At 36.7% G+C, this 57,671-nt stretch carries 43 protein-coding genes (1 of these 43 running past the window's edge); 34 read left to right on the top strand and 9 right to left on the bottom strand.

The window, feature by feature from the left end:
* Both RT261_RS17845 and RT261_RS17840 read right to left on the bottom strand, forming a co-directional pair.
* A protein-coding gene (locus tag RT261_RS17845) for an FAD-dependent oxidoreductase (protein ID WP_313134454.1) crosses the window boundary here: on the bottom strand, positions 1-523 show its 5' portion. It extends 845 nt beyond the left edge of the window; 523 of the gene's 1,368 nt are visible here — the first part of the coding sequence; the start codon lies at positions 521-523; its stop codon lies off the left edge, out of view.
* A gap of 104 nt (positions 524-627) precedes the next feature.
* Entirely contained in the window at positions 628-1,656 is a 1,029-nt protein-coding gene (locus RT261_RS17840; RefSeq protein WP_313134453.1) for a LacI family DNA-binding transcriptional regulator, read from the bottom strand.
* Positions 1,657-1,985: 329 nt separating this feature from the next.
* On the opposite strand from RT261_RS17840, the gene RT261_RS17835 reads away from it, so the two are divergent.
* The 5 genes from RT261_RS17835 to RT261_RS17815 all read left to right on the top strand — a co-directional run bounded on the left by RT261_RS17835 (position 1,986) and on the right by RT261_RS17815 (position 7,417).
* Complete coding sequence (locus RT261_RS17835) at positions 1,986-2,933, top strand: carbohydrate ABC transporter permease (RefSeq protein ID WP_313134452.1); 948 nt, start codon at positions 1,986-1,988, stop codon at positions 2,931-2,933.
* Positions 2,930-3,781 carry a carbohydrate ABC transporter permease gene (locus tag RT261_RS17830; RefSeq protein WP_313134451.1) on the top strand — a complete coding sequence of 284 codons (852 nt, stop codon included), beginning with the start codon at positions 2,930-2,932 and terminating at the stop codon, positions 3,779-3,781. The genes RT261_RS17835 and RT261_RS17830 overlap by 4 nt, the downstream gene beginning before the upstream one ends.
* 60 nt (positions 3,782-3,841) lie before the next feature.
* Positions 3,842-5,299: an ABC transporter substrate-binding protein gene (locus RT261_RS17825; RefSeq protein ID WP_313134450.1), complete on the top strand. Its 1,458-nt coding sequence runs from the start codon at positions 3,842-3,844 to the stop codon at positions 5,297-5,299.
* 393 nt (positions 5,300-5,692) lie between these two features.
* Positions 5,693-6,571 carry a sugar phosphate isomerase/epimerase family protein gene (locus tag RT261_RS17820; protein WP_313134449.1) on the top strand — a complete coding sequence of 293 codons (879 nt, stop codon included), beginning with the start codon at positions 5,693-5,695 and terminating at the stop codon, positions 6,569-6,571.
* Between the two features lie 21 nt (positions 6,572-6,592).
* The gene (locus RT261_RS17815; RefSeq protein ID WP_313134448.1) at positions 6,593-7,417 is read left to right on the top strand and encodes a Cof-type HAD-IIB family hydrolase; all 825 of its coding nucleotides are present in this window, start codon (positions 6,593-6,595) and stop codon (positions 7,415-7,417) included.
* 203 nt (positions 7,418-7,620) lie between these two features.
* On the opposite strand, the gene RT261_RS17810 is transcribed toward RT261_RS17815, so the two are convergent.
* Positions 7,621-8,829 (bottom strand): MBL fold metallo-hydrolase, encoded by a 1,209-nt coding sequence (locus RT261_RS17810; RefSeq protein ID WP_313134447.1) that lies wholly within the window; start codon positions 8,827-8,829, stop codon positions 7,621-7,623.
* A gap of 1,000 nt (positions 8,830-9,829) precedes the next feature.
* Between RT261_RS17810 and RT261_RS17805 the strand changes: the two genes are divergently transcribed.
* Positions 9,830-18,046, top strand: a complete 8,217-nt coding sequence (locus RT261_RS17805; protein WP_313134446.1) for a CehA/McbA family metallohydrolase — start codon at positions 9,830-9,832, stop codon at positions 18,044-18,046.
* Positions 18,047-18,189: 143 nt separating this feature from the next.
* Here the strand turns inward: RT261_RS17805 and RT261_RS17800 are convergent, their stop codons facing one another.
* The 3 genes from RT261_RS17800 to RT261_RS17790 all read right to left on the bottom strand — a co-directional run bounded on the left by RT261_RS17800 (position 18,190) and on the right by RT261_RS17790 (position 19,759).
* A complete protein-coding gene (locus tag RT261_RS17800; protein ID WP_313134445.1) occupies positions 18,190-18,621 on the bottom strand; it encodes an Hsp20/alpha crystallin family protein in 432 nt (143 codons plus the stop codon).
* A 159-nt stretch (positions 18,622-18,780) separates the two neighbouring features.
* Positions 18,781-19,122, bottom strand: coding sequence for a cation-transporting P-type ATPase (locus RT261_RS17795; protein WP_313134444.1), 342 nt, complete (start codon positions 19,120-19,122; stop codon positions 18,781-18,783).
* A 316-nt stretch (positions 19,123-19,438) separates the two neighbouring features.
* Positions 19,439-19,759, bottom strand: a complete 321-nt coding sequence (locus tag RT261_RS17790; protein WP_313134443.1) for a hypothetical protein — start codon at positions 19,757-19,759, stop codon at positions 19,439-19,441.
* Positions 19,760-20,154: 395 nt separating this feature from the next.
* Here RT261_RS17790 and RT261_RS17785 point away from each other — a divergent pair, with 395 nt between their 5' ends.
* The 3 genes from RT261_RS17785 (at position 20,155) to RT261_RS17775 (ending at position 23,079) form a co-directional block, all read left to right on the top strand.
* A complete protein-coding gene (locus RT261_RS17785; protein WP_313134442.1) occupies positions 20,155-21,114 on the top strand; it encodes an ABC transporter substrate-binding protein in 960 nt (319 codons plus the stop codon).
* A 238-nt stretch (positions 21,115-21,352) separates the two neighbouring features.
* The gene (locus RT261_RS17780; RefSeq protein ID WP_313134441.1) at positions 21,353-22,285 is read left to right on the top strand and encodes an ABC transporter permease; all 933 of its coding nucleotides are present in this window, start codon (positions 21,353-21,355) and stop codon (positions 22,283-22,285) included.
* Complete coding sequence (locus RT261_RS17775) at positions 22,285-23,079, top strand: ABC transporter ATP-binding protein (RefSeq protein ID WP_313134440.1); 795 nt, start codon at positions 22,285-22,287, stop codon at positions 23,077-23,079. The genes RT261_RS17780 and RT261_RS17775 overlap by 1 nt, the downstream gene beginning before the upstream one ends.
* Before the next feature lie 95 nt (positions 23,080-23,174).
* On the opposite strand, the gene RT261_RS17770 is transcribed toward RT261_RS17775, so the two are convergent.
* Both RT261_RS17770 and RT261_RS17765 read right to left on the bottom strand, forming a co-directional pair.
* Positions 23,175-24,344, bottom strand: a complete 1,170-nt coding sequence (locus tag RT261_RS17770) for a cation:proton antiporter (RefSeq protein WP_313134439.1) — start codon at positions 24,342-24,344, stop codon at positions 23,175-23,177.
* Between the two features lie 2 nt (positions 24,345-24,346).
* Positions 24,347-24,685 (bottom strand): hypothetical protein, encoded by a 339-nt coding sequence (locus RT261_RS17765; protein ID WP_313134438.1) that lies wholly within the window; start codon positions 24,683-24,685, stop codon positions 24,347-24,349.
* A 258-nt stretch (positions 24,686-24,943) separates the two neighbouring features.
* On the opposite strand from RT261_RS17765, the gene RT261_RS17760 reads away from it, so the two are divergent.
* The 12 genes from RT261_RS17760 to RT261_RS17705 all read left to right on the top strand — a co-directional run bounded on the left by RT261_RS17760 (position 24,944) and on the right by RT261_RS17705 (position 39,888).
* The gene (locus RT261_RS17760) at positions 24,944-25,972 is read left to right on the top strand and encodes an HD-GYP domain-containing protein (protein ID WP_313134437.1); all 1,029 of its coding nucleotides are present in this window, start codon (positions 24,944-24,946) and stop codon (positions 25,970-25,972) included.
* 160 nt (positions 25,973-26,132) lie between these two features.
* Complete coding sequence (gene glnA / locus RT261_RS17755) at positions 26,133-27,464, top strand: type I glutamate--ammonia ligase (protein ID WP_313134436.1); 1,332 nt, start codon at positions 26,133-26,135, stop codon at positions 27,462-27,464.
* A 45-nt stretch (positions 27,465-27,509) separates the two neighbouring features.
* Positions 27,510-28,046 carry an ANTAR domain-containing response regulator gene (locus tag RT261_RS17750; RefSeq protein ID WP_313134435.1) on the top strand — a complete coding sequence of 179 codons (537 nt, stop codon included), beginning with the start codon at positions 27,510-27,512 and terminating at the stop codon, positions 28,044-28,046.
* 72 nt (positions 28,047-28,118) lie between these two features.
* Positions 28,119-28,952 (top strand): diaminopimelate epimerase, encoded by an 834-nt coding sequence (gene dapF / locus RT261_RS17745; protein WP_313134433.1) that lies wholly within the window; start codon positions 28,119-28,121, stop codon positions 28,950-28,952.
* Positions 28,945-30,159 (top strand): LL-diaminopimelate aminotransferase, encoded by a 1,215-nt coding sequence (locus RT261_RS17740; RefSeq protein WP_313134432.1) that lies wholly within the window; start codon positions 28,945-28,947, stop codon positions 30,157-30,159. The genes dapF and RT261_RS17740 overlap by 8 nt, the downstream gene beginning before the upstream one ends.
* A 418-nt stretch (positions 30,160-30,577) precedes the next feature.
* On the top strand, positions 30,578-31,573 hold the full coding sequence (locus RT261_RS17735; protein WP_313134431.1) for a S66 family peptidase: 996 nt from the start codon (positions 30,578-30,580) through the stop codon (positions 31,571-31,573).
* A gap of 56 nt (positions 31,574-31,629) precedes the next feature.
* Entirely contained in the window at positions 31,630-33,945 is a 2,316-nt protein-coding gene (locus tag RT261_RS17730; protein ID WP_313134430.1) for an LTA synthase family protein, read from the top strand.
* 713 nt (positions 33,946-34,658) lie between these two features.
* Complete coding sequence (gene aspS, locus RT261_RS17725) at positions 34,659-35,999, top strand: aspartate--tRNA(Asn) ligase (RefSeq protein ID WP_313134429.1); 1,341 nt, start codon at positions 34,659-34,661, stop codon at positions 35,997-35,999.
* A 32-nt stretch (positions 36,000-36,031) separates the two neighbouring features.
* Entirely contained in the window at positions 36,032-36,319 is a 288-nt protein-coding gene (gene gatC, locus RT261_RS17720) for an Asp-tRNA(Asn)/Glu-tRNA(Gln) amidotransferase subunit GatC (protein ID WP_313134428.1), read from the top strand.
* 70 nt (positions 36,320-36,389) lie between these two features.
* Positions 36,390-37,826 (top strand): Asp-tRNA(Asn)/Glu-tRNA(Gln) amidotransferase subunit GatA, encoded by a 1,437-nt coding sequence (gene gatA / locus RT261_RS17715; protein ID WP_313134427.1) that lies wholly within the window; start codon positions 36,390-36,392, stop codon positions 37,824-37,826.
* A 90-nt stretch (positions 37,827-37,916) separates the two neighbouring features.
* A complete protein-coding gene (gatB, locus tag RT261_RS17710; protein ID WP_313134426.1) occupies positions 37,917-39,344 on the top strand; it encodes an Asp-tRNA(Asn)/Glu-tRNA(Gln) amidotransferase subunit GatB in 1,428 nt (475 codons plus the stop codon).
* Positions 39,345-39,534: 190 nt separating this feature from the next.
* Positions 39,535-39,888 (top strand): PilZ domain-containing protein, encoded by a 354-nt coding sequence (locus RT261_RS17705; protein ID WP_313134425.1) that lies wholly within the window; start codon positions 39,535-39,537, stop codon positions 39,886-39,888.
* A gap of 240 nt (positions 39,889-40,128) precedes the next feature.
* Here the strand turns inward: RT261_RS17705 and fliK are convergent, their stop codons facing one another.
* The gene (fliK, locus tag RT261_RS17700) at positions 40,129-42,084 is read right to left on the bottom strand and encodes a flagellar hook-length control protein FliK (protein WP_313134424.1); all 1,956 of its coding nucleotides are present in this window, start codon (positions 42,082-42,084) and stop codon (positions 40,129-40,131) included.
* A 583-nt stretch (positions 42,085-42,667) separates the two neighbouring features.
* On the opposite strand from fliK, the gene RT261_RS17695 reads away from it, so the two are divergent.
* From RT261_RS17695 to RT261_RS17635, 13 genes are all read left to right on the top strand, one after another.
* A complete protein-coding gene (locus RT261_RS17695) occupies positions 42,668-42,961 on the top strand; it encodes a Dabb family protein (protein ID WP_313134423.1) in 294 nt (97 codons plus the stop codon).
* 86 nt (positions 42,962-43,047) lie between these two features.
* The gene (locus tag RT261_RS17690; RefSeq protein ID WP_313134422.1) at positions 43,048-43,974 is read left to right on the top strand and encodes an NTP transferase domain-containing protein; all 927 of its coding nucleotides are present in this window, start codon (positions 43,048-43,050) and stop codon (positions 43,972-43,974) included.
* A gap of 252 nt (positions 43,975-44,226) precedes the next feature.
* A complete protein-coding gene (locus RT261_RS17685; RefSeq protein ID WP_313134421.1) occupies positions 44,227-44,889 on the top strand; it encodes a hypothetical protein in 663 nt (220 codons plus the stop codon).
* A gap of 17 nt (positions 44,890-44,906) precedes the next feature.
* The gene (locus RT261_RS17680; RefSeq protein WP_313134420.1) at positions 44,907-46,103 is read left to right on the top strand and encodes a thiolase C-terminal domain-containing protein; all 1,197 of its coding nucleotides are present in this window, start codon (positions 44,907-44,909) and stop codon (positions 46,101-46,103) included.
* A 247-nt stretch (positions 46,104-46,350) separates the two neighbouring features.
* Positions 46,351-46,716, top strand: a complete 366-nt coding sequence (locus RT261_RS17675; RefSeq protein WP_313134418.1) for a Zn-ribbon domain-containing OB-fold protein — start codon at positions 46,351-46,353, stop codon at positions 46,714-46,716.
* Positions 46,717-46,739: 23 nt separating this feature from the next.
* Complete coding sequence (locus tag RT261_RS17670; protein WP_313134417.1) at positions 46,740-47,630, top strand: DUF2877 domain-containing protein; 891 nt, start codon at positions 46,740-46,742, stop codon at positions 47,628-47,630.
* A gap of 82 nt (positions 47,631-47,712) precedes the next feature.
* Positions 47,713-49,272: an acyl-CoA synthetase FdrA gene (fdrA, locus tag RT261_RS17665; protein ID WP_313134416.1), complete on the top strand. Its 1,560-nt coding sequence runs from the start codon at positions 47,713-47,715 to the stop codon at positions 49,270-49,272.
* Between the two features lie 12 nt (positions 49,273-49,284).
* Complete coding sequence (locus RT261_RS17660) at positions 49,285-50,709, top strand: DUF1116 domain-containing protein (RefSeq protein WP_313134415.1); 1,425 nt, start codon at positions 49,285-49,287, stop codon at positions 50,707-50,709.
* A gap of 280 nt (positions 50,710-50,989) precedes the next feature.
* Positions 50,990-51,790, top strand: coding sequence for a cyclase family protein (locus tag RT261_RS17655; RefSeq protein WP_313134414.1), 801 nt, complete (start codon positions 50,990-50,992; stop codon positions 51,788-51,790).
* A gap of 426 nt (positions 51,791-52,216) precedes the next feature.
* Positions 52,217-53,050 carry an FAD binding domain-containing protein gene (locus RT261_RS17650; protein WP_313134413.1) on the top strand — a complete coding sequence of 278 codons (834 nt, stop codon included), beginning with the start codon at positions 52,217-52,219 and terminating at the stop codon, positions 53,048-53,050.
* 14 nt (positions 53,051-53,064) lie between these two features.
* Positions 53,065-53,544, top strand: coding sequence for a (2Fe-2S)-binding protein (locus tag RT261_RS17645; protein WP_313134412.1), 480 nt, complete (start codon positions 53,065-53,067; stop codon positions 53,542-53,544).
* Positions 53,544-55,874, top strand: a complete 2,331-nt coding sequence (locus RT261_RS17640; RefSeq protein ID WP_313134411.1) for a xanthine dehydrogenase family protein molybdopterin-binding subunit — start codon at positions 53,544-53,546, stop codon at positions 55,872-55,874. The genes RT261_RS17645 and RT261_RS17640 overlap by 1 nt, the downstream gene beginning before the upstream one ends.
* A gap of 181 nt (positions 55,875-56,055) precedes the next feature.
* On the top strand, positions 56,056-57,426 hold the full coding sequence (locus RT261_RS17635) for a uracil-xanthine permease family protein (protein WP_313134410.1): 1,371 nt from the start codon (positions 56,056-56,058) through the stop codon (positions 57,424-57,426).
* Positions 57,427-57,671: the final 245 nt, after the last annotated feature.

The following is a 57,671-nucleotide window of genomic DNA, read 5'->3' as shown; positions in this document are numbered from 1 at the left end:
TGTCAGCCTGGCCTTTTTCATAGCTGCAGCCGGCAAGGTATGCCATATCACCATCCCCTGTTCCGTCAATGAAGACAGAGGCTTTAATATCAGCACGCATTCCTTTACCCATAGCGGACACTTGTGTAATACGACGGTTTTCTATATTCACATCAACTAACTCACAATGCAGTAAAACATGTATACCTGCTTCCTGGCATTTTTTCATCGCGATTACTTTAAAAATATCCGGGTGAAATACTGTAACGGAATTGTGGAGAGGACAGCGGTTATGTCCTGAACACATGTCTAATTCAGTTAATGCATCCATCATCTCCTGTGCAATACCGCCAATCACCTGCCGCCCTTGTTTGTCCAGAAATCCTAAAAACGGAAGCCCAGTAACAGCATTTCCACCAAGATAATCATTCCGTTCTAAAATAATAACTTTGGAACCATGTCTGGCAGCAGATAGTGCAGCAGATAAACCGGCAGGTCCACCTCCAATAACAGCAACATCATATTGATAAGTTTTCATTTTCATACAATTTTTCCTTTCTTGCTTCATTATGAATGTATTTTAATGTAATAATAACAAGATAAATATAGCCAAATGAACTTGGAACGTTCCAAATTATGCGAAAAAAATTACCGGACTCGAACAGAGTCTCGAACAACCAAAGAGGGTTCCATATTTAAACTTACAACTTTGGCACGAGGCTTATTAATTCGATTTATTAATACAGAACAAGCTTCTTTACCCATTTGCTCTTTATGGGCATCAATAACCGTAAGGGCTGGAGAAGCATATTCTGCGAGAAGCGAATCTTCATAGCCTAAAACCGAAATATCATCCGGAATTCTAACTCCTTTTTCATAAAGAAAACGCATTGCACCGGAAGTAATACCATCACTGGCACCAAAAACAGCATCAGGGCGAACTCCTTCTTCCCATAAAGAATGAAGTGCAGTATATCCGCCTTTGCCTGAATAATTCGTATGAATAATACGGACAGAAGAAGGATCCATGTTAAATTCACTTATTGCTCTTTGAATACCACTTAGCTTTTTCTGGGAGTTGGAACTGGTGATAGGACCATTAATAAAAGCAATTTCCTTGTGACCATTTTGGAAAAGGTATTTTGCTCCTAAATATCCAACTTTCTCAGCGTCAACGGAGATGGAATCAAATCCTTCATGCTGACGGCCGATGATTACAACCGGCAATTCTTGCTTTTGAAGTACTTCAATAAAGTGGTTATTAAATAAACCACCAATTAAGAAAACACCTTCTAAACGGCCGCTTTTTATTAATTCAGGTATTGCATCTGAACCTTCCATAACAGAGAATCTTTCTACTAATAGAGTATATTCCGTATTATTTAAGCCGGAATAAATACCATTACTTGTATCATATAGAAGTGTTTCACAAATAGAAGAAAATGCATAGGGACTCTGATACATATTAGATGTAAGAAATATCAACCCCAAAGTATGAGTACGGCTGGTAGTTAATTCCCGCGCTGCCAAATTAGGAGTATAACCTAATTTTTCAATTGCCTGACGCACTTTATATTGTGTTTCCAGTTTGACACGTTCGGAATTATTAATAACCAAAGATACAGTACTTTTTGATACTCCAGCTTCCCTGGCAACATCTAAAATTGTTACGGACATAATGAAACCTCCTAAAAATATGTATGATACAAATTGTAAAAAATAAAACGTTCCAATCTCTCTTAATTATATATTATGTACTTTTCACTGTCAATAGCTTTTTAAAACATTATATATACTACAGAATAAGGTGAAAATATACATATAAAATTGCATTAATATAGGAAAATTATAAAATATGACTAATAAAATTTTCAGAACCAGTTGACAACCAGTCGAAAAAGAGTATAATATGTTTTATGGAACGTTCCAATAGAAAAATATGCAAATAGCAACGTAGGCAGAATAGAATTCAAGTAGATAGTGATTAGTTGGAAGGAGTAAATTGAATGCGTAGTAGTTACAACAATTCTGGGGCAGTTTCGATTGCAAGCCATAATGTGCGGCATAAAAAGAAACTGGTTAAAATTCTTAAACCATATTTATTTTTAGCACCAATTACAATATTCACCATATTATTTTCCTATTTTCCATTTATAAAAACCTTTATTTTTAGTCTTAGCAAAGTCAATGTTGCAGGAGAGATTACGAAATTTGTAGGATTGGATAACTATATAGATATATGGAGGAGACCGGATTTTATTAATGCAATTAAAGTTAGTCTAAAATTTGCAGCAATGTTTGTGCCTCTGGCAGTGATCTGTCCTCTAGTGTTAGCTCTGATTGCAAACCGTGCAAAATTTATGACTAAATTTTATCAGACTTGTTTTGCTCTTCCTATGGCTGTATCTATGTCAGCTACCTGCTTGATCTTTAAGCAATTACTTCATCGCCGGGTGGGGCTGCTTAATTATTTGTTTGATAAATTGGGAGTATATGAAAATACCACAGCTATTGACTGGCTTAGTAATGCAAAATGGGCTTTACCTGCTTTGGTTTTTATAATGATTTGGACAGGTATTGGTTTTAATTTTATGCTGTTGCTTGCAGCGGTCCGTAATGTACCTACAGAATTATTGGAATCAGCCAGTCTTGAAGGGGCAAGTTATTGGCAGAAAGTTAGAAAAATTGTGATTCCGGTTATTTCACCTACATTGTTTTTTGTCTTATGTACACAAATGGTAAAAGGACTTACAATGTCAGGGCCGGTAATGATACTGACCGATGGTGGACCACTTGGAGCAACAACTACGATGATTTATTATGTTTACTCTACTGGCTTTAAAAGTACTAATTACGCACTTGGTTCAACTGCAAGTATATGTTCTTTCTTAATTGCATTTGTATTCCTGCTATTTAACTTTAAATATGAAAAGAGAGGAGTGAATTACGATTGAAAACCGCCAATGAAAAAGCACGTCAGTATAAAAAATTCCAATATTATTTTTCTTCAATTCTCAGTATAATTTTGGGATTAATTATAGTACTGCCTCTCTTTTATGCAATATGCAGTGGATTTAAAGATAATATAAATTTTGATAATTATCCGCCAAGGATTTTACCTGAAACTTTTACAAACCTGTCAAACTTTATTTATGTTGTGACGAAAACTCTGATTCCACGTTATATGCTTAACTCTTTCGTTATTGCTCTGTCAGCTACTTTAGTACGGTTGATGTTCTCAACTTTGGCAGCATATGCGTTTGCATTCTTTAATTTTAAGGGGAAGAATGCGTTGTTCTTTATAATTGTTGGTACAATGATGATTCCTTCTGAAGCATTACTGATTTCCAATTACTTAATGGTTAGTAAACTGGGATTACTTAATACCTATGCAGGAATAGTATGTGTATATTTTGTTTCTGCTTCCCAGGTTTTTATGTTCCGGCAAAGTTTTAAAACTATTTCCGGAGCACTGCGTGACGCGGCATATATAGATGGCTGCGGTGATCTTCTATTTTATATTAAAATATGTATTCCGGTTTCAAAACCGGTAATTACAGCACTTGGACTATCTTCTTTTATTAATGTCTGGAATACATATTTATGGCCTCTTCTTGTTACTAATAAAGAAAAAATGCGAACTGTACAGGTTGGTATAACCATGCTTTCCAACTCGGATTCCAATGCGAAAGGACATATTTTTGCAGGAATAGGGATTATCCTCATTCCTATGATTATCCTGTTTGCCATTAGTCAGAGAAATATGGTTCGCGGTATATCAAGTGGAGCGGTGAAAGGCTAAATTTGCTCGTAATTCCGTTTTATACGGATGAGAATAATTTTAAAAAGGAGAGAAGGATTTATGAAACTAAAGGGTAAAATTTTATCAGGTCTACTGGTAACGGTACTATTGGTGACTTCTTTAACGGGCTGTAAATCATCATCAAAGGATACCAAGAAGGAACCAGAGGATGTGAAGGCAACAACAGAAAATCTTGAGCAGCAGATAAAAGAAGGGGGTGAAACAAATCTTACACCATCAAAGCCAGCAAAGGTAACTTTCTGGCATTCCGTATCCGGCGATAAAGAAATTATTTTAAAGGAAATAGTTGATGATTACAATGCAGGTCCCGGTGCTGAAAAAGGTATTGAGGTCGATGCAATATACCAGGGTTCTTATGAAGATTTCTCAACGAAGTTAGCAGCTGCTCTCCAGGCCAAAGACATAGATAATATACCGGATATTGTGCAGCTTAGTTCAAAGGGTATATTTGATGTTAAAGATTCCGAGTTTATGTACCCGGTTCAAAGCTTAATTGATATGGATCCAAATGGCATTGACACCAGTACATTTAATGCAGCTTCCGCAGCATATTGTACTTATGATAATAAATTACTTGGGATCCCCTTTTCAACATCTTCTATTATGATGTATTACAACAAAGATCATTTTAAAGAAGCAGGGCTAGATGCGGAGAATCCACCTAAAACAATTGCAGAACTTGCAGACGCAGTTGATAAACTAACTGTTCGTAAAGGGGATAAGATTGAACGCTATGGTTTGGGAACTCAGTTAAGGTTCTTTGTTCTGGGTACATGGATTCCAAGCTTAGGCAGTGAATATGCTATGTTTAATAATGATAACGGACGTTCTGCCACACCGACAGAAATAACTATGACTAAGGATGGGTCATTAGAGAAAGTGCTAACTGAATGGAAGGCAGTGCTAGATACAAAAGGTGTAGAATATACAGATTCAAAACCGAATGAAGCTTTTCTATCCGGCTATTATTCCATAATGTTTGCTTCAACATCTTCCCTTACCAGTGTTATACAAAAGGCAGTAGATACCGGAACTATGGACCTGGGAGTTGCTGAAATTGTACGGGTAGATGATAAGGGTTCTGCAGCCACAGGAATTGGTGGTTCTGCACTGTATATGTTTAATAGAGGCAATCAGGACTCAATCCTTGGTACCTGGGATTTCTTTAAATATTTAGCTACACCTGAGGCTTCAGCTAAATGGTATGCCGGTACCGGATATTATCCTATGAATACAGCAGCATTTGATATGCCGGAAGTGGTAGAAAGAGTAAAGAATTATCCACAGTATGAAATTATTGATACAATTATAGAGCATTCTGCAGGCTTTACAGATTACACTGAGCCATGGATTCCAGCTTTTTCAGATACGGATACTCTTATACAGGATGAAATTATTAAGTTCAGTGACGGCTCACAAGATTTAGAAACGACTATAAAAAATTGCGATGCTGGTTCAACTCAGAAGCTTGAGGATTATTTAAGCGCAAATCAATAAGAAATCCAACTACCAAGCGATGATAACTATGAGTAAGACAGAAAATAAGCTAAGAAAATGGCTAAGAAAATAAGACCAAGAAATAAGAAAATAAGACTAGAAAATAAGACTAGAAAATAAGACTAGGAAAATAAGACTAAGAAAGTAAGACTAGAAAATAAGATTAGGAAAATAAGACTAAGAAAATAAGAACAAGAAAAAAGACCAAAAATTTAAGAGCAAAAACAACAATAAGAAACTATAAATAAGTCTAAGATGAGGCCATCGCAGCATGAAAGCGAAAGCCTCATCTTATCCTTAGCATCTACGGCTTATACAGCTATAGATATTGTATTCAAATTAAAATAAGAAAGGTAAAGATATAATAAACTTTATTATATATAAGGTAATAGTATGCGTATTGCAACAATGACCAGCTTATTCCGTGAACAGCGGGGAACAGATGAGTTTATGAGCTATATTGATTCCATGAGACGGTGCAAAGCAGCAGGATTTGATGTACAGGATTTTAATATGTGCGCCATGCTGCGCAGAAAAACAGAACTTAATAGTGATGACTGGATGAAAGAGGCAGATAAAATCCGTGAGGAGGCAGAAAAACTGGGTATTGAATTTGTTCAATCCCATCCACCCTATCGTCCCAATAAATATGGATATTTTAAAACAGAGGAGGAAGAAGAATTTTTTAAGGAAATTACCCGCCGATCAATTGTTATTAGTGGAATGTTAGGAGTTAAATGGGCTGTCCTGCATCCAGTAACAGAGTGTGTAAAAACAGAATACAATTTTGAGGCGGATCTTGCTTTAAATCATGAGATATTTGATGAGGTAGTTGAACTGGCAACGAAAGTAAAGGTGGGAATTGCATTTGAGAATATGGCGGACAGGGATAATAGCCGCCGGTTTGGAGCTACTGCGAATGAATTGATTGGATTAGTTGATTCCTATCATGATGAAAGGGTAGGCATCTGCTGGGATACCGGACATGCGAATCGTATCTATATAGACCCTGTAGCTCCTATGAAAGAAGTAGGAAAGCGCATAAAAGCATTGCATATTAATGACAATCATGGGGACAAAGATGAACATTTGTTACCTTTTGAAGGGACGATTTCCTGGGAGAGGGTAATGAAAGTATTGGAAGAGATAGGATATGAAGGTGACCTTGTGTACGAAATTAAGACAAACAATTATATGCCGGATGGATTGAAGGATCAGACTGCAAGATTTGCTGCAGAAGTAGGACGTTATTTGTTATCACTAGGTAAATAAAAGAAAAGGAATAGAATAAATATGGGAATTCGATTAATTGCAGTGGATTTAGATGGTACTTTATTAAATTCAGCAAAGGATCTGACAGATTATACAATAAACATTCTGAAAAAAGCAGCGAAAAAGGGAGTACATATTGTTCCGTCAACGGGACGTTCTGCATCAGGGATACCGGATAAAATAGCAAATCTCCCTTTTGTTCGTTATGCATTAACGTTAAATGGTGCTATGGTGGTAAATATGCGGACAAATAAGAAAATTCATCAATGTGTTTATAGCAGGGAAGAAGCAGTAAAGCTTTGGGACTTTATACAAAAGTTTGATGCTCTTCCGGATTGTGCTATTGATGGTGAACTTTATATGGAACGCAAAATATTTATAAAATTGCCTAACTATACCCAGACACCGGAACGTATAGCACTAATGAGACAAACTCGAAAAGAAACAGATAATATTCGAAATTTACTTTTACAAAACAATGCAGAATCAGCCAAGATGAACTTGTTATTTGCGGATTCCAAAAAACGTATGAAAGCAAAGCAGGAACTCCTTCAGATTCCATTTATTGAAGTAAGTAGTTCCCTACCGCAAAATTTGGAGTTAAATCGTAAGGGAGGTAATAAAGGCAATGGATTACTGGCACTTGCAAATTACCTTGGATTGAAGAGGGAAGAGTTGATGGCTTGTGGTGACAGTGATAATGATTATTCTATGATCGAGGTTGCAGGCTTAGGAGTGGCCATGAAAAATGCTTCAGAAGAATTGAAAAATATAGCAGATGCAGTAACCCTTAGCAATGACGAAGATGGAGTTGCATATGCTATAAAAAAGTGGGTTTTAAATTAATATGATAAGCATGGTTCGAACTTATCTAATATCAGTAACAGCTATTTATTACTTACCCCATATGGAAGACTATAATGACCTGCAAATATACATTCAATAGTATATTTGCAGGTCATTATTGTATTTAAGCATAGAGGAAAAATCTCTTTTTAGATCTGATTTAATAATTTTTATTACGGTGCTCCTTTGTTAAGAAGTTTGAACTATTGAGATACCTTAATATCAGATCCGAATTCAACAATAATGTTTCCATTCTTTATATATCCCTCTTTATCAGTTAATACATATCCGTTAGAAGGCTGTAATTCTTTGATTAATTCGTAAGCAGTAAATCCGGTACCATAATTTTCACCATCTGCAAACAGTACTTTAACCAAATCTTCGCTTGAAAATAATGCTTTCAGCGTATTTGTACCAATATCTAAGGCCTCGGTTTCGGAAATAGAAGGATACTTTTTCTGAAATTTAGCAATTCCTTTATAGGCGATTTCATTATAACTATTTGTAACGATTGCATATTTGAAATTAAGATTTCTAGCGGTTTCTTCATTCATAGAAAAGTAAAAACCGTGATGTGCAACCTGATATATATCAACTTGTCCAACAATTTGAGATATTCTCTCGCCAATTACCATACTGTATTGTTCTCTTCCATCCGTTGAGTTTTCACCACTGTTTTCACCCAAATCAGCACTAAGATAAATTCGCTGCACGGCACCTTTTGAATCCTTTCGTTCTAGTAAACAGGTAAGTGAGTTCACATTTTCATCCCAGTCTTCGTTAACTACATCATGGGTATTCCAATCAACTCCATTGTAGATTGTAATAGTAAACTCACCGAAAGAAATGTTATTGCTCATATTAGTATTCGCATAGTTTCCATCTGCTTTTGAATAATATTTAATTTGTGTCTGGAAAATAGAATCGGGAGAACTCATAACCTCATTATTATTCTTTACATTATCAGGTACAGAAAGGGGTTCAATAACACCTATATTCATCTCCTTAAGTTTGGCATAGTTAGTAAGATGCTCTGATTTTGGCGTGAGCTTTAAATATAAGGTGGTTTCATTATCAACAAAATCCGATTGAAGCAATTTATCTATACCTCCCACATGATCATCATGCATATGAGAAACAATTACAAAATGGATTTTACTTATTTTATTCTCTGTTAAATATGGTTCTATTTGTTTCGTGTAGTTGATGGGTTTACCACCATCAATGATTCCATAAATAGGATTTCCTTTATTGTCTACAGTCTTAACTAATGTGGAATTGCCCTTTGAACCTAACTCGAAGAAAACTATTTTAGATTTTGCATTCATTTTTTTACCTCCGTTTGAGTAAATAATTAAGCATATTATGAAAGGTATAAATAGTACTACTGCAATCAATTTAGATCTTTTCATTTAATCCCTCCATTTAAAATATATTGATTTGAGCCAAACAATGTATCTATAACATAATAAATAATATATCGTAATAAAACCAGAAAATAAGAACGTTCCAACAACTATAATTATATATTTTATATAAAATTATGTCAATAACAAAGGTAAAACTCGCTAATAATTAATGAATTCTGCAATATTTAAGTCATTTAGTTAAAAGAACAACATATAAAATTTTAATAATGTCTAAAATTTAAATTGGAACGTTACGATAAAAGATTGAATACAGTATAGGTACTTCGTTAAGTAAGAATGTTAATGACAATTATAAATGGGATTAGATTTGGTGTAGATACGAATAAATTCTCATTTTTAAATGATATATATTATTGGACAATTTTGTATTTTCTTATAAAAACCCAGTGATAATTGCATTTATCTTTGTGCTTCAGTAAATATAAAATTAGGATATAGACCCAAACATGAATAAAAACATAATATTGCTAGTTAATATACATAAGAAATGTGATAATACAATCAAATTTATTAAAAATGTTAATAAAGCAACAAATTGAATATTAAAATGTTTTGAGAATAACAAAATACTATTGATTTTCATGGACGAATATGGTAATATAAATAAAACAAATTAATTTTACATCCCCCTTTTATCATTAAGATTTTTATACAAAAGAGTGGTATGAATAAGAACGATAACTATAATTTTCTAATTATAGTTCTTTTTTACTTGATTCATTTTGTATAAGAAGTATTTGGTAGTATTAAAAGAATACTATCATGATAAAAGGGGTCATTCCCATAGAGGGTGTGGCTTATACAGTTACGCTCTCTTTTTTTCATCTATTTTTATGAATAGTTTATGATTTTAAAGTATCTTTCATCTTAAGTACTAACATTAGGAGGCAAAATGAAATAGCTGGATGTGTTGGGGGATGCGTCAAAGCATTTCGAACTGCTTCCCGATGTTTTACTATATAATGTAAGGAGGATAAAGGAAATGAAAAGCATGAACAAAGTGAAACGTAAGTGGATTTCGCAAATTCTTGCTGTGATGATGGTACTATCCACATTATTTACAGCTGCAACTCCACAACATGTTTTAGCAGAGGGTTCCCCGGTAACATTGGAAACGGAATCTTCTGCTGCTGTAACAGACAGCAGGATTATTGCTAATGTATCAGATGGAAGTGAAATAACAATTTCTACTCCCATAGAGCTTGATACTACGGCAACTGTTACAGGTGCTGCAATTAGTTTTAAAGTAAATGATGGACCTGAAAAGTTCTATGATAGACCATTTACTTTAGAAGAGAATGGTATTAGCAGCGAAGATGACAGTGCTACTGTTACGGCATACACTTATTCTACGGAAGATGAAAGTATTAGAAGTCTGGATACAGAATTTACATATATTATTAAAGAAGAATCAGCCAATAAGCTATTAATGGGAGGAGCAGAGGATTTATTCTTCTCAGAGTATATTGAGGGCAGCAGTAATAATAAGGCAATAGAGTTATACAATGGTACAGGTGCGGATGTTAATTTATCCGGATATTCTGTTCTTCTTTATGCGAATGGAGCAACGACCCCAACCAATACAGCCAATTTGACAGGGATACTGGAAAACGGTAAAACTTATGTAATATATAATTCCAGTTCAGTTCAGGCGATTAAGAATGTTGGAAATCTATCTTCTCAAGTTGCAAATTTTAACGGTGATGATGCACTGGAATTGCGTAAAAATAATATTCCAATAGACGTTATTGGTGAAGTTGGAGTCCGCATTAACGATTATGCAGATAAAACCTTGGTACGTAAGTCATCCATCATAAAAGGAAGCACTACATTTTCCTTTAGCGAATGGGATACATATCCAATAGATACATTTACTTACCTAGGTTCCCACACCATGGATGGCGGCACAGGCAACAATGATGTGGCCCCAGTAATAGGATTTCCACCTAGCGGCAGTATGATATCTGAAACTCAGGAAATAACACTTTCCTGTCCAACAGAAGGGGCTTCCATATTCTATAGATTCAATGAAGAGGATTCTTGGATAGCTTATTCTGATAAAATTACTTTAAATACTAAAGAACAACAGATTACGATTTATGTAATGGCAGAAGCAGAGGGTAAAAATGCCTATAATGGTACACTGACCTATACCATACAAAGTGAAAATAATATAGTTCCCATAACTACAGCCAGAGCAGGAAGCGAAGGAACCAATTATCTGGTTAAAGGTGTTGTTACTTATGTAGATAGAAAGAGCGTATATATACAAGACTCTACAGCAGGAATTGTAGCAAGATTTGCAGCAGATCAGACTTTCAAACAAGGCGATGAAATTGTTGTCTTTGGTTCAGTATCTACATACAATGGTCTTCTTCAATTAAATAATGCAGTGTTAAATGGAAGTCCAGCAGTATCTGTATTGCCGGAGCCACAAGTATTAACCCTTGCTGAAGCGGTTGCTAATTCAGAAGAATATGAAGCTGAATTAATCAGAATTAATAATGTAGTACTTGGAGAAATCAATACAGAAGGCAATACAGAGATCTCAGACGGCACCAACACAATGTATATCTATAAGACACCAATACCGGCTACGGCTAAAAAAGGTGATACCGTTGATGTAATTGCCATAATGTCACAGTTTTCTACAAGCGGAATTGGTGGATATCAGCTCATAGTGGTTAAACCATCTGATATTATATGGGTCAGCAGCCCTGCAGTGGCAGAAGTTACAGCTACACCAAGCAGTGGCGAAGTAACAAGTGGAACAAAAATCACATTAGCCTGTATAACAGAAGGTGCAGCTATTTGGTATAAATTAAATGGTGGAACCCTTACAGAATATAAAGCACCATTTGCAATTACTGAAAAAACCACGGTTGAAGTGTATGCAAAGAAGGACGGAATACAAGGTATAACCAGCACATTTACCTATACAATAGGGGATGGCAAAACCAGTATTGCGGAAGCAAGAGCAATCTTTGCAGATCCTAAGGTTCCAGATAAAAAAGTAACAGTAACCGGTGTTGTTACATTTATTGATGGTAACAATGTATTTATGCAGGATAATACTGCCGGAATAGATGCTTATTTCAGCGGCGGAGTATCAAAGCCCTCCGGTGTTGCAATTGGTAAAGAATTAACAGTAACCGGTGAATTAACAGAATACAACGGATTATTGGAAGTTACAAAAATGTCGGCGGCTAAAGTAGGAGATGCCAAGCCTCTTCCGGAACCAAAACTGGTAGACTTAAATAAATTAGATGCGGCAGGTTTTGAAGGGTTAGAATCCCAGAGAGTACGTTTTGAGGGAGTTACTCTTGGAACTATTAATACAAGCGGTGATACTCCAATTACATCTACTGAAGGCAAAACATTGAACATATATAAGATGCCGGCATTAGATGGTATTGTTACAGGAGATGTTATTAACGTTATTGGAGTTATTGGACAATTCAATAATTATCAACTAAGAGTAGCTGACAAAGCACATGTAACGAAAGCTACAGATAAATTTGGTCCTGCAATAAATACAGATAATTTGAAAGATGTTCAAAAAGGCAAGGACTATCGTGTGGTTGTAGTTGTTACTGATAATACCGGTGTTAAGGAAGTTAAGCTAACCTATATAGCGGATGGAGTAACAACAAAAGATGTAATTTTAACAGAAAAGGCAGCTGGGCAATATGAGTATACTATTCCGGCAGCAGAACTAACAGGCACGAAATTAGTTCTTAACTTTACAGCAACGGATACGGTGGAACCGCCTAATGTAAGTACGGTAAGCCTTGAGAAATCGATTGTAGATTTGCCTCGGATACTTAGTGTATTACCGGCAGATGGTTCCAATACAGGTGAAGGAGAGTTTAAACCTTCCATTATTGCCTCCTTTGATAATGCAGGGGAAGAACCGAATGTTGCTATGAAATTAGATTCGGCTGTTATTGCCCATGAACTAACAAAATCAGGAGATGTATACACAGCAACTTATAACCCTCTCACAAATCTTACAGAGGGAACCCACAAAGTTGAAATAACCATTACCCGTAAAGATACAAAATCACTTACCTATACATGGAGCTTCTATGTAGGTAAACAAGAATATAACATTTACTTCGGACAGCTTCATGCACATACTAATTTATCTGACGGTGCCGGTGAAGTAGAAGATGCTTTTGATTATGCGGCTAAGAAAGCTAAGAACATAGACTTTCTAGCAATTACAGATCACTCTAACTGGCTTGAGGATGTTGCAGGTACTAACAATATCGCTGATGCCAGCAAGAGTACAAAATGGAATAGAGGAAAGAAAGCTGCAGCAGACATAACAAAAGAAGTAGATGATTTCGTAGGAATTTATGGATATGAAATGACCTGGTCAGGCGGAAGTATTGGACATATGAATACGTTTAATACACCGGGCTTTGAAAACCGTAATAACGCTCCATTTAAGACTACAACAGCATTAAAGACATATTTTGATGCATTAAAGACGCAGCCACAGTCCATGTCTATGTTTAATCATCCGGGAAAAACTTTTGGTGATTTCGGTGATTTTTCATATTGGGATCCCGGCGTTGATAATCTGGTTAACTTAATTGAAGTTGGTAATGGAGAAGGCCCTGTTCGCGGAAGCGGATATTTCCCATCCTATGAGTATTATGTACGTGCTTTGGATAAGGGATGGCATATAGCTCCTGCCAACAATCAGGATAATCATAAAGGCAAATGGGGAGATGCCAATACGGCAAGGACAGTTGTATTAGCTTCTGAATTAACGGAAGAATCAATTTATGATGCTGTACGCAACAGAAGAGTATATTCATCAGAAGATAATAATTTAAATATTGTCTATACCTTAAATAACAGTATTATGGGAAGCATCGTTAGTGACACGGAGGGACCGGTTAACATATCTGTGGATATTAACGATCCGGATAAAGAAGCAATCGGCAAGGTAGAAGTAGTTGTAAACGGTGGAATGGTAGTAGACAGTAAGAATGTAACAACACATGAGGAAACCGTAGAATTCACCATACCTTCTAACTATTCTTATTACTTTATCAGAATTATACAGGCGGATAAGGACATAGCAGTAACTGCCCCTGTATGGGTTGGAAATGTAGAAAAATGTGGTATTTCCAAATCTGAAGTAAATAAAGAATTGTGTATGAAAAATGAAGAAATTGAAATAACCACATCCTATTACAACAATGAATCCCTGCCTTTAATAATTAATAAATTAGAGTATTCTATTGGTGGAAAAGTGATTCAGACGCTAACCGGTTTAGAAGCAGTTTCATCCTTAGGACAGGGAAAAGCAACGATTAAATACACCAGTCCTGTTGCGGGCAGTGTAAATATTGATGTGAAGCTATATGCAACTATGGACGGAGTAGAAAAAGTATTTACGGATGTAGTGAAAATAGACTTCCAGGATCCTAGTGTGGTAACTAAAGTTATCGTGGATGGTACTCATTTCAATGATTATGTATATGGCTATTATTCAAATAACATGGGTAACTTAATAAAAATTGCAGCGGAAGAAATGATACAGGTTCAAGTGGTTACAGATAAGATTACACCTGAAATGCTTGAAGATGCAGGTATGTTAATTATATCAGTGCCTGCAAGATGGTCAGGACATTTTAACTATGAAAACAAACCTGTAGTGGTTTCTCCATTTAGTAATGAATTTATTGCCATGGTGAAAGATTATGCAGATAAGGGCGGAAATGTAATAATCTGTGGTATATCTGATAGAGAAGACAGATCCAGCGAAATAGGAACACAAGCTTCTACTCAGATAAACAAATTATTAGCTGGTATCGGGTCTACCACCAGAATTAACAGCGATGAAGGAACAGACTTTACAACTAATAGCGGTCAGGAATACAGATTACATTTTACAAACTTTAATATGAATTCTGAATTCTTAAACGAAGTAGTAGAAGGTCAGAAGTACAGTTTCTATAAAGGCTGCTCCGTAATCCTTGATCCTGCAGCAGTAACCTCAGGAAAAGTACAATGGCTGGTAAAAGGTCACTCAACAACGGAAACGAAAAACATCACAAGTTATGATGGAAATTATGTTCCGCAAACTATGGGTAATGTAGTAGCATTAGCCAGTGAGCAATTAGATGGCGGCGGTTTCTTACTTGTTGGCGGTTCCGTATTCATGTCTAACTTTGAGGTGCAGGCTGAATTAGATAACTTCGGTGACTTACAAAATTCAAACTATAATATTGTACTAAATGCATTAAAGAAATCCAAAAAGGATATTACCATTACACCAATATCAGAGGCCCGTAAAGGAAAACTGGGTGAAGTATATACTATAGAAGGTTATGTAACGGCAGGCACAGAAACCGGTAATGCGTTCTTTGATACCATTTATATTCAGGATGCAACTGGCGGTATGGATATCTTCCCTATTAATGAGCCTGGTATTAAATTAGGCCAAAAAGTAAGAGTTACAGGTACTTTAGCTGAATATGAAAATGATATGGAATTAATGGTTATGATTGCTTCTGTAATAGATACTAATATTAACTTGATTGAGCCGGAATTAGTAACTACTGCTGATGCTGCAAACTATGAAAAGTCAGGCGGAAAATTAATTAAAGTTCACGGTAAAGTAACAAAAGTAGAAAGAGTAGAGGGAACTGTATCTTACTTTATGGTAGAAGACGAAAGTGGAGTTCCAATCCGAGTATTTATTAACGGATATATCTTAAGTTCAACTGGTAATGACTCTACAACCAAACTTAAAGAAGGTGACGTAGTTTCAGCAATTGGCTTATCTTCCATGGATACAGAAGGTGTTAGAATTCGTGTACGTGACCGTGCTGAAATTGTATTAGATGAGATTCCACCTGTTAGAATCACAGATATAGCAGAAGTTCGTGAGGGTAAAGTGGATGAAGTATATACCGTTGAAGGCTATGTAACAGCAGGAACAAAAGCTGGTAATGCTTTCGCTGATATTATTTATGTGCAGGACGCAACCGGTGGTATCAGTGTAAATACACTACTTCTTGATAAGTTTGAAATCAAACTTGGTCAAAAGATAAGAATTACAGGTAAATTAAATGTAGTTGAAAATGACTGGGTATTAACGGCTTCTGAAGAAGAAATAATCGGTTCTGAGATTAAATTAATGGAGCCGGATTTGGTAACTATAGCAGATGCTGCTAATTATAAGAAGACCGGCGGTAAATTAATTAAAGTTTATGGTGAAGTAACAAGAGTGGAAAGAGTAGAAGATGCTGTAACTTCCTTTATGGTGAAAGGTGAAAATGGAGTTTCTATCCGAGTATTTATTAATGGATATATCTTAAGTTCAACTGGTTATGACCCTACAACCGAACTTAAAGAAGGAGATATGGTTACGGCAATCGGTTTAGCTTCCATGGATACAGAAGGTGTTAGAATTCGTGTACGTGACCGTGCTGAAATTGTATTAGATGAGATTCCACCTGTTAGAATCACAGATATAGCAGAAGTTCGTGAGGGTAAAGTGGATGAAGTATATACCGTTGAAGGCTATGTAACAGCAGGAACAAAGGTGGGTAATACATTTGCTGATATCATTTATATCCAGGATACAACTGGTGGAATTAGTGTAAGTATTCTTGTTCTTGATAATGTAAAACTTGGTCAAAAGATTAGAATTACAGGTAAATTAAATGCACACGAAAATGATCTGGTATTAATCGCTTTTGAAGAAGACCTAATGGATCCTGAAATTAATCTGATTAAACCGGAACTGGTTACTACAGCAGATGCCGCTAATTATGACAAGACAGGCGGTAAGTTAATCAAAGTTCAGGGTAAAGTAACCAAAGTAGAAAAAGTGAAAGATTTGGTATCTTCCTTTATAGTTAAGGATGAAAGCGGAGTTTCCATCCGGGTATTTATTAATGATTATATTATAAGCTCAACTGGTAAGGATCAAACAACAAATCTTAAAGCAGGTGATATGGTTACAGCAATCGGTTTAGCTTCCATGGATAAGGAAGGTGTTAGAATTCGTGTACGTGACCGTGCCGAAATCGTTATAACCAAACCAACTGACCCAACAGATCCAGGAGTTCCTCCAGTTAACCCGCCAAGTGGAACAGGAGTTGAAAGTAATGTTTCGGTAGAACAAAACGTTAGTGAAGATGGAACAAAACATGAAACTATAACCACGAAAACATCCGTAGACAGTAAAGGCAATCAAGTACAAGAAATTACGAAAGTAATTATGGACAGAAAGACGAACAAAGTATTAGAGACCATTACAGAAACCAGAATAGCGGATAGAAAAACTGGTTCTACTTTAAGAATGGTTATTACAAAAGGTGAAAAGAAAGAGGATATTAAGAGAGAAATGTTTATTGAAGCAGGAATCTCTGCATCTTCCGTAAAAGATAATAAAGCCATGGTAACATTAAACATTCTTCCGGAATATATAATGGAACAGTTTAAGACATTAGGCGGAAAAGTAAAAGTTAACGTATCCGTTGGAATGAATACTTCAAAATTGACCGCATTATTAAAAGACAAGAAAGTGAATGAAGTAAATATAACAATTCCAATCCCAGAAGAAATCACTTCCCAGGATAAGATTATATTTAATGAAATTATCTTAGGAAAAGATATTATCAATGAAGCCAGAAAACAAAAGCAAACAATTCGTGTTGTAGTAACTGATGATAAGAAACAAGAAATTTACTCCATAACTTTTGATGGTAAAGAATTAGGCAAATCAAAAGAAGTATTAGAGGATGTAAATGTATCATTAGAAATATTACAACCAAATAAACGAAATAAGATATTCAACCTAATTAACTCCACAATACCTGACAATGCAAAACACAGAGGTCTTGTTCTGGAATTGAAACAAAAAGGCGATCTTCCTGTAACAGCAAAAGTTAAGGTTTATGTTGGTAACCAAAAAGGATTTGTGGACGGAGATAAGGTATATGTATACCTGTTTAACGAAAAAGCTTCCATTGGCAAGAATCTGTATGACTTCCGATTAGAAGAAACAACAACTTCGTCCTTAGTAATTAGTAAAGGCGGATTTATTGAAATGAATATTCAAAAAGGTGGAAGTTATGTATTAATGCCAAAGAAAGCAAAGCAATCTATAGTAGCTGTTAACACAAATAAAGCGGCTGATGCTAAAAAAGAGACTAAGACAAAATAATACGCTGATTACAAAGGCTGAAAATCATAGATTAAAAATACATATTGATAAAATCTTTTCTCGAAAAGGATAACTGCATAAAAAAAGGGCTGCTGCAAAGTTTGCAACAGCCCTTTCTTATAGGAGATTATTAAAAGTTCTTATTATTCAATAGGGATATATTTCTGTTCTTCTATATTATTTTGGTTATTTTCCTTTGGGAATACAACGGATAAAATACCATCCTTAAAGGAAGCTTTAAAATCTTCTTCTTTTAAGCCTTCACCTACGTAAAAGCTTCTCTGGCATTTACCGCTATAACTTTCTTTGCGAATATATTTTCCTTTTTCATCTTTTACTTCAGTGGAAGATTGTTTATCCGCAGCTATTGTCAAATAACCATTGTTTAATTGCGCCTGTATATCTTCTTTCTTATAACCCGGCAATTCAACCTCAAGTTGATAATCGCTTCCCAGGTCTTTTACATTGGTGCTCATCCATCTGGAAGAAGATACGTTGAAAGCGGATGGAAAAGAAAACATATCATCGAAAACATTGTCTACAAATTTGTCATTAAAAAGTCTTGGTAATAACATATACATTCCTCCTTGAAATTTATTTATGAAGCTTGCTAATTCATAAGTTTTATTCTATTTGTTCTATATGTAATATAACATCTAAAATTAGCGCTGTCAAGAGGTGAGTGCTAATTTCACAAAAAATTCACAATTAAAAAGCTGCCGTAAACTATTATTCTAAAGCACAAATCGATGCTCCTGCCAAAAGCTAAAAACACCATTAATGATAGTTACCATGAAAATAGCAATACCTAACTGGGGCATATCCGCGAAAATCGCCACGGTACCACCAATCCATAATAAAATCGCCATTAAGTGGGTAAAGTTACTAAGAAAGATTAGCAGCGAAGATTTTTTCTTCTTTTCTTCAATTAAATTCTTACCCTGTTTTTTCTGCCTTTCTTCTGCTTCCGTGTGTGAAAGGCCCTCCGGATTTGTTCCAAGTGCCTTATAAACTTCAATAACAGGAAGTTTAAATATTAATTCTTTTGCATTTGAAGCCATGTCTTTACTACTCAATTTTCACCAATCCTTCTTTCTATAATGTAAAAAAGTTATGCCTTAACTTAGAAAACAAATGTGGATTATACTACTTTAATTTTGGGATTACAATTGATATTAAGAAACCTTAACACAATCTTTATATCCTTAGAAAACCGTGCGTAAATACTACAATATTGATATGGTGTAGTTATCTTTGGCTTAAAAGAATTTTTTCATTCATATGGAAGTGGTATAGAATGTAAAAGAATTTTCAAAGAGAGAACATTCCTGAAATAACAAAGATATCTCCCATAACAGACAGGAGATATCTTTGTTTTTATAATTGAACTGACTATTCTTTTTCTTCTTTAATTTTAAGATAGATACTTGTAAATATTTCATACATTTTTTCGTATTCATCGTTGCTTATTATTTGACGTTTAACGGAATATTCACATAAGAAACTGGAATATGCCACAAATTTAATAAACTGGGCAAGTAAGTTATATCGTTGTGTTTCATAATATTTTTTTATAATATCGTAATTATACAGGGTTATTTCTACAACAGTACTATCTGCTATATTATCAAGAACTTCTTGCATTTTATCAAATTTTGATTCTACAAATAATTCTTTTAAGTCTGTATTTAGATTATTAATTTCTTCAGTCAAGTTATACCTTCTTTCTATTTATATGTATATAGAGTATAGCAATTTGCCTATCCATTATAACATATCAGTTTCCTATTTGAAACAAAAATAAATCGGAATAAAACAATGGCTTAAGTAAAACTTAATTGCCGAAAAAGGAATTGACAAAAATAAATTTTTATAGTACACTTTATTAAGTGAAAGCACTAAAGCTTTAAAGCGGCTATGTGCTAAAGATAAGGATATTGGGATAATAACGGTTGTGCTGTTGAACAAAGTTGCTGTCCTAATTAAAAGGTGCTAAAGCACCAGAATCGAGGTTAGGTTGAAAACAAGTTTTCAACCCGGCAAATTGTCCTGGAACACAATTTGCTATGGTTATTAAGAAGCGCTAAAGCGCTAGAATCGAGGTTATTATGAAAAAAGGGAATAAAGCATTGGTAATTTTATCAGTCTTAGGATTAATTGGTACAGCACTAACAGGCTGCGGTAAGAAAGATGGGGTATTCAATATAGGTGTAAGCCAGTATGTAGAACATGCTGCATTGGATGCATCTTATAAAGGCTTTGTGGATGCGTTGGCAGAAGCCGGATATGTTGACGGTGAAAAGATAAAGATAGATTATCAAAATGCCCAGGGAGATCAATCCAATACCAATACCATTGCTACTAAATTAGTAAATGATAACAATGATTTAATATTGGCAATTGCAACACCTTCTGCACAAGCAGTTGCAAATGCTACGAAAGATATACCGGTATTAGTAACAGCTGTTACAGATCCCTATGATGCAGGTTTGGTAGAATCCAATGAAGTACCTGGAGGAAATATATCTGGAACTTCTGATTTAACTCCGGTTCGAAAACAATTTGAATTATTGACACAATTACTACCTAATGCTAAAAAAGTTGCCATTTTATATACATCAAGTGAAACCAATTCTAAAGTACAGGCACAAATGGCAAGAGATGCCGCAGCAGAATTTGGACTGGAAACCCTAGATGCCACCGTATCCAATACAAACGAAATACAACAAGTTGTGGAATCTTTAATTGGAAAAGTGGAGGCGATTTATGCTCCTACGGACAATTTAATTGCAAAGGCAATGCCAACTGTTGCCATGGTTGCAAATACCAATGAGCTTCCGATTATCTGCGGTGAAAAAGGTATGGTAGAAGCAGGTGGATTGGCTACATACGGAATAGATTATTATGAACTTGGTAAATTAACCGGTCAGCAGGCAGTTCAAATTATTGAGGGAAAAGCAACAGAAGACATGCCAATTGGATATCTGGCCGAAGAAAATTGTGAATTGACAATTAATGAAGAAGTTGCTAAACAGCTTGGTATTGAAATTCCCCCAGACTTAAGATAAATGGAAGCTTAAAATAAATGGAAGCTTAAAATAAACGGAAGATTAAAACAAGCAGAAGCCTAAAACAAGCAGAATTAAATAGAACTTGGTTCAATAAATTATATATTGGATTGAAAAAAGATTTTGCATTGCAAAGTCTTTTTTCGCCGTCTTATAGAAATAAAACAATAACAAGATGATTTTAGAATATAAGAGATACAAAATAAAGCGGTATGATAGCTGCAGAAAAGAGGCAAATATGAACTTATTACTGTCAATATTAAGCGGAATGTCCCAAGGATTATTCTGGGCTATTTTAGCATTTGGAATATATATTACATTTCGTATATTAAACTTTGCAGATATGACTTGTGAAGGAAGTTTTGCAACGGGAGGAAGCGTTTGTGCATTATTAGTGGCAGGATTTAACTGGAATCCGTTTTTAAGCCTGATTGTAGCAACACTGGCTGGAATGGCGGCAGGTGCTATAACCGGGTTGCTACATACAAAATTAAAGATACCTTCCATTTTAGCAGGTATTTTGACTATGATTTCATTATATTCTATAAATTTAAGAATTATGGGTCAATCCAATACACCGTTTTTACGTGATAAAAGAACGATTATTACAATGATAAAAGATTTATTACCACCGGCAAAAGAGTTAGGCATGAAAGATTCCACCTTGCAGATTTTAGTTGTCATAGTACTAGGTGTTTTATTCTCTGCTCTTATGATTGTATTTCTATATTGGTTCTTTGGGACAGAGATTGGCTGCGCTATTCGAGCTACTGGTAATAATGAAGCAATGGTGAGGGCACAGGGTGGAAACACCAATAAATACATTATCATAGGATTGGTAGTTAGTAATGGACTTATTGCTTTATCCGGAGCTTTGGTTGCACAAAGCCAGGGATACGCAGATGTAACCATGGGAGTTGGAGCGATTGTAATTGGTCTGGCCTCTATTATTATTGGTGAAGTGATATTTCACAAAAAGATATCTTTTGCTCACAAATTAATAGCCATTATAGTAGGTTCTATCATATACCGTATTATAATTGCAATTGTGCTATATATAGGATTAGATACCAGTGATTTAAAACTTTTAACTGCAATTGTTGTTGCCATAGCCCTTTCTATCCCGGTGATTAGAAAGAAAAAAGTTGTAGTGATACAGGAGGAAGACTAATGCTTAGAATAGAAAATGTATATAAAACATTTAATCCTGGAACCATCAATGAAAAAAGAGTTTTAAAGGGATTAAGTTTACATCTGAATCCTTCTGATTTTGTGACCATTATTGGGGGTAACGGTGCCGGCAAATCAACTATGTTAAATATGATCGCAGGTGTACATGTACCTGATGCTGGCAACATCATATTAGATGGAATCAATATAACCGGAATGCCGGAATACGAAAGAGCAAAATATTTAGGCAGAGTATTTCAGGACCCTATGATGGGAACTGCCGCCAATATGGAGATTCAGGAAAATCTTGCCCTTGCTTTCCGTAGAGGAAAAGGGCGAGGCTTAAAATGGGGAATCTCCAAGGAAGAAAAAACAAAATATACAGAGGCTTTAAAAATTCTGGATTTAGGATTAGAGACAAGATTAACATCCAAAGTTGGACTTTTATCCGGCGGACAAAGGCAGGCACTAACTTTGCTTATGGCTACTTTACAAAAGCCAAAGCTGTTATTATTGGATGAACATACGGCGGCTCTGGATCCTAAAACCGCCAATAAAGTACTGGAAATAACAGAACATATTGTAGAAAGCAATAACCTTACTGCATTAATGGTAACCCATAATATGAAGAATGCAATTCAGTATGGAAACCGCTTAATCATGATGCATGAAGGGAAAATTATATATGATGTTTCCGGAGAAGAAAAGAAAAATCTGAAAGTAGCAGATTTATTAGCCAAATTCGAAAATGCAAGCGGTGGTGAATTTGCAAACGATAGAATGATTCTTTCTTAATATAGAAGTAAAACATATAGAAATCCTTTACTTATTAGTACCCTTGTTCTGTATATAGACATAACAAAACAGGGGTATTATATTTATTAAAAAAGCTATTTAATTTCGCCAGCTTTTTTAAGTGCTATCTTAGTAATTACCGGCCCTATTAATTCATATATAACAGTACCACATAAAGTAATTGTTTTAATTTGATTACCATATTCAGGTACAACAGTCATGGCAACAGATGCAAGACCGATAGCAACTCCTGCTTGAGCAATTAACGTGTATCCTAAATATTTCTTAACTACATATTCAGCTTTGGATATTTTAGCTCCCAATGCAGCACCTAAAACTTTTCCAATCATACGGAAAATTATATATAAAGCGCCAATGAAACCAACTGTTGGTAGAATACTTATGTCAAGTTCTGCTCCGGATATAAAGAAAAATAACATAAAGATTGGCGGTGTTACTCTGTCTGTCTGTTCAAAGACGATATTGCTAACATTAGAAATATTTACATAAACTGCACTCATTGCCATACAGGCTAATAATGCTGAAAAACCAACCATATTGGAAATACCTATACAGAGCAAAACCATTGCAAATGTAACAGACAGGCGATTTCCGCGCCCTGTAAACCATCCTGTAAGATATTTTATAATAACACCAAGGATTGCACCAAAAATTAAGGCACCTACTATTTCAATTACTGGTTCCAGTATTGTTGCAGTTAAAGAAACCGCTTCTTTGGAATCAATGGTTTTCGCAATAGCTACTGATAAACCAAATGCCATAAGTGCTACGGCGTCGTCTATAGCAACTACGGGAAGTAACGTATCAGTTACCGGCCCTTTTGCTTTGTACTGTCTTACAACCATCAAGGTTGCTGCTGGTGCAGTGGCCGCTGCAATTGCACCTAATACAATGGAAAATGCCACTTCATTTCCTGTTGCAATTAAAATAGTATCAACAAATAATACTGCGCCAAATGCCTCAGTTATAGCTATTATAATTGGTGTTTTTCCAACTTTTTTTAAATAGGATAACTTAAATTCAGCTCCGATAGAAAATGCAATAAATCCAAGGGCAATTTCAGGAATAATAGAAAAACTTTCAATAACCTCTAAAGGTAATAAGTTTAAACAATAAGGCCCGGTTATTAAGCCAATAATTAGATATCCCGTAACATTAGGAAGGTGAATTTTTTTCATTAATTTGCTTGAAAGCAAACCGAGTAATAAAGCTATAGCCAAATAAGTGTAAACATTTAAATCCATTTCTATTCACCTAATCCTTCCACATATGTTATTGGAATAGAAAACATAATACCTGTATTTGGTGTGCTTAAGTCACCAATAATACTTTTTATAGTATTTCTGGTTACCATTACTTGTTCATCCTTTAATACAAACATTAAGACTTTAGTTTCTTCTTTATCTGTATCATCTACAATATGTCTTAAAATTCCGAATATCGGCAAATCTTCCATGTTAACAAGTGCATTTGCCATTCCGGTACCATCTAAAATAGTACCACCTTTTACACCACATTCTGCCAGCTCTTTTAAAAGTTTATCCATCAGGTCCACTTTTTTTAAAATTAATATTAATAGTTGCATATAAATCCATCCTTTCTTTTATATTTTACAACTTTAGTATAATATACCTGTTAAAATTTAATGTCAAGTTTTTAGATTTGTTTGATAATCATATATTTACTAAATATCAATAATTTGCTTAATTAAAACCAATTAAAATGTATTTAAAAAAATGTACCATTATTTGACTTTATATGATATAATGTATCAGTATTCGTGTTTTTAAACACGAATAAATATAAATTCGACAAACAAACGAAATTTGGAGGAAACATTAGAATGAGATTTCTTTCAATAGATAAAGCATTACCGGGAACTAAATTAGCTAAACCTATTTATGGGGCTCATGGACTTGTTTTAGTTCGAGAAAATTTTGAGTTAACAGAAGGAATTATATGCCGGTTAAAGGGACTTGGCTATCAAGGTATTTACATTGAAGATGAGATATCGGAAGATATTGTGCTTAATGATATTGTTAATGATGAAATCAGGCTGGAAGCAGCATTCCGACTGGAAGAGATGTTACGGAATAAAGGGAACATAGATACATTAAAGCCCTTAATCTCTGAGATAGTAGAGTCTGTCATTGAGAACAATGACGTAGTCATTAATTTAAACCGGTTGTGCGGACATCATCAATATACTTTTATACATAGTGTGAATGTTGGAATTCTATCCACCTGTATTGGTGCCAAGATGAAGTTTAACCGAAGAGAGCTGATCGAATTAGGTACTTCCGGTATGCTTCATGATGTTGGAAAGAAATACGTACCTTTGGATATACTTGATAAAAAGGGAAAACTGACGAAGGAAGAATTCGATGTGATTTTAAAACATCCGGAAAAAGGATATGACATGCTGTCAAGCTATTATGACCTTAGTTCCACAACTAGAGTTGGTGTTTTACAGCATCATGAAAGATTTGACGGTTCCGGTTATCCAAGAGGCTTAAAAGGTGAAGAAATATCATCCTTTGGCAGAATTCTTGCGGTAGCGGATACCTATGATGCCATGACCTCTGACCGTTCTTACCGGAAGGCATTTGGCGCTTCGGAAGTTTTGGAATACTTGCTGGGAACCGGAAATGTAGGATATGATTATAATATCGTAAATCATTTTACAAAATGCATTGCAGTGTACCCCATTGGAACCTGTGTTATGTTAAGTGATGGAACTCATGGTATCGTTATGCATAATTATTCTGACTGTATCTTAAGGCCGGTTGTTCGTAATATTCAGAATAAGCAAATCATCGATTTAAAAAATGATCCTAGCTATTTAGATGTTTGTATTAATGGTGTTATGTAGTAAATAAAAATAAGAAAATTGATTGACAATAAATAGTAAGATTGTTATCATAAATACAGCATGGCAAAGGTGTTCTGTTTAAGAATTGGAAACCTTTGCTTTTTTCGTATACGTAAATAAATTAGGATAACAATAATAGGGATAAAGGAGCGAAATTATTATGAGGCATTACACAAAACAGGATATTTATAGATTGGTAGAAGAAGAGGATGTGGAGTTTATCCGCTTACAATTTACCGATATATTCGGTAATCTGAAAAATGTTGCAGTAACTACAAGTCAATTGGAAAAAGTTTTGGATAATAAATGTGTATTTGACGGTTCTTCCATAGAAGGATACGCACGTATTGAAGAAGCGGATATGTATCTTCACCCGGAGCTTGATACCTTTGAAATTTTTCCATGGAGACCTCAACAAGGAAAGGTAGCCAGATTTTTATGTGATGTATATAAGCCGGATGGAACACCATTTGAAGGCGACCCCAGAAATATATTAAAAAAGGTTGTAAAAGAAGCGGAACAATTAGGATATGTTTTTGATGTGGGACCGGAATGTGAATTCTTTTTATTTGACCTGAAAGAAAATGGGGAACCCTCCAATAATTCCAGAGAACGAGGAGGATATTTTGATGTAGGACCATTGGATTCCGGTGAAAATGCAAGGCGGGAAATGGTTCTCACATTAGAAGAAATGGGATTTGAAATAGAATCTTCCCACCACGAAGTGGCACCGGCACAGCATGAAATAGACTTTAAGTATGATGACCCCATTAAGACAGCGGATAATATCATGACTTTTCGAATGGCAGTCAGAACCATTGCAAAGCGGCATGGGCTTCACGCTACCTTTATGCCAAAACCAAAGTGGGGAATTAATGGTTCCGGTATGCATATTAATATGTCTATTAAAAAAGATGGAAAAAATATATTTGATGATCCGAAAGGGAAATTAGGGTTAAGTGAAGATGCTTATCATTTTATAGCGGGATTGATGAAACATATGGAGGGGATCACTGCCATTACCAATCCGATTGTAAACTCTTATAAAAGGCTGGTTCCAGGTTATGAGGCACCGGTTTATATTGCATGGTCTGCCACCAGTAGAAGTCCTTTGATTCGGATTCCCTCCTCCAGAGGGATTGCTACCAGAGTGGAATTAAGAAGTCCGGATCCCTCTGCAAATCCTTATTTGGCATTGGCAGTCTGCTTGGCGGCTGGTTTAGATGGCATTAAGAATAAACTTACCCCTCCGGAAAGTGTAGACAAGAATATTGCGGTTATGACAAAGGAAGAGATGGAGCAGTGCAGCATTAAGTATCTTCCTGCCAATTTAAAAGAAGCAACTACGGCCTTAGAGCAAAATGAGTTTATTAAAGATGTTCTGGGTACTTATATATTTACCAGATATGTTCAGGAAAAGAAAGAAGAATGGAATCAATACATTGTTCAAGTATCTCAGTGGGAAGTTGATCAATATTTACATCGTATTTAATAAGAGAAAGCCAATCAGCATAATAAGCGATGGAGGTGATCGGATGTGCTGAGTATTATAGTTGCATTTCCAAAGATAGATGATGCGAAAAGTATAAAAAATACTCTTATTAAAAACGGATTTGAAGTGAATGCTACTTGCACCACGGGAGCGCAGGTAATTAGTATTATAGATGAATTGGATGGAGGTATTATAATTTCCGGATACCGGCTTCCCGATATGTATTTTAACGAACTGAATAATTATCTGCCCAAGGGGTTTGAAATGCTTTTGATTGCATCTCCTACAAAATTGGCAGAAAATACGGAGAGTAATATTGTCTGCCTGAGTATGCCCTTAAAAATCAATGATTTGCTTAATACGCTGCAAATGATGACCTACAACCATACACGGCGTAAGAGAAAAGAAAAGCAAAAGGGAAGAACGGAAGAAGAAAGGGCTGCGATCAACAAAGCCAAGCAAGTGCTTATGGTCAGAAATAATATGACAGAAGAAGAAGCACATCGATATATACAAAAAAATAGTATGGACAGTGGAGTTAATATGGTTGAAATGGCTGAAATGATTTTAAATTTACTATAATTAGAGGGACTTCACATTTCCGACCATTTCTATAATTTTTAAAATAGAAGATATTCCAGATAGGAGGCACACATGAAATTTACCAAGATGCAAGGCTGCGGAAACGATTATGTATATGTGAATTGTTTTAAGGAATCTGTGGAAGATGGAGCCAAAACAGCAATTAAGGTCAGCAACAGGCACTTTGGAATTGGTTCAGATGGGCTTATATTAATTAAACCTTCTGATAAAGCAGACTTTATGATGGATATGTACAATGCAGACGGTTCCCGTTCACAAATGTGCGGCAATGGTATACGCTGTGTTGCAAAATATGTTTATGATTACGGTTTGACAGATAAAAGAAATATATCAATTGAAACAGGTGCAGGTATAAAGTATCTGGATTTAAAAGTAGAAGATGACCATGTGACAGAAGTTACGGTGGATATGGGGACACCCATTACAGCCACTGAATTAATTCCTGTGGTTTCTGACCTGGAAAGTGTAGTTGCTGTACCTGTAACAGTGGGAGGAGTTTCATACGAAATAACATGTATTTCTATGGGGAATCCCCATGCAATTGTGTTTGTAGAGGATACAAAATCCATTGATATTGAAAAAATAGGTCCTTTGTTTGAAAACCATGCCATGTTCCCGGAGAGAACCAACACGGAATTTATTCATGTTTTGGATAGACATACCGTTGATATGCGGGTTTGGGAGAGGGGTTCCGGTGAAACCTTAGCATGTGGAACAGGAGCCTGCGCCAGCGTATATGCCTGTATTTTGAACGGATTAACAGAGGATGAAGTAAAGGTGAGACTATTAGGCGGAGAGCTAAAGATAAAATATGACAGGGATAAGAACACTATATTTATGACAGGGCCGGCAGTAACGGTATTTGAAGGAGAATTATATGTTTAAAATTAATGAGAATTATTTAAAGCTACCCGGAAGCTACTTATTTTCTGATATTGGTAAAAAAGTAAAAGCTTTCACAGAAGCAAACCCTGATAAAAAACTTATCCGTCTTGGTATTGGAGATGTTACCCTTCCGCTGGCGCCGGCAGTAATTAAAGCATTGCATAAAGCAACGGATGAAATGGCAGTAAAAGAAACCTTCAAAGGCTATGCACCGGATCTTGGCTATGAATTCTTAAGAAGTGCCATTGCTGAAAATGATTTCAAAGTAAGAGGGGTTAATATAGCTATAGATGAAATCTTTATCAGCGATGGTGCTAAGAGTGATTCCGGCAATATGGTGGACATCTTTGCTGCAGACAACAAAATTGCAGTTTGTGACCCTGTCTATCCGGTTTATATTGACACCAATGCTATGGAAGGAAGAACTGGTAATTATCTGCAGGAGCAGGGTAAATGGAGCAATATCATTTATATGCCTTGTACGAAAGAAACTGATTTTGCACCGGAACTGCCGAAAGAAGAACCGGATATCATATATTTGTGCTTTCCTAACAACCCTACAGGAGCTGCTATTAATAAAGCAGAGCTGCAAAAATGGGTTGACTACGCCAATAAAATAGGGGCAGTTATTATATATGATGCTGCTTATGAAGCATATATTTCAGAAGAGGATGTACCACATTCTATCTATGAATGTGAAGGTGGGAAAACCTGCGCCATTGAAATCCGAAGTTTTTCTAAGAATGCAGGCTTCACCGGAACAAGACTTGGTTTTACCGTAATTCCAAAAGAATTAAAATGCGGTGAGGTAATGTTAAATAGCCTGTGGGCAAGACGCCATGGTACTAAATTTAATGGTGCTCCTTACATTATTCAGGCAGCAGGTGCCGCTGTTTATACCGAAGAAGGAAAGAGACAAACAAGGGAACAAATTGCCTATTATATGAATAATGCAGAGGTAATCCGTGAAGGTCTAGCTGGGTCTGGTTACAATGTATCCGGCGGTGTGAATGCCCCCTATATTTGGTTGGAAACACCAAAGAATATGACTTCATGGCAATTCTTTGATTATTTATTAAAGGAGGCTAATGTGGTGGGAACTCCGGGATCCGGATTTGGCCCAAGGGGAGAGGGATATTTTCGTCTTACTGCATTTGGAACCTATGAAAATACCTTAGAAGCAATGGAAAGAATCAAGAAGTTGTAATTTGATAAATTAAAAGTATATCTATATATGGAAAAGGGAGTAATCACTGTAATGGAACCAGTGTGATACTCCCCATTTTCAATTAATGAAATATTTATAAATATCCACTATTATGAGAAATAGGGAGCAAATGGTAAAAAACTATTTGGATTATTTGTATAAAAAACAAATCCATTTATGTCATTTTTTGGATGATATTACAATTTATATGGAAATTTCCATGGGATTCATGTATAATGTATTGGTACGGAATATTGGGTTCGTCCAAGGAATACATTTTAAATAGAATATTAGGTAAGTGAGACAAGTTTAGTACAAACTTCAAGACACAGGACTATGTTACATAGTTTCAATTAAGCTAAACTATAGAAAAATATATCTGAAAGGAATGAAATACATTATGTTATACCCGGAATACGTGAAGAAAGGCGATGTCATAGGAATTACTGCTCCTTCAGACGGCAATAAAAAAGAGACGGATTTTGTAAGGCTGGATAATGGTAAGGAACAATTGAAGAAAAGAGGGTATAAGGTCATAGAAACAGCACATGTCCGTACCAGCAACAAGGGCAGAAGCACCGATCCAGGGACAAGGACAAAAGAATTGGAAGAATTAATAGATAATGATAGTGTAAAGTGGATTATATCTGCAAAAGGCGGAGACTTTCTGCTGGAAATGCTTCCTTTGATGGATTTTGACCGTATAAAGGCTAACCCTAAGTGGATACAGGGCTATTCAGATAATTCAGGACTAACTCACACTATAACCACCCATTGTGATATAGCAACACTTTATGGTTGTAATTTTAATGACTTTGGAATGGAGATGTGGCATAAAGCCATAGAAGATAACCTTCAACTAGTGGAAGGAAATATAAATACTATGGATAGTTTCGAGCAATATGAAGACGGTTTTTATGATCGGGTTACCGGATTAGAAGGATATCATCTTGAAAAACCTGTTTGCTGGAGAAATTTACAGGGCGAAGATGAGATCAATATGTCTGGAAGATTATTAGGAGGCTGCCTGGATGTACTGCTTCATATGGTGGGCACAAGATTTGACCGGACGAAGGAATTTATTGAGAAGTATAAAGATAACGGTATTCTCTGGTATTTAGAGAGTTATGCACTGGAAAGTGAAGCTTTAACTTTAGGATTGTGGCATTTAAAAGAGGCCGGATGGTTTCAATATACGAAAGGTTTTATATTCGGAAGACCTGCTTTTTTCGATCAGGATTCTGAGATCTCTTATGATGAAGCAGTTCTGTCTGTATTAGAGGAATTTCATGTTCCTATTATATTAGATGCAGATATTGGACATAAACCACCCCAGATGACTATAGTGAATGGAGCTATAGCTAAGATACACAGTAAAGATGGTAAAGGCACTGTGAGTTATAATTTTATTTAAAAATAAGTTATATTATCTTCTTAGAAGTGGAACAATGGTGATTGGGGGCGCAATTCATGAGTAATAACAATGGGATAGATGGCAAGTACGGCAGGTACGAAAAGGAATCTATCTCCGGTGATAATCCGAAAAAGGATGGATTGACACAAAAGAAAATTAGAATTGAAAAGAATGGCCCAAAAGATAAACTATTTTTAATAATACATAAAATTAATAACAGTAATTTGGTAAAAGAAGTAAAGAAAAATAAATGCTTTAACCGGAAGGAGAAGGAAAATATTAATGAACATGCCTTACATGGAACTATTTTAAATAGTATACGTAATGCATGGAATGGCAAAGAATATTTATTTCAGATAACTTGTTTTTATCAATTGGTCATTATTTATCTTGAATTGATTTTTCACCTTCTCACCTTTCAAAGCTTGAATGGCAAAATACTATTACCTATAGTATTTGCCATACCGGCGGGTGCCGTACTTGGATTTATCAGCGGAATATTTGGAAAACAGTTGAATCAGATACTTATATGGATATTCACTACGGTATTATGTTTGATATTTAGCACCCAGCTGGTATATAACTATGTTTTTAAAACCTTTCTTTCTGTTTATTCCGTCGGGATAGTAGGAAGAGATGTGTTAGAATTCTTTGATCAGATCTTAGCTGCTATTGGAAATAATCTGATTGGAATCTTCTTATTATGTACACCTCTGATTTTCTTAAAAATACTCATGAAAAAGAAGCAGATTGATATGAATAAAAAGCCTATAGGCCCACAAGTTACTGCACTAACTTGTTTTATTGTTGTACATTTTATTGGAGTGCTTATCCTTCCTATCTATGGAAAGGAAACCTATTCTCCCTATGATATATATCATAGAACCTGGGTTCCGGAAATGAGCGTAGAGCAATTAGGGGTGTTAACCAGTACCAGATTTGATGTGAAGCGGTTAATTACTGGAGAAAGTTTTACTTCTTTGGATGCAGATTTATTCTTAGATAAAAATCCTAAGTCATTGGCAGCAGGTGTTAAGGAGAATAAAAAAGATACACTTAATAAAGACAATAGTGAAAAAGATGCAGTAATAAAGGTAAGACCAACACCTACCCCTATTGTTATGGATACCTCCCCCAATATATTGGATATTGATTTTGAAGCTTTGGCAAAAGAAGAAACCAACGAAGCTGTAAAAATGCTGCACCAATATTTTGCAGCTTCAGAACCTACTAAGAAAAACAAATATACAGGAATGTTTGAAGGCTATAATCTGATTATGTTCACCGCAGAGGGATTTTCTCCCTGGGCTGTGGATAAAGAAATCACGCCTACACTATATAAACTAACTCATGAAGGATTTATTTTTGAGAATTTCTATACACCTTTATGGTGGGCAAGTACCATAGACGGAGAGTATGCAGCCTGTACAAGTTTAATACCTAAGTCCGGAGTTATCAGTTTTTATAAAAGCGGAAGCAATGCTATGCCCTTTACGTTAGGACATCAGTTTAACAATAAAGGCTACACCACCCGAGCATATCATAATCATACCTATACTTATTATAAGCGGCATATATCCCATCCCAATATGGGATATGAATATAAAGGAGTGGGAAATGGCCTTGAAGTAACAGAAAGCTGGCCGGAATCCGATCTGGAAATGATAGAGGTAACCATGCCGGAGTATATAGATGACCAGTCTTTCCACACCTACTATATGACAGTGAGCGGACATATGAATTATACCTTTTATGGGAATCGAATGTCTGATAAGAACAAAGAAGCAGTAGCTCATTTACCTTACTCTATGGAAGCCAAAGCCTATATTGCCTGTAATGTGGAATTGGACAGAGCTTTGGAAAAACTGATTAGTGAGTTAGAGGAGAAAGGCATAGCAGATAAAACAGTGATTGCCCTTAGTGCAGACCATTATCCATATGGCCTGGAAAAGGATAAGATTGATGAGCTGGCAGGGCATAAAGTAGAAGAAAATTTTGAACTTTATAAGAATCATTTTATCCTATGGTCCGGAAGTATAAAAAACCCCATCTTCATAGATAAGCCATGCTCCAGTTTGGACATTATGCCCACTTTGTCAAATTTATTTGGATTACCTTATGATTCCAGGTTGTGTATGGGCAAAGATATTCTATCGGATTCTACTCCTCTGATAATGTTTTCCAACCGAAGTTTTATTACGGATAGGGTCATGTATAACAGTAAAACAAAAGATATTATAAAACTGACTGAAGAAGAAATTCCCAAAGATTACATCAGTATTATGAACAAAATTGTAAATAATAAGTTCCTTATATCGGAAAGTATATTAGAAGAAGATTATTATAGTTATATATTGCCTATATTAAAATAAATATTGCTAATAATATAAACACTAACTTATGAAAGGTGATTTGTAAAAATAACAATACGTAAAAATTGCTCTTGAAATATATAATGTTATATGTTAATATAAGTCAACAGCAAAGGCGTTGGATACACAAAAAGACGATACCTTTGCCTTTTTGTATATTTTTAAAATCGATACAAAATAAGCTGTGAAAGAGACTGACCTATGTGGATTGCATTTATAGACAGGAATGGTGTGTCACCGACTGAGAGCATACCTTTGATGATAGACATAGGAAGGAACACTCTGGAGCTCACGGGTTGAATGGGAAGTTAAAACTGACTGTAGTAGGTTCGTGCGTGACACGCGTTAAGTGGAAAGAGAGGAGAATTTTGATTCTCAAAGCGGGTGGTACCGCGGGAAATAAATCTAAAAGAGTATCCCGTCCCGAGTATATATGTTGCAGAATAAACTCTGTATCCTATATACTCGGGACTTTTTATTTGTTTCGGGTATATATCCTAAATTATTTTTTAGATTGAAATCAAAGTTAGATATTCACAGGAAGCTTGTTATATTTTCATATTCAAGTTGGTAGATATTTAATTTAGGATAAGGATCACAGAAACAGGTGAAAGGAGAAGATTGAAAAATAATGTTTTTCAATGGAAATTTGCATTTAAAAACAAATTTCCGTCATTATTAAAAGGCGCTAAGATGCCAGAATCGAGGATACTATGGATTATGTAAAAGGATTAGAAGGAAAAAGAATATTTGAAATCAGTGAGGTTTTATCCGGTGATTGGATAGGAAAAGAAATTACTATAAAAGGAGCCGTTCATACCATACGGGATATGAGCCAGTTTTCTTTTATTATTCTTAGGAATTACCAAGGATTGTTTCAATGTGTTTTGAAAGAAGGTAATATACAGGACTTCCAAGTAAAAGATGTAAGAGAAGGTGCTACGGTAGAAGTGAAAGGCATCTTATCAGCGGAAGACCGTGCACCAAACGGATTTGAAGTAAGGATAAAACATATCCGGATTTTATCCGTACCGGCAGAGGATGCTATAATGCCTCTTCCCATCAGTAAATGGAAATTAAATACCTCTTTGGAAGCAAAATTATCTTTAAGGCCGATTTCCCTAAGGAACATTCGAGAAAGAGCTGTATTTAAAATTCAGGAAGGTATTGTAAGAGCCTTTCGTGATTTCTTATTTACACAACATTTTACAGAAATACGAACACCGAAAATTGTTGCCGGAAATGCAGAAGGGGGAGCCAATGTATTTAAATTAGAATACTTCGGTAAGAAAGCCTTCTTAGCTCAAAGCCCACAATTTTATAAGCAGACAATGGTAGGTGTTTACGATAGAGTATTTGAAGCCGCTCCGGTATTTCGTGCGGAGAAGCATAACACTACAAGACATTTAAACGAGTATACCAGTTTGGACCTTGAAATGGGATATATTGACGGATTTGAAGATATTATGGATATGGAAGCGGAATTGTTAAAGTATATATTTGCATTCTTAGAAAAAGAATACCCGAAAGAAATTAAAATATTAGGTATTACCATTCCAGAGGTTTCTAATATTCCGGCAGTACGTTTTGACGAAGCAAAAGTTCTGGTATCTGTAAAATATAACAGAAAAATCAAGGATCCTTATGATTTGGAGCCGGAAGAAGAAACCTTAATCGGAGCGTATTTTAAAGAAGTTTATAACAGTGACTTTGTATTTGTAACACATTACCCCTCTAAGAAAAGACCTTTCTATGCTATGGATGATCCTGCTGATTCAAAGTTCACATTAAGTTTTGATTTATTGTTTAAAGGGATGGAAATTACAACCGGTGGACAAAGAATACATTCCTACGAAGGGCAAGTGGATAAAATGATAAAAAGGGGCATGGATCCAGAGGAATTCAGTAACTATTTAATGATATTTAAACATGGAATGCCCCCTCATGGCGGATTGGGGATCGGATTAGAACGTCTTACCATGAAGCTTCTGGATGAGCAAAATGTAAGGGAAACCACCTTGTTCCCAAGAGACGTATCAAGATTGGAGCCATAATCTCATAAGACCATAAATGAAAGGAGTAATTTATGAATATTACAGATGAAACCATTGAATATGTAGCTGCTCTGGCAAAATTAGAATTAAGCAGCGAAGAAAAAGAAAAGGCAAAAAAAGATTTAGGAAGTATTTTAGCATATATGGACACCATGAATGAGTTGAATACAGATAACGTAGAGCCTATGTCACATGTATTCCCAATAAAAAATGTATACCGTGATGATATTGTAACCAATGGACCAAACAGAGATATTCTGTTAAGCAATGCACCGAAACAAAAAGATGGATGTTTTATGGTACCGAAAACCGTTGAATGACTGTAATCTGATTGTGCAGCGTATAAAGTTGTCTTATTAGAAAGCATTAAGTGCTGGAAACGAGGTAAATATGGATGTAACAAGTTTAACTGCCCTGGAGCTGGGCAGGAAAATTAAGAATAAAGAAATAACAGTTGAAGAAGCAGTCAAAGCCCAATTGGAACGAATTAAAGCAAAGGATAAAGAGTATAACTGCTATATAACTGTTATGGAGGAAGAAGCACTTGCCCGTGCAAAAGAAGTGCAGCGACTTATGGAGGAAGGAAAATTAGATTCACCCCTTGCCGGTGTTCCTATGGTCATAAAAGATAATATCTGTACAAAAGGTGTTAAAACCACTTGTGCCTCAAAAATGCTTTATAATTTTACCCCACCCTATCATGCAACAGTGGTGGACAAATTATTAAAGGCAGGGGCAGTTATTATAGGAAAGGCTAACATGGACGAGTTTGCTATGGGAAGTACCACAGAAACCTCCCATTTTGGTGAAACCAAGAATCCACGTAATACAGAATATGTACCAGGTGGCTCAAGCGGCGGTTCTGCAGCAGCAGTAGCGGCAGAAGAAGCATTCTATGCCCTGGGTTCTGATACCGGGGGCTCCATTCGCCAGCCCAGCAGTTTTTGTGGAGTAACCGGAATAAAGCCAACTTACGGTACGGTTTCCAGGTACGGTTTAATCGCTTATGCCTCCTCTTTAGATCAAATCGGTCCAATAGCCAGAAATGTATCTGATTGTACTGCGGTACTGGATATTATATCAGGCTATGACAGCAAGGATTCAACCTCTGTAAAGAGAGAAGATTATCAGTATAGCAAAGCTTTGGTTGATAATGTGAAAGGTATGAAAATAGGTATACCTAAGGGTTATTTTGGATCAGGTCTGGAGGAAGAAGTAAGTACCAGCATTCTTGCTGCAGCTGAAGTGTTAAGAGAAAAAGGTGCCATAATAGAAGAATTTGAACTGGATGGAGTAGATTATGCTATTCCGGCTTATTATGTAATAGCATCTGCAGAAGCAAGTTCTAACTTATCCCGATATGACGGCGTAAAATATGGATACCGCACAGAAGACTTTGAAGGACTTCAGGAACTGTATAAGAAAACAAGAAGTGAAGGTTTTGGAAATGAAGTAAAACGAAGAATGATGATTGGTGCCTTTGTATTAAGTTCCGGATATTATGAAGCATATTATCAGAAGGCCTTAAAAGTAAAAGCCCTGATAAAAGAAAGTTTTGATAAAGCATTTGAAAAATATGATATTATTCTTGGACCAACAGCCCCTTTAACAGCACCGAAATTGGGTCAGAGTTTATCAGATCCTTTAAAGATGTATCTTGGAGATATTTACACGGTGTCTGTTAATCTTGCCGGACTTCCTGCCATAAGCCTTCCCTGCGGAATAGACAGCAAAGGACTTCCCATTGGCCTACAGCTGATTGGAAAACATTTTGGCGAGAAGGATATTATTCGTGCAGCTTATAGTTATGAGCAAAGTAGATACTAATATTATTCTGTGCAAAATTTATATAATGCTCTTCTTAGCCTATAGGCATGAATTAGATAAGCATTGTAAGTTGGAAAGGAAGATTCACGTATGAAATCATATGAAACGGTTATTGGTTTGGAAGTTCATGTGGAATTGGCAACGGAAACCAAGATATTTTGTGGATGTACCACACAGTTTGGCGGAGAGCCCAATACACATTGCTGTCCGGTATGTACAGGAATGCCGGGGACACTTCCGGTTTTAAATAAAAAAGTTGTTGAATATGCAATGGCTGCAGGTCTTGCATTAAATTGTAAAATAAATCAAAAGTGTAAATTTGACCGTAAAAACTATTTTTACCCGGATTTGCCAAAAGCATATCAGGTATCTCAGTTATACCTGCCTATTTGTCATGACGGAGGTATAGAAATCGAAGTGGATGGAGTAAAGAAAGTTATCGGTATCCATGAAATCCATATGGAGGAGGATGCAGGCAAGTTAACCCATGATCCCTGGGAAGATTGTACTTTGGTAGATTACAACAGATGCGGTGTGCCTTTAATAGAAATTGTAAGTGAACCGGATATGAGGTCCGGGGAGGAAGTAATAGCCTATCTGGATAAATTAAAATTAATCTTGCAATATCTTGGAGTATCCGATTGCAAGATGCAGGAAGGCTCCCTTCGTGCAGATATTAACCTATCTGTTAGAGAAGCAGGTGCTAAGGAATTTGGCACAAGAACAGAAATGAAAAATATGAACTCCTTTAAAGCAATTGCCAGAGCCATTGAAGGAGAGAGAAAACGTCAGATTGAACTGTTGGAAGAAGGAAAACTTGTAGTTCAGGAAACAAGGCGCTGGGATGATAATAAAGACACCAGTTTTGCCATGCGTTCCAAAGAAGATGCCCAGGATTACCGGTATTTTCCAGAGCCTGACTTAGTACCCATGGAGATTAGCGATGAATGGGTAGAGGCAATCAGAAGCCGCCAGCCGGAACTTCGGGATGAAAAAATGCTTCGATATGAAAAGGAATATGATATTCCAGCATATGATGCGGGAATTATTACCGGTTCCAAAAGGCTGGCAGATATTTTTGAGGAAACAGTTGCCATATGTAAGAAACCCAAAGAAGTATCCAACTGGCTTATGGTTGAAACCATGCGATTATTAAAAGAATCGGAAATGGAACCGGAGGATATTAGTTTTAAGCCTGATAATCTGGCAAAATTAATCGAACTGATTCATGAGGGTAAGATCAACCGGACGGTTGCAAAAGAAGTATTTGAGAATATTTTTAAAGATAATATCGATCCGGAAGCTTATATAAAAGAACATGGATTAATAATGGTAAAGGATGAAGGGGCATTGCGTAGTGTGGTTGAAAAAGTCATTGCAGCTAACCCGGAATCTGTTGCAGATTATCAAGGCGGTAAGGATAAGGCCCTGGGCTTTTTAGTTGGCCAGACGATGAAAGAAATGAGGGGCAAGGCAGACCCGGTAATGATAAATCGAATCTTGAAAGAACTATTATAGATGAGGTCATCAGCAATTTAAGGATTGTCGTTAAGAGCCAGTGATGGTATTCCATCTTTCATAGTAAGCTTAAATAATTAAACGAAGCAGAAAAGGATATCTTGCCTATTATTTTGTTCGGAGATATAATAACATATATAAGCTTTCCAAATGTTACACTAATAAAATAAAATTAGTCGAGGTATCTGGTATGGAAGAAAAAAGGCAGAATAAGCGTTTCCCTGTTAAATTGGAATTGGAAATATCATCTTTATTTAAACAAGATAATGTAAAAGTAGATAATATTCATGCACCCATTGAAGTTATGAATATATCCAGGAATGGAATTGGATTTCGTTCAGCAAGTGTATTACCTTTAAATTATTATTTTAATGCTAAGATTCAATTAGGTGACAGTGATTCCTCTCTATATTCCGTAGTTAAGATTATAAGACAGCAGGTAATAGAAGAGAATATGTATTTCTACGGCTGTGAACTGGTGGGTATGTCCTCTGTACTAGATTATATCTTTGATGAATTTCAGGAAGAGATGAATAAGGATTGAAAGAATAGTTTTTATAAGTGATTTTACTTTCAATATATAGTACAAATAAATGGACAAAACAAAATGGTATGTAAAGCTAACACTGATTTTTGGAGTTAATTTTACATACCATTTCTATTATTTAATGTCGCTAGTTCTATTTTTTAATATTATTTTTGTTATTTCTATTAATGTATTCTCATTATTTTTAGTAAATTTATATTTATCAGATTGCAGGATAAGCTATGGTTCTCAGCTAATTTAGGCTCTTATATCGAAATTATAACGAGGTACAATAGATGAATTTTCTTGTTTCGTGAATTCTTCAACAATATCCAAATCTTTTTCTCTTATTAACACCTCAGCATTTAAAGAATAACCTTTCTTTTCTAAAGCTGTTTCTAAAAGGGGCATATTGGCTGATAAAAGGTTTGAGGTATCCTTATCATTTATATAGAACTTGCTTACCAGATTCTTGTTATGAAGATCCACATGAATATCCAAAGGTCCGAGGTGTTCCATATCCAAATGAAGGAGTACGCTGATTCCCTCTTCGGCAGTGCGCCTTTCCTTTTTTCTTGTGTAAACAAATAGTTTACTGTTGGCAACTTGTTCTTTTAGCTTTATTGGCAGCTGAAAATATGTAAAAAAATCATTTATATGGCTCATAAAACTAATATTCTCCTGTAAATGACCAGCCTGCCCATATAGACTTTCCTGGCTGCCCTGAAAAGAGGAGGATATAAATTCTTTTACATTAGTCAGTTGCTTCGACAGATTATCATAATAGTCATCTACGATTCCCTCTTTCGTTAAGGACTTCGGAGTTAAAGTCCATTTAGATATTAATTCTTCTTTCATAAGGGTTTTGTATTCTTTAGAAGAAAACAACCTGCGGATGGAAGATTCAGAAACCGTACTTAGTTTATTTTGAATCCATTTTAATAGTTCGTTGGTGGAAATATCACCGGATTGAATCTGGTCTTTTACTTCCTTTGTCAATGAGAAATCATCTAAATTCTGTAACAAATGGGTTCTATCCCTATCTGTAAGATATTCACTTATGAGATTCACTGGATTACTATTTTGTAATGCTTCAAAGGCTGATAAAATATGTTGTATGGAGGATTGGGTATTGCCCTCCATTAAGTTGTTAATATCATTGAAAGAACCAGTTGGGAATGCCTCTTTTAATAATTCTGCAACTTCTTTCATATTAGCGGTACCATTCATAATATTCTGCAATAACTTTTCTGAAAATAGCAATTTAGCAGACGAATCACTTTCTAAAAATCTGGTAAGTTCTAATCGTTCACTTGCAGAAAGAACAGCCTCATTTAACAGCTGCTTAGATTCCGCTGAGTGTGAATCCGCTGTAAGTGGAGGCAGGTCCGGATTCACGATGGGTGCTTCTGATGCAGAAGGGGCATCTGGGGAAGTTAACCTCATGTTTGCTTCTTTACCTTCCATGGAATCATTTAATGAAGGATTTTGTAAAACAATGTTTAATAATTCATTGCCTTTTGTTATTATTTCAGCATAAGATTTACTGCTAAGTTCTTCAAATAAATCAGGAATTTTGTTGGATAAACTTGCAATATCTTTTAAAATATTCTGCTCTGAATTACTCAAAGAATTTAAGATGTCAATATTACCTTTTGTAACAGGAATATGATATTTGTTCATAAAAACCAGGGTGTCTATGGAGACCTCCTTAAATGCTATGGATTGCTTAATCAGTAATCCTAGTGTATTTTTATCAATGGGCATCTGCTGATTTAATAAAGCCCTAACAATGCCACGATTTCTAATATTCTTACCAAGTCCTGCGGCTTCTAATGCTTTATCTATGGTAGTGTCAGGAAGAGTTACCTGGCGTTCACTTAATATTTTTAATGATAGGCTTTTTAAAGAAACCTCCTCTACCTGGAAAGTAACATTTTCTCCAATTGAAAGCTGATTCCCCTCTTCTAACTTGTCGGTTAAAATCCGTCCGTCTTCTAATTTTACGCTGACTTCGTTGCTGCGAAGATCCAATACTTCCCCTCGAATAATCTGGCCTTTTTCTAATCCTACAGTGTTGTTGACAGGATAAGAAGAATTGGGTACCGAGGCTGGGGAAGAGGAGGAAGAAATCTTAGACTGACCATTGATAGCAGTACTATAAATAGCCTCGCCCATATTTTTATTGGGTTGTGAAATATTATTATTTATCATATAAAACCTCCAAGGGGTTACAAATCAATAGATTCAATCATTATATCGGTTAATAAGGTGTAAGAATTAATCTTTATTGGGAGCCTTCACTGGAAAGTTACTGGTAGGGATATAGATGTTAAAGGTGGGTAATATATAGTAATTAAACATGAGTTTGAAAACAGGTACTTTATTGTTTGGAAAATAATAAAAATATCAAATTTTTATAGAATATGACTGAAAATAATTGACATTTTGCTGCTGATTTTGTATAATATATGGAAATAAATAAAGTTGTCTATATATAATTTACATATATAGTAAGGAGAATTCAATACATATTGCACAAAAGATAGGTGTCTATTTTGACCAATATTAGATTAAGTATTAAATTGGAATTAATGACTTAAGAAAAGACTGACTTAAGAAAAGACTGACTTAGGAAAAGACTGACTTAGGAAAAGACTGACTAAAGAAAAGGCTGACTAAAGAAGAAAAGACTGCAGAGGCTTGCGAAAGCTGGTTATATAAGGGACGCTTCTTAATATAACCTAATATACTTAGGATATGGATAAAAGAAAATATCTTATTCAGGAGGAGAATAATGCTTAAGTATATTGTTTTATTTAAATTTCGTGATCCAGAAGAATGTCTTACAACAGTCATTGAAAAACTACATAGCATGGAAGGGGTTATACCTGAGATTTTATCGATGGAAACCGGAATAGATATCTGGCATAATGAGCAGAGAAGTTATGATCTTGCTCTTATTTGTACCTTTAAGGATATGAAAGCGGTTGAAGTATATGATAAACATCCTTTTCATGAGAAAGTAAGAGAATATATTTATGCTCACAGGTTGGATGGAAAAACTGTTATTTATGAAGTAGAAGCGTGAATTAAAATACATTGTTTCTGCCGTAAGGCAGAAACAATGTAGGAGCATGCCGCATCGGTATGTTTGAAAGGAGTATGGATATATTAATGAAAATAAACAATGTCGGAGGAATCATAGTTGCTGCCAGTATAAGAAGGGCAAGGCCAATGCTTCAATTAGGCTCTATTCCTATTGTGAAGAGGGTTGTTCTTGCATTTCAACAGGCAGGGATATTTCCCATTGTCATAATTACCGGAACCCAGGAGGATGAAGTAAGACATGAGCTGTCGGAATATGGGGTGATTTTTTTAAAGAATGAAGATTGCCAGGAAGCAACCATGTTTGATTCTTTAAAAATAGGTCTTAGCTATTTTCAGGATAAATGCAGCCATATTGCGATTACACCTGTTAATTCCCCTATGTTTTCTCCAGAAACTCTAAAAAAACTACTTGATACAAAGGGTGAAGTTACATACCCGGTTTATAAAGAAGAAGAAGGTTATCCTGTACTCCTGTCATCATCAGTTATTCCTGGCATATTGCATTATAAAGGAGAAGACGAATTTAAAGGTGCTATTCATTCATTACAGAACTGCCATGTAAGAGTTGAAGTAGAGGATGAAGGAGTGGTTCAGGATGTACATAGTTATGAACAATTACAGAAACTTCTTGAACAGCATAATCGTGCCCTTATGCAGGCAGCGGTAGGACTTAGTATCGAGAAAGAATCTGTATTTTTTAATAATCGGACAAAGCTGCTTTTATATCTGATATCTGAAACCAAGTCAGTTAATAAAGCATGTGAACTTATGTCTATGTCTTATACCAAGGCATGGAAGGTCTTAAATAAATTGGAATTTGAACTTGGTTATACTATTATTCAAAGGCGGCAGGGGGGAAGCAGGTATGGAAGAACTCTTCTGACAGAAAAAGGTATGGAATTCCTTTTGGCGTATTTTGAGTATGAAGATAGGGTAATTCGATTTGCACAGTCGGAATTTGTCAGAATATTTAAGAAAAATCAACTAATTTGACAGAACAAATTACATTTAGAAACAAGTTGAAAGAAAACTAGCTCCCGTTTATAATTTAATTATAAACGGGAGCTAGTTATATTTATGCCATGTGAAAGTATGGATATTGCAGTTAATTCCAACTTATTTTCATGTGAGGTAAGAAATCAGAAACTTATTTCTTACCTAATTATAATTATATTCCTGGGTATTAAGATTTCCCCTTTCAGCTAAGGGTTGCCAAAAAAATATATAATTAGGAGGTAAATTAGTATGGGTATCATTATTGATGAGATGGAAGGCAAATTAAGGCCACCATCAATAGGAATGAAACCTTATGAAGCAAAGGTTATTCCATTAATTACAGGTGAGGATATGTTGGTTCGTGAAGTAACTTATGATGAGATTCCTTTATTGATGGAAACAATCGAGCCCTTAATGAAACAGCCTAAGGATTTCTATGACATCGTTGCTTCGCGTATCTATGCAGAGCTTCTTGGAATGTACCGTTACAGAGTACGGGATGAATACTGCTTTGTAGGAGCTATTGATGGTGAAATCGCAGGTATTGTTAACGGACGTCTTGTAAATGAGAAGCTTGGTATGTCATACCATACAATAACACTTAGGCGTGGAGTCCGTGTTGGTGCTCAGCTTTTCGCTGCAAAGATGGAATATCATTTTGATTTTATGGATCAGGATGAAGTTTTAATCGTAGCTGAGAGTCCTAACGGATTCAAACGTTGGATGATAGAATACGAATTAGAACCTCGTTTTGAATGCCAGCATGAATTAGGCGGTGTTCCTACCTATGTGCTTACACGTGCTTTATGGGAGAAGCACAAAGCAAATAAGAACGTTGGTATTCGCCCGGCATTTGAGGATGTTGTAGAAGCAAATAAGGTGTTACGTAAACCTGCTGAAATTAAAGTGTGATCTGAAAGGAGAACGTTATGCGTAGTGTAGGTATTGTAGGAGTCGGACATACCAAGTTTGGTAAGTCGGAAGTTCCGTTTTTGGATATGGTCTGTGACGCTGCTCTCCAGGCGATGGATGATGCAGGAGCAAAAACAGGTAGAAATAATGTGATTGACCAGGTTTTTGTTGGTACCATGGGCGCAGGTATGGTAAACCGGATCAGCGGTACTGCATCTGCAGTTGTTGATACCTTAAATATACGTCCTGCTATGGCAGAGACAGTTGAGAATGGTCCTGCATCCGGTGCTTCTGCCATTAAGTTAGGATTTATGGCGATTGCATCCGGTATGTGTGACTGTGTACTGGTAGTGGGTGCAGAAGGTATGCGTGCAGTTACTGGCTGGGAGGGCACGGACTTTGTTGCTACTATGCTTCATCTGGAGGGCGAGTACAAATATGGTGCTACACTTCCTGCATTCGCAGGTATGTTTACAAGACTTTGCATGGACCAATATGGTCTTGAAAGCAAAGATTTATCCATAGTTTCCGTAAAGAACCATGCAAATGCATGCAAGAATCCTTGTGCACATATTCACAGCCGCGTTGTATTAGAGCGTATTACGAACCCGGCATACATAAATGCTACGAATCCTATCGTTGCAGATCCGCTTCGGCAATTTGATATGTGTCCGGTATCCGATGGTGCGGCAGCAGTTCTTCTGGTTGCAGAGGACAAGAAAGATACCCTTGGATTTGGAGATAAGAAGTTCGTTAAGATTGCAGGTATGGGTTCCGCTACAGATACCCATGTAGTTGCCAACCGTGAAGTTCCTTCCGATTTATTGGCAGTAAGACTAAGTGCTAAGATGGCATATGAGATGGCAGGGGTGGGACCTGATGATATAGATATTGCAGAATTACACGATGCATTTCAAATACTTGAAATCGCAGAATCAGAAGAGGTAGGTTTCTTCAAACGGGGTGAGGGTCATCTTGCAGCCCGAAGAGGTGAAACAGCACTTACTGGAAAGAAACCAGTTAATACATCAGGTGGATTGAAAGCAAAGGGTCACCCTCTTGGGGCAACCGGTGTTTCACAGGTTGTTGAACTTGTTCGTCAACTCCGGGGTGAAGCTGGAGAAAGACAGGTGGAAGGTGCAAAAACAGGTTTGGCAGTTAACTTTGGCGGTTTTGGTAACAATGTTGTGTCAACCGTTTTGACAACTAAGTAAGGAGAGAAGTGTGAAAAGAAATACTAAGCCAGCACAGTACGCTGACTAAGAATTTCTAAGTTTCACACAGGAAGAACTCCAGCAAGAGAATCCAGTGGAATTCCCTTGTGAACTTCTTCATCCATTATTTGAGATGTTGCAGAGCGACATCATGTTTGGAAGTGTGAAGAAAAAGCTTCTTCATCCATTATTATGTCGGGAAAGTTGAAAGAATTGATTTCTTTCAACCTGTGAAAGGAGTATGGATATGGATCAAATGTATACCTATAAATGCACAAAATGCGGAAAGCTCCATCATCCCCGTTACATCGTTTGTCAGAATCCGGACTGCGATGGCCGGGAGTTTGAGAAGATTCCACTGGAAGGAAAGTGCAGGCTTTTAACATGGACCAGAGTTTATAACTTGCCGGAAGGTTATATGTGTCCCTGGTTAAACTTTGGGATTGTAGAATTTGAAAATGGTGTTCGTGTCACAGGACAGGTAGGTTTTGATGAGGGAATTGAATCAGGCATGGAACTGATTGCCACAGTAGGGATTGTGAAAGAAAAAACAATATTGTATAAAGAAACCGTTGCAGCTCCTCAGTATGGTTTCATATTCCAAAAGGCTTAGAGCCTTTTGGAATTTAGAAAGTTATGAAAGAACTAAAGGCGGTTAATATTTGTGGGAAGCTTCGAGAGGCTCTTTTAGTAAATAATAAAGTTTTTAAAGTCCATTCCGTATTTGACACCGCAGTTAATATAGTTTCTAATGATATATTTTTTACCCTGCTTTCTGACATACGGTGTTTATATCCCATGTCTTGCAGGGTTTTAGATAACTTATCATTTACAAAGTCAGGGATAAGAGAAAGTATGGAGGTTATTTCATCCGGTAACAGTCTTATTATTCCGAATGCAGATATGGTTATAAATCTAAAAGATGCTGTGGAATGTGACCTGTTATTTATGAAGCATATTGGATTATTTGTTCCTAAGGATCTAAGGTTAAAAATCGAGATTCTAAAAAGTCTTATTTGGGAAAAAGGCTGTGAATATGATTTAAGCACCTTGGTTACAGGGAAGTACAAAAATCCATATTCCGAGTTCATAATGAAAAAACTGCCGGGGTTAAATGAAGCTATAAAGAAAAGAGATTCACAGGCAGGAGAGCATGCAGAAGGGATTGCAGGCTGTGGAATCGGACTTACCCCTTCTTCGGATGATATGCTGATGGGCTATATGTCAGCCTGTCTTGCTGATACAAAAGCAAAAGGGCAGGACTATGAAGAAATCAGTAAAGTTACATATGCTATGGGTAATAAGGCATCAGAACGTACCAATACAATTAGCGGTGCATTTTTAAAGCAGTGTGCAATGGGACTTCTATCAGAGGATATGACCGGACTTTTGTGCACCATATATTCTGATACAGATATAGAAATATTGAAAAAAAGTGCGGAGTGTATTTTAAACTTTGGCTCTACTTCCGGTATTGATATGCTTGCGGGAGTTGTCCTGGCGATTGTAAATTTAAACGGATTATAAACTATTTCCAGTTAAAAAAGCACGGGTTCAAGGGTGTAAACTTTGTGCTATAGAATATCCGTTTTAACAGGAGGAGAATATTTTGGTTAAGCTTGAGATTAGAAAAAACGCTTATTATGATTCAGTAACATTAATGCTTATCAGTAAAGACATAAAAAAAGTAAATGGCATCGGTGAAGCACTGGTAGGTATGGGGACTGACCTTAATCGTGAGATAGCGGCTAACATTGGACTTGAAACACCTGAATTTGATTCGGTTACCCCAAATGATTTCTTTGTAGCGGTACAATGTGATGATGAAATGGCATTTGAGGCCGCTAAGAAGAAGGTAGATGAACTTCTTAATAAGAAATCAGAGTCAAAAGAGGCTGATTATTATCCGCCGACTTTGGAAGGTGCAATAAAAATTGATCCGGATATTAATCTTGCGGTTATTTCTGTTCCTGGCAAACATGCAGCTGCTGTAGCACAGGGCTGCCTTGAGAGAGATATTAATGTAATGCTTTTTTCGGATAATGTTACCATAGAAGAAGAACGTGCATTGAAAGAATATGCATATAAGAAAGAACTATTGGTTATGGGACCTGATTGCGGAACTGCTATTATTAATCATGTCCCTCTTGCTTTTGCTAATGTGGTAAGGGCAGGGGACATAGGAATTGTAGCCGCATCCGGTACAGGCACACAGGAGGTATCCTCCATTATTGATCAGTTGGGAGGGGGTATTTCTCAGGTAATTGGTACAGGAGGACGTGACCTAAAGAAAGAAATAGGAGGTCTTATGATGAAACTTGGGCTTGATGCACTGGTTAAAGATCCTAGGACTAATGTTATTACCTTAATCAGTAAGCCGCCTGCAAAAGAAATTGCTACAGAAATCCTTTCCTTGGCATCAAAGGCAGGAAAATCAGTTGTTGTTTGCTTTATTGGTGGAGACCGGGAGGAGATTGAAGCTTTTGGCTTAACGGCTGCAATATCCCTTGAAGATGCTGCGCATAAGGCAGTGGCCCTTTCAAAGGGAGAGTCAGTAAAAGATTTTGCTGCCTTTTCTATGGGGGAGGAAGAAGCAGAAGCTTTGGCAAAAGAGCATGCTTCTAAGATGGCAAAGAGTCAGAAATACGTACGGGGCTTCTATACGGGAGGTACTCTTTGTGATGAAGCAATGAAACTGATGCTTCCAAAACTTGGGCACATTTACAGTAATATTCCTTTACAACCGGAAGATAAGCTAAATGATGCAAGAAACGGTAAAAGTTATGAGCATACATTTCTTGATTTTGGTGATGATGAATTCACAGTGGGAAGACCTCATCCCATGATTGATCCCTCCCTGCGTGCAGAGCGGGTGATTACAGATGGTAAGGATCCGGAATGTGCAATTATTATGGTGGATTGTGTGATTGGATATGGTTCACATGAGAATCCGGCAGGGGATTTAGCAGAGGCCATTAGGGCAGCTAAGGAAGATGCAGTGACAGAAAGCAGGCATCTTCTAGTAGTAGCAGCCGTTTGCGGTACAGAAGGGGATCCCCAGTGTTTGAGTAAAACACAGAAACAGTTAACAGATGCAGGTGCTGTAGTGCTTCCATCAAATGCTCAGGCAACCCGTTTTGCAGAGCTTGTATTGGCCAAAATGGAGTAAGGAGGTGGTGGAATGAGCAGATTAAATACATTATTTCAGAAAGAGCTTCATGTTGTTAATTTTGGAATTGAATCTTTTTATAAAGATTTAAAGAAACAGAATAAACCAGCAGTACATATAGACTGGAAACCTATAGCAGGGGGTGATAAGGAGGCAGCTGCAAACTTACGTAAGCTTAAGAATCCAGCACTTTATTCAAAAATTCAGGAAGCAAATAAAGAGGCCCTTAGAAGAATTCTTGCAGCACAGCCGGTTATAATAGGGCTTGGAATTGCAGGTGAAGTAATACCGGGAATGACAAAGGAAACCATACTTCATGCCGGCCCGCCTATTACCTGGGAGCGCATGTGCGGACCTCAAAAAGGTGCTGTTATGGGAGGTCTTGTGTATGAAGGCCTTGCTGCTGATATTAAAGAAGCTGAACAACTTGCAGCTTCCGGTAAGATTACATTTGCCCCCTGCAATATGCATAATTGCGTAGGCCCTATGGCAGGTGTTGTGACATATTCCATGCCTGTATGGATATTGGAGAACAAAACCTTTGGAAATCGCGCTTATTGTACCATTAATGAAGGGCTTGGGAAAGTTCTTCGATTTGGAGCTTTTGATGTAGAAGTTCTTACAAGACTTCGCTGGATGGAAAAAGATTTGTATCCGGTTTTAAAGGCAGCAATGGAAATAAAAGGTGAAATAGATATAAAGACGATAATCGCCCAGCTTTTACAGATGGGTGATGAAGGACATAATCGGAATAAAGCAGGAACGTCACTTTTATTCCGAGAACTTACACCGGCCATATTAGAGGCTGACCTGCCAAATGAGAAGAAGATAGCAGCCCTTAACTTTATTAACAGCAACGACCATACCTTCTTAAATATTTCCATGCCTGCTTGCAAATGTACCATGGATCCGATTTTTGATATTGAATTCTGTACGGTAGCAGCAACTATGTGCCGTAATGGTACTGATTTTGGCATTCGTATAGCAGGACTTGGGAAGGATACATGGTTTACAGCCCCGGCAGAAAAGGTAGAAGGACTTTTATTCCCGGGATTTACGGAAGAAGATGAAGCTTATGACTTAGGTGATTCCTGTATTACTGAGACAGCAGGTATAGGAGGATTCTGTATGGCAGCAGCACCTGCAATTGTACAGTTCGTCGGAGGCCAGGTATCGGATGCAAGGAATTATTCCATGCAGATGTATGAGATAACAATAGGGGAAGGTACCGCTTATAAGATACCGGGACTTGATTTTCGTGGAGCACCTACCGGCATTGATATGGTTAAAGTGATTGAAACCGGTATCCGTCCTATTATCAATACAGGTATTGCTCATAAGGATGCAGGTGTAGGCCAGGTTGGTGCAGGACTGGTTCACCCGCCGGAAGCCTGCTTTAAGAAAGCATTGGCAGCATGTGCAGATAAATGGTCTTAATACGGAAACGCAGTGTATACAGTTAGAATTTTTATTTATTTGCCGGATATAAAATATAACAGGGTAAAATATTTGGTTAAATAAATGATGTGTGGAGAAAGTAGTGTGAATTATTGAATTTATAATTAACACCCTGATTTGTGGCAGTGCCATATCCGTAAACAGATGCGGACTGCAACGGGAGTTAGGTTAAAAAGCTGTTTTTTCAACTAGCATTTTAGACCGAACGCAAATCGCTTTTATTATTATAATGGTGCTAAGCACCGGAATCGAGGTTAATATGAGCAAATGGTCAGATATTACAATGTACGAACTTTCAATTCCCATTGGAATCAATACACCCCCGTGGCCTACCTATGAGCCGCTGCAGATGAAATTTTTTAAACGTCTCGCGCCCAATGGTGCCAACGGACAGTTAATAACCCATAGTAATCATGTGGGTACACACCTTGACGGTCCTCTACATTTTGATACGGCAGGACGTGATATGGCATCCCTTGAACTTACAAAACTCTGCCATCCCGGCGTAGTTGTAGATTTGTCAGATCAGGCTGAAGATTTTGGAATCTATACCCCTGAAGATATTGAAAAGAGAGTTGAAGTAAGAGAAGGGGATATTCTTATTATAAATACCGGCTATCACAAATACGGATGGGATCAGCCGGATGCAGACGAAAGACGTTATATGCTTCGTCATCCCGGTCCCAGCCTTGATTTTGTGCAGTGGGTTCGTGATAAAAAGCTCCGCTGGATCGGTGTTGACTGCGGCAGTGCAGACCATCCAATGAATACAAAGATTCGTGACTGGGAACCAATGGAGGCAGAAAAGTGTAATGAGCTGTTCAAGGAACGCTACGGAAAGAGCCTGAATGAAGTATATCCTTGGCCGGATCGTTATCAGGCAATGCATATTGAACTGTTTCGTAAACCATATGAAGCCATTCATGCGGAATGTCTTGGAGGAGATATTGACAAACTTAGTAACAAGCGTGTTGTTATTGGATGTTTTCCTTGGAAACTGGTAGACGGCGAAAGTTGTATAGCAAGAATCGTTGCATTTGATGGTTTTGAAGATGCATAAATAAGTAAAAGAATTACATATACACAACATTAAAAATAAATACTTCTGAAAAAAGGCTGTAACCCAACTTAGTTATTCTAAGTAGAAACTGCTGAAAAGTTTAAAGTTTCAAACCTGTTGTTTTGATTAAAGTTCCTCTATGTAAATTATACATTTTGGAATATCAAATAGGAATGACGAACTATGAGATAATGGAAAATGCACCATGTAAATTACATTTGGGAACATCAAATCTGAAATGAAATTTATATTACTCGGATTAAAAATTCAGAAAGTTTTATTCATGAAGAATCCGAGGTTTTACTTAAAATTCTTCATGTAATAGCTTTGCTGAATTAAACGTTCAAAATAACAAAGTAATTGATTTTTACAGTGATTTTGGTGACAGCCTTTTTTATAAATCTATATAAACTGTTAGGAGGGGCCATGAAAGAATTTCAATATTTGAGGCCGGAAACAGTGGAAGAAGCGATTGCACTTCGTTGTGAGCACGAGGAATGTTCTGTTCTCTTAAATGGCGGAACAGATATAGTAATCCAGCTTCGTGAACGTCTTATTGCACCGGAATTTATCATTGACATTAAGCATATTCCGGGATTTAACCAGATTACTTTCAATAAAGAAGATGGTCTGTATATCGGTGCATGTGTAACCATGAATGATATCGCCGATAATGAAGACGTTAAAAAATATTATCCGTTCCTCTCAGAAGCAGCTCACTCTGTAGGAAGTAAACAGGTTCGTAACCGTGCAACTTTGGTGGGCAATATTGTAAATGCTTCTCCTTTGTGTGATACGGGAACGCCCCTATATGTCTGTCAGGCAAAGGTATGTATAATTGGTAAAGAAGGAAAGTGGGAAATTCCAATTACAGAATTTATCACCTTTGTAAGAAAAACAATTTTAAGGCCGGAGGAAATTGTTGTTGGGATTAAGGTTCCCTATATTGAAGGAGCAAAAGGTATTTTTACAAAAGTTTCAAGACGTAAGGAAGTAGATTTATCCACTATCTGCGGTACAGTACTTAAGATTGGTGATAGTTACAGAATGGCATTCGGTGCAGTAGCACCTACCCCCATAAGACTGCCTGAGACGGAAAGCTTGTTACAGGAAAAGAAACTGACACCTGAGTTAATAGATGAGGCAGCAAAGCTTGCCCGAACAGAGGTTTCGCCCATCAGTGACATTCGGGCATCCAAGGAATACCGCCTTGATGTTGTGGAAGTTACAGTAAGACGCAGCCTTGAGCAGTTAGCATAAGGAGGTATTTAGCTATGAAATATAAAGTTAATTTTTATGTCAATGAAGAACCGATAGAACTTTATGTTGATGCGAACAAAACAATGCTAAATGTATTACGTGATGAACTATGTCTTACTGGAACAAAAGAAGGCTGCGGTGCCGGTGAATGTGGTGCATGCACAATTATTGCCGACGGAAAACCCTTAAATGCCTGTCTGGTTCTGGCTCCAGAACTTGATGGCATGCATATTACAACAATTGAAGGTATTGCTATAGATGGTGAACTATCAGAATTGCAAAAACAGTTTGTAAAGCTTTCAGCCCTACAATGTGGATTCTGCACGCCGGGCTTTATTATGTCTGGAACAGCTCTGTTGGAGGAAAACCCCAATCCTACAAGGGAAGAGATTAAAACAGCCATAGCCGGAAATCTTTGCAGATGCACCGGATATGTCCGCATTATAGAAGCCATTGAAGAGGCAGCGAAAGTTTTAAGGGGAGGTGACCGGTAATGGAATTAAAGTATGTTGGTCAGTCATATGAGCGTAAAGATGCTATAAAGAAAGTGACAGGTGCAGCAGAATACGTTGATGACATACGTCTTCCCAGAATGCTTTATGCGCTATGTGTAAGAAGCCCTTATGCACACGCAAGAATTCTTTCCATTGATACATCAGAAGCAGAAAAACTTCCAGGAGTAAAATGTGTAATAACAGGTGATGAATATCCTAACCGTGCTGGACTTTATCTGGAAGACAGATACTTTATGGCAAAGATAGGGGATACGGCGAAATATATGGGTGAGGCGGTTGCCGCAGTTGCCGCAGATACTCCAGAAATAGCAAGGCAGGCTTGTGATCTTATTAAGGTTGAATATGAAGAACTGTCTGCAGTTACCAATGCCGTGGATGCCATGAAACCGGATGCTCCTGTGATTCACCCGGAGCTCCATACATATAAAGTTGCACCCATATTCTATCCTGAAAAGGGAACCAATATTTCTCACCATTACGTATTAAGAAAAGGAGATGCTGAAAAGGCTTTTGCAGAGGCAGATTATGTCTTTGAGAATTCTTTCTATATCCCTCACGTACAGCATGTTCCATTAGAGCCTCATGCTGCAATTGCAAAATATGATACAGATGGAAAACTCACTGTTTGGGCAAGCTGTCAGTCTCCTTATGCAGTCCGCCAGGCTCTTTCAGTTGCATTTGCAATGCCCCTGAACAAAATAAGGGTAATCTCACCTACTGTTGGAGGAGGCTTTGGCTCCAAGGCCGGCACCACTTTAGAAGGGATTGTTATCCCTCTTGCAAAGCACTGTAAAGGGCGTCCTGTTAAGCTGCTTTATACCCGTGAAGATGAGTTCGTAAATGCTTATGTCCGACAGGGAATGCATGCTAAGATTAAAGCAGGTGTTCGAAAGGATGGTAAGATTATTGCCCTTCACAATGAGTTTATATGGGATGGGGGCGCTTATACGGAATATGGCGTTAATATCACTAAGGCCGGTGGATGGGCATCGGCAGGGCCTTATGATATTGATAATGTATGGACTGATAGTTATTGCGTTTATACCAATCATCCTGTTGGAGGTCCCTACCGTGGTTTTGGTATGTGCGAAATCCATTTTGCCATTGAACAGAATATGGATATGATTGCAGAGAAAGTTGGAATCTCACCAGTTGAAATAAGAAGGTTAAATGGAATTAGACCCGGTGGATATACCGGAATGGGTGAGAGAATGGATGTTGCCGGTCTTATGGACTGTATTGACCAAGTTGTTGAGGAGATTGAGTATGATAAGCCTTGTGAACCTGCAGGCCCTCATAAGATACGGGCAAAGGGCATTGCTGCCGGCTGGAAATCACCTTCCATGCCTACTAACGCAGGTTCTTCAGCCATAATCCGAATGAATGAGGACGGTACTTTCTTCTTAATGAGCAGTGGTCAGGAAATCGGTCAGGGTGCAGCAACAGTGCTGGTACAGATTGCAGCAGAGGTGCTTTCTGTATCTCCTGATAAGATTACTTTTTGTTCAGGAGACACGGACCATACTCCCTACGAATGGCAGACAGTTGCAAGCCGTACTACCTATTGTGCAGGTAATGCAGTTAAGCTGGCAGCAGAAGATTTAGTGGATAAAGTGCTAGATCTTGCACAGATTAAAATGGGAGTGGTAAAAAGAGACCTGGAATTTAAAGACGGATATGTTGTACATAAGATTTATTCGGAGAGAAAACTTCCAATATCGGATTTTGCATTAGGAGTATCTTTTAATGACGGCAGCGGATACGGCGGTCCTGCAATTGGTGTGGGATCATTTACACTGGAGAATAATATAAATACAGATAAGAAAACTGGTATTGCAACACATCATCCAGCAGCTTTTTGGACCATGGGCATGAACGGATGCGAAATTGAAATAGATACGGATACCGGTGCATGTAAAGTCCTTAAGATGGTATCCTGTTTTGATGCGGGAAAGGTGATTAATCCTATACTTTTCGCGGCACAAAGTGAAGGAGCTATGGTTCAGGCATTGGGTACAGCTTTATTTGAAGAACTAAAGCTTCAGAACGGCAGGGTTTTAAATAAGAGTTTCGTAGATTATAAAATACCTACAGCAGATGATGCCCCGGAACTTATTGTTAAGTATGTTGAACATGCAGAACCTACAGGACCTTACGGTGCAAGGGGAGTAGGTGAACCACTTATGGTTCCCGGTGCTCCGTGTATTGCTAATGCCATTTATAATGCAATTGGTGTGCGCTTTCACAGAATGCCCATAACTTCAGAAGACATTTTAAAGGCACTAAAAGAAAAGAAACTAAAACAATAATAATTTTAAATGTAACCTCTATACAAAAGCGGCCTAATTCGAAACTGAAAAAATATAGGCGCTAAAGCGCCGGAAGAAAGGCAAGGTTGAAAAATAAGCTTTTTCAACCGGCAATTTATTCTGGTGCACAAAGTTGCTGTAATTTATTAAAAAGCGCTAAAGCGCTGGAAGAGAGGTTAAAATGTCAACAAAAAATGAATCTATCGGATATCTGCCAGATGAGAGACCGCCTATACTGGAACTCATCCCATTTGCTTTACAGCAAATCATAGTTATGTTTCCGGCTACCGTTTTAGTTGCACTGCTCACCGGTTTTCATGTATCAACCACTATTTTTGCCAGTGGTTTAGCAACATTATGCTTTATTTTAATTACCGGCAGAAAAATTCCTTTATATTATGGTTCCAGTTTCTCCTACATAGCTGCCATTGTTTCAATTATGGGTGCCGAAGCATTCTCCTCATATGCATTGAATGATAAAATCTCCATAGCTCAGTTTGGTATTGTAATGTCCGGTTTTGTATCTATTATTGCAGGAATTATTATTAAACGTTCCGGTAAAGCAACAATAGATAAAATACTTCCTCCTACAGTTACTGGCAGTATTTCTATTATTATTGGTTTATCTTTAGCAGTAAGTGCTATGGCAAATGCCCATTCCATTCCTGCAGGAGTTGCAGAAGCTAATACCTTCCTTGCAACCAATATGGCATGGATAATTGCAATTATTACATTGTTATCCACTATATTATATTCTGTATACCTAAAAGGTAGATTAAGTCAGCTGCCTATACTATTTGGTCTTTTTACAGGTTATATAGCCGCTGCTATTATTGGTGCCATAACCGGAATACCTTTTATTAACTTTAATACACTGGAAGCAGATGGTATATTCAGCTTGCCTGTCTTTACATTACCAAAGCCTAACTTAGCCGCCATTGCAGCCATAATGCCCATTGCAATTGCAACCATACCCGAATCTACGGCTCACATCTATCAATTAGATATTTATGTAAAAGACCTGGCAAAGAAAAAAGGTTCCCCAAAGACTTATGACCTTGAGAATAAATTAGGTCTTAACTTAATAGGTGATGGTATCGGTGATATTGTATCCGGTTTTATCGGCGGACCAGCGGGAACAAATTACGGAGAGAATATTAGTGCAATGGCACTGTCTAAAATATTCTCAGTTCCGGTACTGATTGCAGCAGCCATTATTACAATGATTATTTCTTGCTTCACACCATTAATTAATATCGTTTACTCCATTCCTACCTCCGTAATCGGCGGACTTTCCATTTACCTGTTTGGAGTTATCGGTGCCCAGGGAATTGCAATTATGATGGAAAAGAAAGTGGATTTATTTGTAGCCAAGAATTTGGCGGTTATCGCCATTATCCTAATTATTGGACTTGGAGGAAGTTTCGGTTTCCCAAACGGCATGATCCCAATGTTTGGGGCTGAGTTCCCCGCTATTGCCTCTGCAGCCGTAGTCGGTATCCTACTAAACTTAATCCTTTCATTTGGAGAAAAGCCTAAAAATACAGATTAAATAAAAATTTGGGTTATTAACGAAAGTACGCTTTGCCTAATATAGGTTATCTAGACCATAGAGAGTAGGGGATATTGTATATTGCTTGTTCTATTTAGAAATTCGATGGTTCTAATACGATAGTAATCGCTTAAAACATATTTAAAAATTGAGAACTCCTCGGCTTCGCCCCGTAAATAATAGGTGCAATCACCTATTATTCAACATCTCAATTTTTAAATATTGGCGCGATTTCTATCATATAA

This window comes from Anaerocolumna sp., assembly GCF_032079385.1.
In the GTDB taxonomy this organism is placed as follows: domain Bacteria; phylum Bacillota; class Clostridia; order Lachnospirales; family Lachnospiraceae; genus Anaerocolumna.
This window is presented reverse-complemented; position numbering and strand designations above follow the sequence as displayed.

Bases quoted from the DNA above. Each gene is read 5' to 3' on its own strand.
- RT261_RS17730 (WP_313134430.1), top strand. From the start codon at position 31,630: ATGAGTAATAACAATGGGATAGATGGCAAGTACGGCAGGTACGAAAAG.
- RT261_RS17670 (WP_313134417.1), top strand. From the start codon at position 46,740: ATGAAAGAACTAAAGGCGGTTAATATTTGTGGGAAGCTTCGAGAGGCT.
- RT261_RS17635 (WP_313134410.1), top strand. From the start codon at position 56,056: ATGTCAACAAAAAATGAATCTATCGGATATCTGCCAGATGAGAGACCG.
- RT261_RS17685 (WP_313134421.1), top strand. From the start codon at position 44,227: ATGGGTATCATTATTGATGAGATGGAAGGCAAATTAAGGCCACCATCA.
- RT261_RS17785 (WP_313134442.1), top strand. From the start codon at position 20,155: ATGAAAAAAGGGAATAAAGCATTGGTAATTTTATCAGTCTTAGGATTA.
- gatB (WP_313134426.1), top strand. From the start codon at position 37,917: ATGAAATCATATGAAACGGTTATTGGTTTGGAAGTTCATGTGGAATTG.
- gatC (WP_313134428.1), top strand. From the start codon at position 36,032: ATGAATATTACAGATGAAACCATTGAATATGTAGCTGCTCTGGCAAAA.
- RT261_RS17775 (WP_313134440.1), top strand. From the start codon at position 22,285: ATGCTTAGAATAGAAAATGTATATAAAACATTTAATCCTGGAACCATC.
- RT261_RS17820 (WP_313134449.1), top strand. From the start codon at position 5,693: ATGCGTATTGCAACAATGACCAGCTTATTCCGTGAACAGCGGGGAACA.
- dapF (WP_313134433.1), top strand. From the start codon at position 28,119: ATGAAATTTACCAAGATGCAAGGCTGCGGAAACGATTATGTATATGTG.
- RT261_RS17660 (WP_313134415.1), top strand. From the start codon at position 49,285: ATGAGCAGATTAAATACATTATTTCAGAAAGAGCTTCATGTTGTTAAT.
- RT261_RS17645 (WP_313134412.1), top strand. From the start codon at position 53,065: ATGAAATATAAAGTTAATTTTTATGTCAATGAAGAACCGATAGAACTT.
- RT261_RS17780 (WP_313134441.1), top strand. From the start codon at position 21,353: ATGAACTTATTACTGTCAATATTAAGCGGAATGTCCCAAGGATTATTC.
- RT261_RS17680 (WP_313134420.1), top strand. From the start codon at position 44,907: ATGCGTAGTGTAGGTATTGTAGGAGTCGGACATACCAAGTTTGGTAAG.
- RT261_RS17760 (WP_313134437.1), top strand. From the start codon at position 24,944: ATGAGATTTCTTTCAATAGATAAAGCATTACCGGGAACTAAATTAGCT.
- RT261_RS17650 (WP_313134413.1), top strand. From the start codon at position 52,217: ATGAAAGAATTTCAATATTTGAGGCCGGAAACAGTGGAAGAAGCGATT.
- RT261_RS17770 (WP_313134439.1), bottom strand. From the start codon at position 24,344: ATGGATTTAAATGTTTACACTTATTTGGCTATAGCTTTATTACTCGGT.
- aspS (WP_313134429.1), top strand. From the start codon at position 34,659: ATGGATTATGTAAAAGGATTAGAAGGAAAAAGAATATTTGAAATCAGT.
- RT261_RS17690 (WP_313134422.1), top strand. From the start codon at position 43,048: ATGAAAATAAACAATGTCGGAGGAATCATAGTTGCTGCCAGTATAAGA.
- RT261_RS17675 (WP_313134418.1), top strand. From the start codon at position 46,351: ATGGATCAAATGTATACCTATAAATGCACAAAATGCGGAAAGCTCCAT.
- RT261_RS17705 (WP_313134425.1), top strand. From the start codon at position 39,535: ATGGAAGAAAAAAGGCAGAATAAGCGTTTCCCTGTTAAATTGGAATTG.
- RT261_RS17655 (WP_313134414.1), top strand. From the start codon at position 50,990: ATGAGCAAATGGTCAGATATTACAATGTACGAACTTTCAATTCCCATT.
- RT261_RS17800 (WP_313134445.1), bottom strand. From the start codon at position 18,621: ATGTTATTACCAAGACTTTTTAATGACAAATTTGTAGACAATGTTTTC.
- RT261_RS17695 (WP_313134423.1), top strand. From the start codon at position 42,668: ATGCTTAAGTATATTGTTTTATTTAAATTTCGTGATCCAGAAGAATGT.
- RT261_RS17840 (WP_313134453.1), bottom strand. From the start codon at position 1,656: ATGTCCGTAACAATTTTAGATGTTGCCAGGGAAGCTGGAGTATCAAAA.
- gatA (WP_313134427.1), top strand. From the start codon at position 36,390: ATGGATGTAACAAGTTTAACTGCCCTGGAGCTGGGCAGGAAAATTAAG.
- RT261_RS17805 (WP_313134446.1), top strand. From the start codon at position 9,830: ATGAAAAGCATGAACAAAGTGAAACGTAAGTGGATTTCGCAAATTCTT.
- glnA (WP_313134436.1), top strand. From the start codon at position 26,133: ATGAGGCATTACACAAAACAGGATATTTATAGATTGGTAGAAGAAGAG.
- RT261_RS17765 (WP_313134438.1), bottom strand. From the start codon at position 24,685: ATGCAACTATTAATATTAATTTTAAAAAAAGTGGACCTGATGGATAAA.
- RT261_RS17835 (WP_313134452.1), top strand. From the start codon at position 1,986: ATGCGTAGTAGTTACAACAATTCTGGGGCAGTTTCGATTGCAAGCCAT.
- RT261_RS17825 (WP_313134450.1), top strand. From the start codon at position 3,842: ATGAAACTAAAGGGTAAAATTTTATCAGGTCTACTGGTAACGGTACTA.
- RT261_RS17740 (WP_313134432.1), top strand. From the start codon at position 28,945: ATGTTTAAAATTAATGAGAATTATTTAAAGCTACCCGGAAGCTACTTA.
- RT261_RS17810 (WP_313134447.1), bottom strand. From the start codon at position 8,829: ATGAAAAGATCTAAATTGATTGCAGTAGTACTATTTATACCTTTCATA.
- fliK (WP_313134424.1), bottom strand. From the start codon at position 42,084: ATGATAAATAATAATATTTCACAACCCAATAAAAATATGGGCGAGGCT.
- RT261_RS17815 (WP_313134448.1), top strand. From the start codon at position 6,593: ATGGGAATTCGATTAATTGCAGTGGATTTAGATGGTACTTTATTAAAT.
- RT261_RS17640 (WP_313134411.1), top strand. From the start codon at position 53,544: ATGGAATTAAAGTATGTTGGTCAGTCATATGAGCGTAAAGATGCTATA.